The sequence below is a fragment of the Paracidovorax avenae ATCC 19860 genome (genome assembly GCF_000176855.2).
In the GTDB taxonomy this organism is placed as follows: domain Bacteria; phylum Pseudomonadota; class Gammaproteobacteria; order Burkholderiales; family Burkholderiaceae_C; genus Paracidovorax; species Paracidovorax avenae.
Genome location: NC_015138.1, coordinates 1,350,802 through 1,405,667, shown reverse-complemented (window position 1 = coordinate 1,405,667; position 54,866 = coordinate 1,350,802). Strand labels below are relative to the sequence as shown.

General features: G+C 68.5%; 55 protein-coding genes (2 of these 55 only partly in view). 31 read left to right on the top strand and 24 right to left on the bottom strand.

Features of this window, described 5'->3' with window-relative positions:
• Positions 1 to 96, top strand: the end of a protein-coding gene (locus ACAV_RS06170) for a hypothetical protein (protein ID WP_013593716.1). 348 nt of this gene lie to the left of the window's left edge; only the last 96 of its 444 coding nucleotides appear in the window; its start codon lies off the left edge, out of view; it ends in the stop codon at positions 94 to 96.
• Positions 97 to 254: 158 nt separating this feature from the next.
• Complete coding sequence (dapA, locus tag ACAV_RS06165; protein WP_013593715.1) at positions 255 to 1,178, top strand: 4-hydroxy-tetrahydrodipicolinate synthase; 924 nt, start codon at positions 255 to 257, stop codon at positions 1,176 to 1,178.
• A 10-nt stretch (positions 1,179 to 1,188) separates the two neighbouring features.
• Here the strand turns inward: dapA and ACAV_RS06160 are convergent, their stop codons facing one another.
• The 6 genes from ACAV_RS06160 to ACAV_RS06135 all read right to left on the bottom strand — a co-directional run bounded on the left by ACAV_RS06160 (position 1,189) and on the right by ACAV_RS06135 (position 7,487).
• Positions 1,189 to 1,476: a MoaD/ThiS family protein gene (locus ACAV_RS06160; RefSeq protein WP_013593714.1), complete on the bottom strand. Its 288-nt coding sequence runs from the start codon at positions 1,474 to 1,476 to the stop codon at positions 1,189 to 1,191.
• Positions 1,473 to 2,735 (bottom strand): molybdopterin molybdotransferase MoeA, encoded by a 1,263-nt coding sequence (locus ACAV_RS06155; protein ID WP_013593713.1) that lies wholly within the window; start codon positions 2,733 to 2,735, stop codon positions 1,473 to 1,475. The genes ACAV_RS06160 and ACAV_RS06155 overlap by 4 nt, the downstream gene beginning before the upstream one ends.
• Positions 2,732 to 3,286: a molybdopterin-guanine dinucleotide biosynthesis protein B gene (mobB, locus tag ACAV_RS06150; RefSeq protein ID WP_013593712.1), complete on the bottom strand. Its 555-nt coding sequence runs from the start codon at positions 3,284 to 3,286 to the stop codon at positions 2,732 to 2,734. Before mobB ends, ACAV_RS06155 begins: the two co-directional genes overlap by 4 nt.
• 97 nt (positions 3,287 to 3,383) lie before the next feature.
• A complete protein-coding gene (gene thrC, locus ACAV_RS06145) occupies positions 3,384 to 4,829 on the bottom strand; it encodes a threonine synthase (RefSeq protein WP_013593711.1) in 1,446 nt (481 codons plus the stop codon).
• Positions 4,829 to 6,163 carry a homoserine dehydrogenase gene (locus ACAV_RS06140; protein WP_013593710.1) on the bottom strand — a complete coding sequence of 445 codons (1,335 nt, stop codon included), beginning with the start codon at positions 6,161 to 6,163 and terminating at the stop codon, positions 4,829 to 4,831. Before ACAV_RS06140 ends, thrC begins: the two co-directional genes overlap by 1 nt.
• A 94-nt stretch (positions 6,164 to 6,257) precedes the next feature.
• Positions 6,258 to 7,487 carry a pyridoxal phosphate-dependent aminotransferase gene (locus tag ACAV_RS06135; protein ID WP_013593709.1) on the bottom strand — a complete coding sequence of 410 codons (1,230 nt, stop codon included), beginning with the start codon at positions 7,485 to 7,487 and terminating at the stop codon, positions 6,258 to 6,260.
• A 200-nt stretch (positions 7,488 to 7,687) separates the two neighbouring features.
• Here ACAV_RS06135 and ACAV_RS06130 point away from each other — a divergent pair, with 200 nt between their 5' ends.
• The 4 genes from ACAV_RS06130 (at position 7,688) to ACAV_RS06115 (ending at position 11,117) form a co-directional block, all read left to right on the top strand.
• Entirely contained in the window at positions 7,688 to 8,065 is a 378-nt protein-coding gene (locus ACAV_RS06130) for an Mth938-like domain-containing protein (RefSeq protein WP_013593708.1), read from the top strand.
• A 147-nt stretch (positions 8,066 to 8,212) separates the two neighbouring features.
• Positions 8,213 to 8,698, top strand: coding sequence for a peroxiredoxin (locus ACAV_RS06125; protein WP_011794378.1), 486 nt, complete (start codon positions 8,213 to 8,215; stop codon positions 8,696 to 8,698).
• A gap of 172 nt (positions 8,699 to 8,870) precedes the next feature.
• Entirely contained in the window at positions 8,871 to 10,700 is a 1,830-nt protein-coding gene (locus tag ACAV_RS06120) for a PhoH family protein (RefSeq protein WP_013593707.1), read from the top strand.
• A 3-nt stretch (positions 10,701 to 10,703) separates the two neighbouring features.
• Positions 10,704 to 11,117 (top strand): hypothetical protein, encoded by a 414-nt coding sequence (locus ACAV_RS06115; protein ID WP_013593706.1) that lies wholly within the window; start codon positions 10,704 to 10,706, stop codon positions 11,115 to 11,117.
• Between the two features lie 9 nt (positions 11,118 to 11,126).
• Here ACAV_RS06115 and ACAV_RS06110 read toward each other — a convergent pair whose 3' ends face one another.
• From ACAV_RS06110 to rpsF, 6 genes are all read right to left on the bottom strand, one after another.
• Positions 11,127 to 12,122, bottom strand: a complete 996-nt coding sequence (locus ACAV_RS06110) for a DUF6348 family protein (RefSeq protein WP_013593705.1) — start codon at positions 12,120 to 12,122, stop codon at positions 11,127 to 11,129.
• A gap of 26 nt (positions 12,123 to 12,148) precedes the next feature.
• Positions 12,149 to 13,570: a replicative DNA helicase gene (gene dnaB, locus ACAV_RS06105; RefSeq protein ID WP_013593704.1), complete on the bottom strand. Its 1,422-nt coding sequence runs from the start codon at positions 13,568 to 13,570 to the stop codon at positions 12,149 to 12,151.
• A gap of 186 nt (positions 13,571 to 13,756) precedes the next feature.
• Positions 13,757 to 14,209, bottom strand: coding sequence for a 50S ribosomal protein L9 (gene rplI, locus ACAV_RS06100; protein WP_013593703.1), 453 nt, complete (start codon positions 14,207 to 14,209; stop codon positions 13,757 to 13,759).
• 12 nt (positions 14,210 to 14,221) lie between these two features.
• A complete protein-coding gene (gene rpsR / locus ACAV_RS06095) occupies positions 14,222 to 14,503 on the bottom strand; it encodes a 30S ribosomal protein S18 (protein ID WP_011794373.1) in 282 nt (93 codons plus the stop codon).
• A 19-nt stretch (positions 14,504 to 14,522) separates the two neighbouring features.
• On the bottom strand, positions 14,523 to 14,819 hold the full coding sequence (gene priB / locus ACAV_RS06090) for a primosomal replication protein N (protein WP_013593702.1): 297 nt from the start codon (positions 14,817 to 14,819) through the stop codon (positions 14,523 to 14,525).
• 22 nt (positions 14,820 to 14,841) lie between these two features.
• Positions 14,842 to 15,219: a 30S ribosomal protein S6 gene (rpsF, locus tag ACAV_RS06085; protein ID WP_011794371.1), complete on the bottom strand. Its 378-nt coding sequence runs from the start codon at positions 15,217 to 15,219 to the stop codon at positions 14,842 to 14,844.
• Positions 15,220 to 15,456: 237 nt separating this feature from the next.
• Here rpsF and grpE point away from each other — a divergent pair, with 237 nt between their 5' ends.
• The 16 genes from grpE (at position 15,457) to accD (ending at position 34,296) form a co-directional block, all read left to right on the top strand.
• The gene (gene grpE / locus ACAV_RS06080) at positions 15,457 to 16,026 is read left to right on the top strand and encodes a nucleotide exchange factor GrpE (RefSeq protein WP_013593701.1); all 570 of its coding nucleotides are present in this window, start codon (positions 15,457 to 15,459) and stop codon (positions 16,024 to 16,026) included.
• Between the two features lie 128 nt (positions 16,027 to 16,154).
• Positions 16,155 to 18,119, top strand: a complete 1,965-nt coding sequence (gene dnaK / locus ACAV_RS06075; protein ID WP_013593700.1) for a molecular chaperone DnaK — start codon at positions 16,155 to 16,157, stop codon at positions 18,117 to 18,119.
• A 110-nt stretch (positions 18,120 to 18,229) separates the two neighbouring features.
• Positions 18,230 to 19,366 carry a molecular chaperone DnaJ gene (dnaJ, locus tag ACAV_RS06070; protein WP_013593699.1) on the top strand — a complete coding sequence of 379 codons (1,137 nt, stop codon included), beginning with the start codon at positions 18,230 to 18,232 and terminating at the stop codon, positions 19,364 to 19,366.
• A gap of 172 nt (positions 19,367 to 19,538) precedes the next feature.
• Complete coding sequence (locus ACAV_RS06065; protein WP_013593698.1) at positions 19,539 to 20,474, top strand: LysR family transcriptional regulator; 936 nt, start codon at positions 19,539 to 19,541, stop codon at positions 20,472 to 20,474.
• Positions 20,475 to 20,523: 49 nt separating this feature from the next.
• Positions 20,524 to 21,945, top strand: coding sequence for a 3-isopropylmalate dehydratase large subunit (leuC, locus tag ACAV_RS06060; RefSeq protein WP_011794366.1), 1,422 nt, complete (start codon positions 20,524 to 20,526; stop codon positions 21,943 to 21,945).
• Positions 21,946 to 21,973: 28 nt separating this feature from the next.
• A complete protein-coding gene (locus ACAV_RS06055) occupies positions 21,974 to 22,099 on the top strand; it encodes an entericidin A/B family lipoprotein (RefSeq protein WP_013593697.1) in 126 nt (41 codons plus the stop codon).
• Between the two features lie 28 nt (positions 22,100 to 22,127).
• Positions 22,128 to 22,796 carry a 3-isopropylmalate dehydratase small subunit gene (leuD, locus tag ACAV_RS06050; RefSeq protein ID WP_013593696.1) on the top strand — a complete coding sequence of 223 codons (669 nt, stop codon included), beginning with the start codon at positions 22,128 to 22,130 and terminating at the stop codon, positions 22,794 to 22,796.
• 43 nt (positions 22,797 to 22,839) lie between these two features.
• A complete protein-coding gene (gene leuB / locus ACAV_RS06045; protein WP_013593695.1) occupies positions 22,840 to 23,913 on the top strand; it encodes a 3-isopropylmalate dehydrogenase in 1,074 nt (357 codons plus the stop codon).
• 152 nt (positions 23,914 to 24,065) lie between these two features.
• A complete protein-coding gene (locus ACAV_RS06040; protein WP_013593694.1) occupies positions 24,066 to 24,830 on the top strand; it encodes an SDR family oxidoreductase in 765 nt (254 codons plus the stop codon).
• Between the two features lie 307 nt (positions 24,831 to 25,137).
• On the top strand, positions 25,138 to 26,268 hold the full coding sequence (gene asd, locus ACAV_RS06035; RefSeq protein WP_013593692.1) for an aspartate-semialdehyde dehydrogenase: 1,131 nt from the start codon (positions 25,138 to 25,140) through the stop codon (positions 26,266 to 26,268).
• A gap of 271 nt (positions 26,269 to 26,539) precedes the next feature.
• The gene (locus ACAV_RS06030) at positions 26,540 to 29,374 is read left to right on the top strand and encodes a motility hub landmark protein FimV (protein WP_013593691.1); all 2,835 of its coding nucleotides are present in this window, start codon (positions 26,540 to 26,542) and stop codon (positions 29,372 to 29,374) included.
• A 49-nt stretch (positions 29,375 to 29,423) separates the two neighbouring features.
• Positions 29,424 to 30,260 carry a tRNA pseudouridine(38-40) synthase TruA gene (truA, locus tag ACAV_RS06025; RefSeq protein WP_013593690.1) on the top strand — a complete coding sequence of 279 codons (837 nt, stop codon included), beginning with the start codon at positions 29,424 to 29,426 and terminating at the stop codon, positions 30,258 to 30,260.
• A 98-nt stretch (positions 30,261 to 30,358) separates the two neighbouring features.
• Complete coding sequence (locus ACAV_RS06020) at positions 30,359 to 31,117, top strand: phosphoribosylanthranilate isomerase (protein WP_013593689.1); 759 nt, start codon at positions 30,359 to 30,361, stop codon at positions 31,115 to 31,117.
• On the top strand, positions 31,117 to 32,385 hold the full coding sequence (gene trpB / locus ACAV_RS06015; protein WP_013593688.1) for a tryptophan synthase subunit beta: 1,269 nt from the start codon (positions 31,117 to 31,119) through the stop codon (positions 32,383 to 32,385). Before ACAV_RS06020 ends, trpB begins: the two co-directional genes overlap by 1 nt.
• On the top strand, positions 32,382 to 33,242 hold the full coding sequence (gene trpA, locus ACAV_RS06010) for a tryptophan synthase subunit alpha (RefSeq protein WP_013593687.1): 861 nt from the start codon (positions 32,382 to 32,384) through the stop codon (positions 33,240 to 33,242). Before trpB ends, trpA begins: the two co-directional genes overlap by 4 nt.
• A gap of 181 nt (positions 33,243 to 33,423) precedes the next feature.
• The gene (gene accD, locus ACAV_RS06005; protein ID WP_013593686.1) at positions 33,424 to 34,296 is read left to right on the top strand and encodes an acetyl-CoA carboxylase, carboxyltransferase subunit beta; all 873 of its coding nucleotides are present in this window, start codon (positions 33,424 to 33,426) and stop codon (positions 34,294 to 34,296) included.
• A gap of 61 nt (positions 34,297 to 34,357) precedes the next feature.
• Here accD and ACAV_RS06000 read toward each other — a convergent pair whose 3' ends face one another.
• Positions 34,358 to 34,906, bottom strand: a complete 549-nt coding sequence (locus tag ACAV_RS06000; RefSeq protein ID WP_013593685.1) for a YggT family protein — start codon at positions 34,904 to 34,906, stop codon at positions 34,358 to 34,360.
• A gap of 74 nt (positions 34,907 to 34,980) precedes the next feature.
• On the opposite strand from ACAV_RS06000, the gene ACAV_RS05995 reads away from it, so the two are divergent.
• The 3 genes from ACAV_RS05995 to ACAV_RS05985 are packed head-to-tail and all read left to right on the top strand — an operon-like array spanning position 34,981 to position 38,130.
• On the top strand, positions 34,981 to 35,649 hold the full coding sequence (locus ACAV_RS05995; protein WP_013593684.1) for an LON peptidase substrate-binding domain-containing protein: 669 nt from the start codon (positions 34,981 to 34,983) through the stop codon (positions 35,647 to 35,649).
• 43 nt (positions 35,650 to 35,692) lie between these two features.
• Positions 35,693 to 36,823 (top strand): glycosyltransferase, encoded by a 1,131-nt coding sequence (locus tag ACAV_RS05990; RefSeq protein WP_013593683.1) that lies wholly within the window; start codon positions 35,693 to 35,695, stop codon positions 36,821 to 36,823.
• The gene (locus tag ACAV_RS05985) at positions 36,820 to 38,130 is read left to right on the top strand and encodes a sugar transferase (RefSeq protein ID WP_013593682.1); all 1,311 of its coding nucleotides are present in this window, start codon (positions 36,820 to 36,822) and stop codon (positions 38,128 to 38,130) included. Before ACAV_RS05990 ends, ACAV_RS05985 begins: the two co-directional genes overlap by 4 nt.
• 10 nt (positions 38,131 to 38,140) lie before the next feature.
• Here ACAV_RS05985 and ACAV_RS05980 read toward each other — a convergent pair whose 3' ends face one another.
• On the bottom strand, positions 38,141 to 38,851 hold the full coding sequence (locus ACAV_RS05980; RefSeq protein WP_013593681.1) for a class I SAM-dependent methyltransferase: 711 nt from the start codon (positions 38,849 to 38,851) through the stop codon (positions 38,141 to 38,143).
• Between ACAV_RS05980 and ACAV_RS05975 the strand changes: the two genes are divergently transcribed.
• The 6 genes from ACAV_RS05975 (at position 38,850) to ACAV_RS05950 (ending at position 45,529) form a co-directional block, all read left to right on the top strand.
• Entirely contained in the window at positions 38,850 to 39,896 is a 1,047-nt protein-coding gene (locus tag ACAV_RS05975) for a glycosyltransferase (protein WP_244875524.1), read from the top strand. The genes ACAV_RS05980 and ACAV_RS05975 overlap by 2 nt on opposite strands.
• Complete coding sequence (locus ACAV_RS05970) at positions 39,890 to 40,810, top strand: glycosyltransferase (protein ID WP_013593679.1); 921 nt, start codon at positions 39,890 to 39,892, stop codon at positions 40,808 to 40,810. The genes ACAV_RS05975 and ACAV_RS05970 overlap by 7 nt, the downstream gene beginning before the upstream one ends.
• A complete protein-coding gene (locus ACAV_RS05965) occupies positions 40,807 to 42,018 on the top strand; it encodes a hypothetical protein (protein WP_013593678.1) in 1,212 nt (403 codons plus the stop codon). Before ACAV_RS05970 ends, ACAV_RS05965 begins: the two co-directional genes overlap by 4 nt.
• 50 nt (positions 42,019 to 42,068) lie before the next feature.
• Positions 42,069 to 43,625, top strand: coding sequence for a lysine--tRNA ligase (gene lysS / locus ACAV_RS05960; protein ID WP_013593677.1), 1,557 nt, complete (start codon positions 42,069 to 42,071; stop codon positions 43,623 to 43,625).
• 95 nt (positions 43,626 to 43,720) lie between these two features.
• Positions 43,721 to 44,725: a GGDEF domain-containing response regulator gene (locus tag ACAV_RS05955; protein WP_013593676.1), complete on the top strand. Its 1,005-nt coding sequence runs from the start codon at positions 43,721 to 43,723 to the stop codon at positions 44,723 to 44,725.
• A gap of 147 nt (positions 44,726 to 44,872) precedes the next feature.
• Positions 44,873 to 45,529, top strand: a complete 657-nt coding sequence (locus ACAV_RS05950) for a mechanosensitive ion channel family protein (RefSeq protein WP_041828600.1) — start codon at positions 44,873 to 44,875, stop codon at positions 45,527 to 45,529.
• Between the two features lie 45 nt (positions 45,530 to 45,574).
• Here ACAV_RS05950 and ACAV_RS05945 read toward each other — a convergent pair whose 3' ends face one another.
• From ACAV_RS05945 to lepA, 10 genes are all read right to left on the bottom strand, one after another.
• Complete coding sequence (locus ACAV_RS05945) at positions 45,575 to 47,620, bottom strand: DUF3300 domain-containing protein (protein ID WP_013593674.1); 2,046 nt, start codon at positions 47,618 to 47,620, stop codon at positions 45,575 to 45,577.
• A 224-nt stretch (positions 47,621 to 47,844) separates the two neighbouring features.
• A complete protein-coding gene (gene nagZ, locus ACAV_RS05940; RefSeq protein ID WP_013593673.1) occupies positions 47,845 to 48,984 on the bottom strand; it encodes a beta-N-acetylhexosaminidase in 1,140 nt (379 codons plus the stop codon).
• A gap of 53 nt (positions 48,985 to 49,037) precedes the next feature.
• Positions 49,038 to 49,478 (bottom strand): holo-ACP synthase, encoded by a 441-nt coding sequence (gene acpS, locus ACAV_RS05935; RefSeq protein WP_013593672.1) that lies wholly within the window; start codon positions 49,476 to 49,478, stop codon positions 49,038 to 49,040.
• On the bottom strand, positions 49,475 to 50,251 hold the full coding sequence (locus ACAV_RS05930; RefSeq protein WP_013593671.1) for a pyridoxine 5'-phosphate synthase: 777 nt from the start codon (positions 50,249 to 50,251) through the stop codon (positions 49,475 to 49,477). The genes acpS and ACAV_RS05930 overlap by 4 nt, the downstream gene beginning before the upstream one ends.
• A complete protein-coding gene (gene recO, locus ACAV_RS05925) occupies positions 50,248 to 51,030 on the bottom strand; it encodes a DNA repair protein RecO (protein WP_013593670.1) in 783 nt (260 codons plus the stop codon). The genes ACAV_RS05930 and recO overlap by 4 nt, the downstream gene beginning before the upstream one ends.
• A gap of 256 nt (positions 51,031 to 51,286) precedes the next feature.
• Complete coding sequence (gene era, locus ACAV_RS05920) at positions 51,287 to 52,336, bottom strand: GTPase Era (protein ID WP_013593669.1); 1,050 nt, start codon at positions 52,334 to 52,336, stop codon at positions 51,287 to 51,289.
• Complete coding sequence (gene rnc, locus ACAV_RS05915) at positions 52,333 to 53,019, bottom strand: ribonuclease III (RefSeq protein ID WP_013593668.1); 687 nt, start codon at positions 53,017 to 53,019, stop codon at positions 52,333 to 52,335. Before rnc ends, era begins: the two co-directional genes overlap by 4 nt.
• 25 nt (positions 53,020 to 53,044) lie before the next feature.
• The gene (locus ACAV_RS05910) at positions 53,045 to 53,446 is read right to left on the bottom strand and encodes a DUF4845 domain-containing protein (protein ID WP_013593667.1); all 402 of its coding nucleotides are present in this window, start codon (positions 53,444 to 53,446) and stop codon (positions 53,045 to 53,047) included.
• A 64-nt stretch (positions 53,447 to 53,510) separates the two neighbouring features.
• Positions 53,511 to 54,485, bottom strand: a complete 975-nt coding sequence (gene lepB / locus ACAV_RS05905) for a signal peptidase I (protein WP_013593666.1) — start codon at positions 54,483 to 54,485, stop codon at positions 53,511 to 53,513.
• Positions 54,486 to 54,489: 4 nt separating this feature from the next.
• Positions 54,490 to 54,866: the end of a translation elongation factor 4 gene (lepA, locus tag ACAV_RS05900; RefSeq protein WP_013593665.1), read on the bottom strand. The gene runs 1,432 nt beyond the window's last position; 377 of the gene's 1,809 nt are visible here — the last part of the coding sequence; its start codon lies beyond the right edge, outside the window; the stop codon is at positions 54,490 to 54,492.

Sequence of the window (54,866 nt, the reverse complement as noted above, 5' to 3'; positions counted from 1 at the left end):
ATCCAGATACCCGACGATATCCGGAGCGACGATGGAAGCGACAGCGATGCGCCTGGCTACATAAGCCCGACGCACCAATTCCGCAGTTGGCGTTGAAGCGTATATCCGTCACACGGGCGTGTGCCCTCCGCACGGGACCGCACGCCCGGCGGGCGCACTTTGAAACGCGCCAGGGCACTTATTGACAACGCTTTTACGGCGCCATCGATACACTGCGCCGCATGCCCCTCGACCCAGCGCTGTCCCCTCCTTCCATGCCCCGGCCGCAACGCGCCCGCGGCGATTTCTCCGGCCTGTGGATACCCCTCGTGACCCCCTTCAGCCCACCGGGAGACGCGGTGGACCATGCCGGGCTGAGCGCCATGGTCCGCCGGCTCGCGGGCGAAGGCATCGCGGGCTTCGTGGCCTGCGGATCGACCGGTGAAGCCGCAGCGCTGGACGGGCCAGAGCAGGACGCGGTGCTGGCCACCATCCTGGACGCAGCCGGTGGCCTCCCGGTGGTGATGGGCCTGTCGGGCCACCACCTCGACCACGCGGTGCAGCGCGCCCGCCGTCTCGGCGCGTTGCCGCTGGCCGGGCTGCTCGTGCCCGCGCCGCATTACATCCGGCCGTCCCAGCCGGGGCTGCTGCAGTGGTTCCACGCGATCGCCGACGCGAGCGCCGTGCCGCTCATCGTGTACGACATTCCGTACCGCACCGGTGCCACGCTGGAACTGGGCACGCTGCGCACCCTGGCGGCCCATCCCAACATCCGGGCCCTCAAGGACTGCGGCGGCAACGCATCCAAGACGCAGGCCCTCATCGCCGATGGGGCGCTGCAGGTACTGGCAGGCGAGGACATCCACCTCTTCACCACGGCCGCGCTCGGCGGGGCCGGGGCCATCGCTGCCAGTGCCCACTGGCAGCCCGCGCGCCTCGTGCAGTGCCTGGAAGCGATCGAGCGCGGCGACCTCGGCCGTGCACGGGAGCTCTGGCGCGCCCTCCTGCCGCTGATCGAGGCCTTCTTCGCGGAGCCGAATCCGGCACCGGTCAAGGCCCTCCTCGCCGCGGAAGGGTGGATGGACGGCGCCCTGCGCGCGCCCATGGCGCCGGCCTCTGCCGCGCTCTCCCTGCGCCTGCAGGAAGCGGCGCGCGCCCAGGCCCGCCGGTTGCAGGCGCTGGACCAGGCCATGGCCTGATACGGCGGACTCAGCCGCCCGTCACGGGGGGGAAGAACGCGACCTCGGCACCGTCCGGCAGCAGGGCGTCCTCGGCGCACAGCACCTGGTCCAGCGCCGTGCGCACGGCGCGTCCGCGCGCCAGGCTCTCCGCCCACGGCCCGCCGCGCGCGATCAGCGCATCGCGCAGCGCGCCCACCGTGCCAGCCGGCGTGGACAGGGTCTCGCTGCCCTGCCCCACCGCCTCGCGGATGGACGCGAAATACCGCACGGTGACCGTCACGGCGCGAGAGGATGAAGGGGTCGTGCCGGACGTCATGCGAGCAGGTCGGAAAACGGGATGAAGCGCACCGTGTCGCCACGGGCGATGGTATGGCCCGGCGGGTTGTCCACCAGTCCATCGCACCAGGCCGCGGAGGTCAGCACCCCCGAGCCCTGGTTGGGGAACAGATCCAATCCACCGTCGGCATCGCGGCGCACGCGCAGGAACTCGCGCCGCTTGTCGGCCCGGGGCCAGTGGAAATTCGCCTTCGCCTCCACGGCGCGCGGCGAGACATCCTGCACGCCCTGCAGGCGCAGCAGGAACGGCCGCACCAGAATCGCGAAGGTGACGAGGCTGGACACCGGATTGCCCGGCAGTCCCATGAAATGCACGCGCTCGCCGATGCGGCCATACGCGAAAGGCTTGCCCGGCTTGAGCGCCACCTGCCAGAGGTCGATGCGCCCGAGCGCTGCCACGGCAGGCTTCACATGGTCTTCCTCGCCCACCGACACGCCACCGCTGGTAAGCACCAGGTCGTGCGCCGCCGCAGCGTCGGCGAGCGCCTGCTGCGTGGCATCGCGCCGGTCGGGCACGATGCCGAAATCCGACACCTCGCAGCCCAGCCGCAGCAGCATCGCGCGCAGGAAGAAGCGGTTGCTGTTGTAGATGGCCCCCGGCGGCATGCGCTCGGGCGGCACCTCGCCGGGCATCACCAGTTCGTCACCGGTGGAAAACAGCGCGACGCGGGGCCGGCGCGCCACGCGCAGCCGGGCCAGTCCGATGCTGGCTGCCAGCCCCAGGGCGGCCGGCGTCAGCCGCGTGCCGGCCGCCGATACCGTCGCGCCGTTCTCGATGTCCTCGCCCGCACGCCGAACCCATTGGTCCGGCTGCGGCACGGCCTGGATGCGCACGCGCGCGCCACCCTCCAGCGCCTCGCAGTCCTCCTGCATGCACACCGCATCGGCGCCGGGCGGCAGGGGAGCGCCCGTGAAGATGCGCGCAGCCGTGCCCGGCTCCAGCGGCTGCGGCGCGGAGCCGGCCGCGATGCGCTGGGAGACGGGAAGCTCCGTGGCCAGGGAGGCACCCGCCACGGCCACGTCCGCCCGGCGCACGGCATAGCCGTCCATGGCGCTGTTGTCGTGCGGAGGCACCCGCAGCGGAGACACGGCATCGACCGCCAGCACTCGGCCATCGGCCTCGAAGGTGTCCACCTCCTCCGTACCTTCGAGCGGGCCGGCCTGGGCAAGCAGTTCCGCCAGCGCATCGTCCAGGGGCTTGAGCGGGGGGCGGGCCCGTGCCGTGGCCGGGGCGTTCATGCCGACACCTCCGCTCCGCGGTACGCCCAGCGCTCGCCACCGGCACGCAGCCAGTCGGCCAGCACGGCCGGTGCATCCACGTCGAAGACCGGCAATGCACCGGGTGGCACGGGCAGGCGCTCGCCCGGCACGTCGGCCGCCAAGGCCACGATGCGGGGGTCATGGGGGAAACGCAGGGGCTGGGCCGGATAGTCGCCGGAAGGCGACCGCCACACCTCGATCTTGGGCAGGTCGCTCTCCTTGAAGCCTTCGACGAACACCCAGTCCACCGCCGCATCCAGACGGGCAATGAGGTCGTGCACCACGGGCTCGGCCGGCTGCTCGTACTCGCGCATGAGCGCCATGCGCAGGTCGGACGAGGCCACCACCTCGTAGGCACCCGCCGTGCGGTGCCGCCACGTGTCCTTGCCGGGCTGGTCGATGTCGAACCGGTGGTGAGCATGCTTGACCACCGACACGCGCAGCCCGTGCGAGCACATGAGCGGGATCAGGCGCTCGACGAGCGTGGTCTTGCCACTATTGGAGAAACCAGCGAAACCGACGACTTTCATGCATGCCCTCCGAGGATGTGCCGAGGCCGGAAGTGCGCCGCGCGCGGCGCCCGAAGCGGCCCGCGCCTGTGCGGCGTCACCCGGCCATGCCCGGTGGTCAGGCCGCCGCGGCCGCCCCGTCGCAATGGCGCGTGATGTAGGCCTTCACCAGGTCCACGTCGGCCGGCATCACCTGCACGCGCTTGGGCAGGCTCTCGATGCCGTCGAACTTCGCGGGGCGCTCGGGCGCATGGCCCAGGGCCTCCTGGATCGTCTCGGCGAACTTGATGGGCAGGGCGGTTTCCAGGACCAGCATCGGCACGCCCGGATCGGTGTGCTCGCGTGCCACCTTCACGCCGTCAGCCGTGTGGGTGTCGATCGTGATGCCGAAGCGCTGGAAGGTGTCGCGGATGGTCGCGATGCGGTCCGCGTGCGTGCTGCGCCCGCTCACGAACCCGTAGCGCGACGCAGCCTCGGCGAAGCGCGGATCGCTGCTCAGGTCGAAGCGGCCCTCGCGCACCACGGCTTCGCCGAACAGCCGGCGCGTGGCCTCCGCGTCACGGCCCAGCAGGTCGAACACGAAGCGCTCGAAATTGCTGGCCTTGCTGATGTCCATCGAGGGGCTCGACGTCTCGTGCGTGTCGGCGCTGCCGCGCACGCGGTAGATGCCCGTGCGGAAGAACTCGTCGAGCACGTCGTTCTCGTTGGTCGCCACCACGAGCCTGTCGATGGGCAGGCCCATCATGCGCGCCACATGGCCCGCGCAGACGTTGCCGAAATTGCCCGAGGGCACCGTGAAGCTGACCTTCTGGTCGTTCGACTCGGTGGCCTGCACGTAGCCCGCGAAGTAGTACACCACCTGGGCGAGCAGCCGGGCCCAGTTGATCGAGTTCACCGTGCCGATCTTGAAGCGGCGCTTGAACTCCAGGTCGTTGCTCACGGCCTTGACGATGTCCTGGCAGTCGTCGAACACGCCTTCGATGGCGATGTTGAAGATGTTCGCATCCTGCAGGCTGAACATCTGCGCCTGCTGGAAGGCGCTCATGCGGCCGTGCGGGCTCGTCATGAACACGCGGATGCCGCGCTTGCCGCGCATCGCGTACTCGGCCGCGCTGCCCGTGTCGCCGCTGGTCGCGCCCAGGATGTTCAGCTCCTCGCCGCGCCGGCCCAGTTCGTACTCGAACAGGTTGCCCAGCAGTTGCATCGCCATGTCCTTGAACGCCAGCGTGGGGCCGTTGGAGAGCGCCTCCAGCCACAGGCTGTTCTCCAGGTGGCGCAGCGGCACGATCTCGCCCGTGCCGAACACCTCGGCCGTGTACGTCTTCTCGCACAGGCGCTTGAGGTCGGCAGCCGGGATGTCGTCGATGTAGAGCGACAGGATCTGGAATGCCAGCTCCGCGTAGCCCTGCTCATGGTAGGCCGCGCGCAGCCGCGTGAGCGCGGCGTCGTCGATCTGCGGGTAATGCTCCGGCAGGTACAGCCCGCCGTCGGGCGCCAGGCCTTCGAGCAGGATCTCGCAGAAGCTCTTGCGGTCCGCGTGGCCGCGGGTGGAGAGGTATCGCATCAGTTCAGCTCCTCCTTGCGGACACGCACGATCGGCCCCAGCACCGTGGGCAGGGCCTGCATCTGCGCGATCGCTTCGTTCATCGTGCCCTCGCGCGTGTCGTGCGTGAGGATGATCAGGTCGGTGTGCGTGGCGCCCTCTCCGCCCACCTCGTCGGCCTCGCGCTGCAGCACGGCGTCGATGCTGATGCCGGCGCCGGCCAGCAGCCCCGTCACCTTGGCGAGCACGCCGGCCTCGTCGGCCACGCGCAGGCGCAGGTAGTAGCTGGTGACCACCTCGGCCATGGGCAGCACGGGCAGCGCGTCGCGCGCCTCGTCGAGCGTGTTCGGCTGGAAGGCCAGGTGCGGCACGCGGTGTTCCGGGTCGGCCGCCGCCAGGCGGGCGATGTCCACCAGGTCGGCGATCACGGCGCTGGCCGTGGGCTCGCTGCCCGCGCCCTTGCCATAGTAGAGCGTGGTGCCCACCGCATCGGCCTGCACCACCACGGCATTCATCGCGCCCTCCACGTTGGCGATCAGCCGCTTGGACGGCACCAGGCTCGGATGCACGCGCAGTTCCACCCCGCCCTCGCGCCGCTTGGCGATGCCCAGCAGCTTGATGCGGTAGCCGAGCTGCTCGGCATAGCGGATGTCCGCCGCGGCGAGCTTGGTGATGCCTTCCACATACGCCTTGTCGAACTGCACCGGAATGCCGAAGGCGATGGCGCTCATGATCGTGGCCTTGTGGGCCGCATCCACGCCCTCGATGTCGAAGGTCGGGTCGGCCTCGGCGTAGCCCAGGCGCTGCGCCTCCTTGAGCACCACGTCGAAGTCAAGGCCCTTGTCGCGCATCTCCGAGAGGATGAAGTTCGTCGTGCCGTTGATGATGCCCGCGATCCACTGGATGCGGTTGGCCGTCAGGCCCTCGCGCAGCGCCTTGATGATCGGGATGCCGCCGGCCACGGCGGCCTCGAAGGCCACCATCACGCCCTTGGCCGATGCGGCCGCGAAGATCTCCGTGCCATGCACCGCCAGCAGGGCCTTGTTGGCCGTGACCACGTGCTTGCCGGCCGCGATGGCTTCCAGCACCAGCGCCTTGGCCACGCCGTAGCCGCCGATCAGTTCCACGACGATGTCGATGTCGGGGTTGGCGATCACGGCGCGCGCGTCGTTCACCACCTGCACGCTGCTGCCGGCGACGGAGCGGGCGCGTTCCACGTCGAGGTCCGCCACCATGGCGATCTCGATGCCGCGGCCCGCGCGGCGGCGGATCTCCTCCTGGTTGCGTCGCAGCACGTTGAACACGCCGCTGCCGACGGTGCCAATGCCCAGCAGGCCCACTTGGATCGGTTTCATGGTCGGAAATCTCAGTCAGAAAGTGCCGCGGCGCGGGAGGTGGTGCGCTGCCGGCAATGGTTGGAACTCGGAAGGAACAGGGTGCCGCCGCGCATCACGCGGCCGCGTGCTTCTGGCGGTAGAGCGCCAGGAAGTCCGCCAGGCGGCCGATCGCCTCGCGCAGGTCGTCCTCGTGCGGGAGGAACACGATGCGGAAATGCTGCTGGTCGGGATAGTTGAAGCCCGATCCCTGCACCAGCATCACGCGCGTGGCGCGCAGCACTTCCATGAAGAACTGGCGGTCGTCGGCGATAGGGTACATGGCCGGGTCGAGGCGCGGGAACATGTACAGCGCCGCCTTGGGCTTCACGCAGCTCACGCCCGGGATCGCCGAGATGAGTTCGTAGGCCAGGTCGCGCTGCCGGCAGAGGCGCCCGCCTTCCCGGACCAGGTCATTGATGCTCTGGTAGCCGCCCAGCGCGGTCTGGATCGCCCACTGCCCGGGCACGTTGGAGCCCAGCTTGATGTTGGCGAGCATGTTGATGCCCTCGATGTAGTCGCGGGCCACGGCCTTGTTGCCCGACACCACCATCCAGCCGGCGCGGTAGCCGCACGAGCGGTAGGCCTTCGAGAGCGAATTGAAGGTGAGCGTGAGCACGTCGGTCGAGAGGCTGGCCATGGCCGTGTGGCGCTCGCCGTCGTAGAGCACCTTGTCGTACACCTCGTCGGCCAGCAGCACGAGGCCATGGTCGCGCGCGATCTGCACGAGCCCGCGCAGCAGCTCGTCGGAATAGAGCGCGCCCGTGGGGTTGTTCGGGTTGATCACCACGAGGCCCTTGGTGCGGGGCGTGATCTTGGCGCGGATGTCGTCGAGGTTCGGCATCCAGCCGTTCGCCTCGTCGCACAGGTAGTGCACCGGCCGGCCGCCGGACAGACTGGCCGCCGCGGTCCAGAGCGGGTAGTCGGGCGCCGGCACCAGCAGCTCGTCGCCATCGTCGAGCAGCGCATTCGTGGCCATGGTGATCAGGTCGCTCGCGCCATTGCCCAGGTAGATGTCGTCGAGCGTCACGCCCTTCACGCCCTGCTGCTGGCTGTAGTGCATCACGGCCTTGCGCGCCGCGAAGATGCCCTTGCTGTCCGAATAGCCTGCCGAGTTCGGCAGGTTGCGGATCATGTCCTGCTGGATCTCTTCGGGTGCATCGAAGCCGAACGGCGCGAGGTTGCCGATGTTGAGCTTGATGATCTTCTGGCCCTCGTCCTCCATCTGCTTGGCCGCATCCACGATCGGGCCCCGCACATCGTAGAGAACGTTATTCAGCTTCGCGGACTTGTGGATCGTCTTCATCGTGCGACGGGCCCGGGGCGCACGCCGCGGGGCCAGGAAGAGTGAACGGTAAGGCGCCGGAGAAAGCTCCCCGATACCCCGCCAGGCGGCGCAGCCTCTGGCGAAACCTATAATTTGACCACAGTTCCACGGTGGAACCCCGCCCCGCTCCGCCGGGTGCCGTGCCGGCCCACAACGCACTTCCGAAGGCGCCCCTTCCCATGAAATTCCAGCCCGACCGCTCCGAAGCCCAGACCATCAGCGCCTACGGCCCGGACTGGATCGCGGTCGATGGGGAAAAGCTCACCGGCAGCGTGGTGATCGGCTCCCGGGGTGAGCGGCGGGAATGGCAGTGCAACCGCTTCGAGGACCTCACCGCCGAGCATTTCGCGCTGCTCGCAGAGCTCGACGCCGAAGTGGTCATCTTTGGCAGCGGCCAGCGCAACCGGTTTCCGCCCCTGGCCTGGCTGCGCCCCCTCGTGGCGCGGCGCATCGGCCTGGAGACCATGGACACCCAGGCCGCCTGCCGGACCTACAACATCCTGGCGGGGGAAGGCCGCCACGTGGTCGCCGCGCTGCTGCTGGAACCCAAGGCGTGAAACGCGCGTGGATCTTGGTTACAGACCTGCGATTCGCGAAAGAGTCCGTTTCAAGGTAAAATTACGGGTTGCGGTCGGAGGCCTTCCAAGAGCAATAACACACAACTCCTCCGGCTTTTCAACGACTACATCAAAGATTGAAGTGCCATGGCGATCGTTGTCAACAAACCCCTCCCCGAATTCGAAGCCAACGCGACCGGTGGCATCAAGGTCTCCAACACATCGCACCTCGGCCAGATCCTGATCCTGTACTTCTATCCCAAGGACAACACCCCCGGCTGCACGACCGAGGCCATGCAGTTCCGCGACAAGTACGAGGATTTCGCCCAGGCGGGCGCCGCCGTGTTCGGCGTGTCGCGGGACAACATGAAGTCCCACGACGACTTCAAGGAAAAGCTGGAACTGCCCTTCGAACTCATCGCCGACACCGAAGAGAAGATGTGCCACATGTTCGGCGTGGTCAAGAACAAGATCATGTACGGCAAGAAGGTCAAGGGCATCGAGCGCAGCACCTTCCTCATCGGCCCCGATGGCGTGCTGGTCCAGGAATGGCGCGGCCTCAAGGTGCCCGGCCACGTGGACGAGGTCCTCAAGGCCGTGAAGTCCATCAAGGCCCTCAAGAAGGCGGCGTAAGCGCCTACAGCCGCGTTGCGCGCGGCATGCCGGGAGTGCCACGGCAACCGTGCATAATGGTTTCAATGCTGCTGCACGACGCAACGCTCCCCCACCCCCATAAAGCCGCCTCGGTCTCCAGGCGGCTTTTTGCTTTCTGACTCCCTCCCGTCCTCCTCCCAAGGCCCGCACCATGCCCCTGCCACCCGCACCGACGAAACGCGCCGCCCTGCTTTCTCCGGATGCCTTCCGCGCCACCGCCAAATCCCGCATGGAAGATCCGCAGACCGAGGAATCCCTGGATGTGACCAGCCCGGCAGCGCTGCCGGCCGGCAGTGCCCCCGCGCCGCGCAAGGCGGCCAGGAAAGCCGCCCCCGGCACCACGGCCAGCGCAAGCCGCGCACGCACCGCCGCGGCTCCTGCCGCCGCGGAACCAGCCCCGGCACCGGTGGCTGCGGCCCCCGCCACGGCGCCCGTGGCATCCCGGCGCACCGCCAGGCGCACCGCCCCGGCCACGGCGCCGGCGCCCATCCAGGCCGTGGCACCTGAGGCCAGGCGCGAGTCGCCTGCCGTCCGCGCAGCCGCACCTGCGCCCGAGGCCGCCGCACGCCCCCGCAAGGGCCGCGGCACCGGGCCCACGAAGATGTTCGTGCTGGACACCAACGTCCTGCTGCACGATCCCACCAGCCTCTTCCGCTTCGAGGAGCACGACATCTTCCTGCCCATGATCGTGCTGGAAGAGCTCGACGGCCACAAGAAGGGCATGACCGAAGTGGCGCGCAACGGCCGGCAGGCGAGCCGCACGCTCGACCAGCTCGCCGCCACCCAGGGCGCCGACATCGCCCGCGGCCTCAAGCTGGATGCCACGGGCCAGCGCGCGGCCGGCGGCTGCCTGTACTTCCAGACCGAACCACTGGACTACCAGCTGCCCACCAGCCTGCCCGTGGGCAAGGCGGACAACCAGATCCTCGGCGTGGTGGAAGCGCTGCGCCAGAAATACGCGCCGCGCGAGGTAGTGCTGGTGTCCAAGGACATCAACATGCGCGTGAAGGCCCGTGCGCTGGGCCTGACTGCGGAGGACTACCAGAACGACAAGGCCCTGGAAGACGGCGACCTGCTGTACTCCGGCGTGCTGGCCCTGCCGGCCGACTTCTGGACGAAGACCGGCAAGAACGTCGAAAGCTGGCAAAGCGGCGCGCACACGTACTACCGCATCGGCGGGCCGATCGTGCCGCAGCTCATGATCAACCAGTTCGTCTATTTCGAGGCCCCCGGCGAGCCCAGCCTGTTCGCGCGGGTGACCGAGATCCGCGACAAGACCGCCGTGCTGCAGACCCTCAAGGACTACGGCTCGGCAAAGAACACCGTCTGGGGCGTGAACACGCGCAACCGCGAGCAGAACTTCGCGATGAACCTGCTCATGGACCCGGAGGTCGATTTCGTCACGCTCACCGGCACGGCCGGCACGGGCAAGACCCTGATGGCCCTCGCCGCCGGCCTCACGCAGGTGCTGGACGAGCGCCGCTACACCGAGATCATCATGACCCGCGCCACCGTGAGCGTGGGCGAGGACATCGGCTTCCTGCCCGGCACCGAGGAGGAGAAGATGGGCCCGTGGATGGGCGCACTGGACGACAACCTCGAATTCCTCGCCAAGGGCGACGGGGGCAACGCCGGCGAATGGGGCCGGGCGGCCACCAACGAGCTGATCCGCAGCCGCATCAAGATCAAGAGCATGAACTTCATGCGCGGCCGCACCTTCCTGAACAAGTACGTCATCATCGACGAGGCGCAGAACCTGACGCCCAAGCAGATGAAGACGCTGATCACGCGCGCGGGCCCGGGCACCAAGATCATCTGCATGGGCAACCTCGCGCAGATCGACACGCCCTACCTGACCGAAGGCTCCTCCGGCCTCACCTATGCGGTGGACCGCTTCAAGGGCTGGCCGCACAGCGGACACATCACCCTGGCGCGCGGCGAGCGCTCGCGCCTCGCGGACTTCGCCAGCGAAGTGCTCTGACGCATGGCCATCAGCTGGATCACCGCTCTCCAGCTCGTCCCGTGGGACAAGGTGATCGAGGCCTCTCCGCAGCTCATCAAGGCCGCGAAGGGGCTATTGCGCAGCCGGGGAGCGCGGGAGGCCGAACAGGCACAGGCGGACGAGGAAGCCGCACGCCTGGCGGCATCCGGAGCCCCGTCGCCACAGGAGCTGGCCCTGCAGCGCATCGGCGCACTGGAAGACCAGGTGCAGGCGCTGGAACAATCGCAGCGCCAGGCCCTGGAAGTCATCGAACAGCTCGCCCAGCAGAACGCCCAGCTCGTCGCCACCGTGAGCGCGCTGCGCACCGGTGCGCAGCGCCTGGCGGTGGCCTGCGGGGTGCTGGGCGTAGTGTTGCTGGGAACGATTGCGTACGTTGTCGCCAAGGGCTGGCGGTGACCCGTTTCTTCAGCCGCGTTGGCGGACCGCCATGAAGCGGCGCAGGCTGCCGTAGCCTTGCGGAAACTCCCATTTTCTGGATTGGAGGACGCTCAGGCCTTCCGGCCATGGCTGGTTGTCCTTGAGAGCTTCCAGTGTCGTTTGGCCATTGAAATGGGCTACGAAAAAACGGAACCAATGCAGGTCTGACTCCAACGGCTGCACCTCGATCGCGGCGCGAATCGCCGCATCCAGCCCGCAGGCGTGCAACCGACCGCCACGTGCCTGCCAGGGCCCGGCGAAGACCTCGCAGTCCTGTTTCCCGATGCGCCATTGCTGCGGCCACGGATGCGGACCCGCCCTTTCCCAGATTGCGCCGAGCACAGCATGGAGTCCACCTTCAATGAATGCAGCGAATCCATTGCGGATTCCCTCCCCGTCCGTTTCCCCGAGACCGGTGAAAGCCTCCACCAAATCAGGCCCTTCCAGGAAATGCACGTGGATGGACAGGATTCCCATCCTTGAATCGCGGCGGGTCCAGACCGCTGTGACACACGGAAGGCGCTCGCCAGGCAAAAGCCAGCCTCGATGCACAGGCCCCTGCAAACCATGCGCCGCGAACAAATCGACCAGCAATCGCATCGGCAACTCCGCGTCATCGCCCGATGCGTCGCCGTCCAGCAGCTCCAGGTTCGCAAGTGGCACCCAGCCAGGACTGGATGAGTTGGAAGACTCGCACCACAGCCAGCCATTCAGCATGCGAGAACCTGTCAGCACTTCGCCTTCGTCAACGTCCAGTTCACGGGCACTGTAGTCCTCCAGCAACTTGCCGCAGCCCCTCTCCAACTGCTCGATCACCTGGCCGGGCACCCAGCCTCCTGGATGGACTGCCGTTGCACAGAAATACCATTCATCCCAGCCTTCAGGTCCTTCATACCGCTCGCCTATCCGCACTTCCTCATCCTTCAGCAGACAGATAGGCTCCGGGTATTCACTCCGGTGGGGTTTGATGACCCGGTACTTCAAGGCGGCTCTCCTCAGTGGCACGAGCTTCAGAAATCGTCGCCCGACCCCATGGCGAGGTTCTCGAACCGCGTCTGGTTCTTCTGGAAAAACAGCTTCACCGTGCCGGTGGGGCCGTTCCGCTGCTTGCCGATGATGACCTCGGCCACGTTGGGCTCCTTGGAGTCCTTGTTGTAGTAGTCGTCGCGGTAGATGAACATGATGATGTCCGCATCCTGCTCGATGGCGCCGGATTCGCGCAGGTCGGACATCATGGGGCGCTTGTCGGTGCGCTGCTCCACCGAGCGGTTGAGCTGCGAGAGCGCGATCACCGGGCACTGCAGCTCCTTGGCCAGCATCTTGAGGCCCCGGGAGATTTCGCCGAGTTCGGTCGCCCGGTTGTCGGCGCTGCCCGCGCCCGAGCCGCTCATGAGCTGCAGGTAGTCCACCACGATCAGGCCGAGCTTGCCGCACTGGCGGGCCAGGCGGCGGGCATTGGCCCGCAGTTCGCCCGGGGTCAGGCCCGGCGTTTCATCGATGTGCAGGGACACGGTACGCAGGCGCTCGATCGCTTCGGTCAGGCGCGGCCATTCCTCGTCGGTCAGCTTGCCGGTGCGCAGGTTGCCCTGGTTCACGCGGCCGATCGAACCCACGATACGCACGGCCAGTTGGGCAGCCCCCATTTCCATCGAGAAGATGGCCACGGGAAGGCCCTCGTTGAGCGCCACATGCTCGGCAATGTTCACGGCGAACGAGGTCTTGCCCATCGAGGGACGCGCGGCCAGCACGATCATGTCGCCGGCCTGCAGGCCCGAGGTCATGCGGTCCAGGTCGGCGAAGCCCGTCGGCACGCCGGTCACGTCCATCGGGTTGTCCGCCATCTCCTGCACCTGGTCCAGCAGGTCCACCACCAGGGTGTCGAGCGACTGGAAGCCCTGCTTGTTGCGCGAGCCCTCCTCGCCGATGGCGAAGATCTTGGATTCGGCCTCGTCCAGGATCTTCTCGACCGTCTTGCCCTTCGGATTGAAGGCCGTCGTGGAGATCTCGTCGCTCGCCGTGACCAGCTTGCGCAGGATGGAGCGCTCGCGCACGATCTCCGCGTAGCGGCGGATGTTGGTGGCGCTGGGAACGTATTGCGCCAGGTTGTTGAGGTAGGCCAGCCCGCCCACCTCCTCGGCCTTGCCCAGGCTCTGCAGCTCCCCGAAGACCGTGATCACGTCCGCCGGCTTGCTGGCATTCACCAGCTTGCCGATGGCCGAATAGATGAGCTGGTGCTCGTGCCGGTAGAAGTCCCCATCGACCAGCAGGTCGCCCACCCGGTCCCAGGCCATGTTGTCGAGCAGCAGCCCGCCCAGCACGCTGGACTCGGCCTCCAGCGAATGCGGAGGCATGCGCAACCGGGCCACCTCCTGGTCCGCCGGGGCGGAAGACGCGAAATCGGATTCGTGCAGCGGAGGGAAGTCGGAACTCATGGCAATCGATCCTTGCGCTTCCGGCACGGCAACGGGGCCGGAAACTGTCGGTCAGTGGACAAGTCTGTGGAAAAGCCGTTCACAGCCGGTGGGCCGGCGGTGCATGGATGCAGCGCCAGAAAACGCAAAAGCCGCCTCGGGAGGCGGCTTTTGCCGGGATGGAAAGCGCTCCGGCTTTCCGGCCGGTCAGGCGGTTTCGCCGTACACGGACACGGTGACTTCCACCACCACGTCGGTGTGCAGGGCCACGCTCACCGTGGAGTCGCCCACGGTCTTGATGGGGCCGCTGGGCAGGCGGACCTGCGACTTGGCGACCTTGTAGCCTTGCTTGTTCAGCTCTTCGGCGATGTCGTGGTTGGTGACGGAGCCGAACAGGCGGCCGTCCACGCCAGCCTTCTGCGTCAGCTTGACGGTCGTGCCGCCGAGCTTCTCGCCTTGGCCTTGGGCTTCAGCCAGCTTGGCGGCTGCAGCCTTCTCGAGTTCGGCGCGCTTGGCTTCGAATTCGGCCTTGTTGGCTTCGGTGGCGCGGCGTGCGCGGCCCGAGGGGATCAGGAAGTTGCGTGCGTAGCCGTCCTTGACCTTGACGATTTCGCCCAGGTTGCCGAGGTTGACCACTTTGTCGAGCAGGATGATTTGCATGGCTCTTGCTCCTCAGATCTTGTGCTGGTCGCTGTAGGGCACCAGGGCCAGGAAGCGCGCGCGCTTGATGGCGGTGTTCAGCTGACGCTGGTAGATGGCGCGCGTGCCGGTCAGGCGCGCGGGGATGATCTTGCCGTTTTCGGCGATGAAGTCACGCAGCGTGTCGACATCCTTGTAGTCGATCTCTTCGACGCCGGCGACCGTGAAGCGGCAGAAGCGCTTGCGCTTGAACAGCAGCGACTGGGTGTTGCGCTTCGGACGCTTGTCCTTGTTGAATTTCTTGAACGTGGCCATTTGGGAAGCCTCTTGAAAATTAATCTTGTTGAATGTCCTGGACGTGGAACACCAGTGTCTTGGCGTTGCGCGGCGTGGCGAGGAAGCCCTGGAAGGTCCAGAGGCTGCCCAGTGCCTGCCGGGCGAGGCGTTCGGCCAATGCGCCGAAGGCCACCGCCTTCACCACCGCCGCAACGTCGCGCTGCACGCCTGCCTCGGACTGCTTCGAGCCGTGCTCGAGCTTCAGGTCCAGGGCGGGCAGGCCGGACGGGGTGTACCGCAGAGGCTTGGTCTCCGCGATGCAGGCCGTCAGCGTCACGCTGTTGAGGGGTTCCACGGCTCCCGGGGAAGCGGTCGGATCAGCGCTCGTTGGCAGCGGCGAACTCGGCCTGGCTGGCCTTGCGTGCCTCTTCGCGCTCGACGGTCTTCATCATCGAGGAAGCGCCGGTCTCGGCCTTCTTCTTCACGACGGTCAGGTGGCGCAGCACGGCGTCGTTGAACTTGAAGGCATGCTCCAGTTCAGCCATCACGGCCTGGTCGGCCTCGATGTTCACGCACAGGTAATGGGCCTTGGCGAGCTTGTTGATCATGTAGGCCAGCTGGCGGCGGCCCCAGTCTTCCACGCGATGGATCTTGCCGCCGCCGGCAGTGATCATGCCCTTGTAGCGCTCCAGCATGGCTGGAACCTGTTCGCTTTGATCCGGATGGATCAGCAAGATGATTTCGTAGTGACGCATGTAATCTCCTTCTGGGATGAGCCACCCGCCGCGTCATGTGAAGCAGTGTGGCAAGGCAAAGCCGGCGATTATAGCCCTGGCATCGCCGGCTTGTACACTCCTGGCGCCGGCATGTGCACTTCGCGCCCCGCCCGGGCAGCAGATGCCGGAATTTGGCGGGATTTCGCTTGAAATCCCTCCCTTTGCACCCAGGTGCCGTGCGTCCATCGTTCATTCACTTACACCAGAACAACCGACATGTCCGATCAACAGCATCCAGCCCCCCAGAACGCCGCGGCGCCGGCGTCCCCGTCCGAGAGCCCTGAAGCGGTGGAGGCGACCATGGCCGCGCATGCGGCGGATGAGCTGGGCCGCCTGCAGAACGAACTGGCCGAGCTCAAGGCCAAGAGCGCCGACCTCGCCGACCAGTTCCTGCGCGCCAAGGCCGAAGCCGAGAACGCCCGCCGCCGCGCGGACGAGGAAGTCTCCAAGGCCCGCAAGTTCGGCATCGAGAGCTTCGCTGAAAGCCTTCTGCCCGTGGCCGACAGCCTGACGGCGGCACTCGCCATCAAGGACGCCACGATCGAGCAGCTGCGCGAGGGCACCGACGCCACGCTGCGCCAGCTCACCTCCGCCCTCGAGCGCAACAAGGTGCTGGCGATCCAGCCGGGCGCGGGCGAGAAGTTCGACCCCCACCAGCACCAGGCCATCAGCATGGTGCCCGCCGAGCAGGAGCCCAACACCATCGTGTCCGTGCTGCAGAAAGGCTACGTCATCGCCGACCGGGTGCTGCGTCCGGCCCTCGTCACGGTGGCGGCACCGAAGTGACGCCCTCTTCCGGCCCTCGCCGCCCGGCATGCCACGGAAAGAAATTCCCTGGCCCGACGGCTTGAAGCCGGACAAGTTATCCACAAGTTACTGGCTATCCAAATCCTTCAAGAATCGCGGAGAAAAACATGGGAAAAATCATCGGTATCGACCTGGGCACCACGAATAGCTGCGTCGCCATCATGGAGGGCAACACGACCCGCGTGATCGAGAACAGCGAAGGCGCCCGCACCACCCCGTCCATCATCGCCTACCAGGAAGACGGCGAGATCCTCGTCGGCGCCTCGGCCAAGCGCCAGGCCGTGACGAACCCCAAGAACACCATCTACGCCGCCAAGCGCCTGATCGGCCGCAAGTTCGAGGAAAAAGAGGTCCAGAAGGACATCGACCTCATGCCCTACACGATCGCCAAGGCCGACAACGGCGACGCGTGGGTGGAAGTGCGCGGCAACAAGCTGGCCCCGCCGCAGATCAGCGCCGAAGTGCTGCGCAAGATGAAGAAGACCGCCGAGGACTACCTGGGCGAGCCCGTCACCGAGGCCGTGATCACGGTGCCGGCGTACTTCAACGACGCCCAGCGCCAGGCCACCAAGGACGCCGGCCGCATCGCGGGCCTGGACGTCAAGCGCATCATCAACGAGCCCACGGCCGCGGCGCTGGCCTTCGGCCTGGACAAGCAGGAAAAGGGCGACCGCAAGATCGCCGTCTATGACCTGGGCGGCGGCACGTTCGACGTGTCCATCATCGAGATCGCCGATGTCGATGGCGAGAAGCAGTTCGAAGTGCTGTCCACCAACGGCGACACCTTCCTGGGCGGCGAGGACTTCGACCAGCGCATCATCGACTACATCATTGCCGAGTTCAAGAAAGAGCAAGGCGTGGACCTGTCCAAGGACGTGCTGGCCCTGCAGCGCCTGAAGGAAGCCGCCGAGAAGGCCAAGATCGAGCTGTCCTCCTCGGCCGCGACCGACATCAACCTGCCCTACATCACGGCCGACGCGTCGGGCCCGAAGCACCTGAACATCAAGCTGACCCGCGCCAAGCTGGAAAGCCTGGTGGAAGAGCTGATCGAGCGCACCATCGCTCCCTGCCGCACGGCCATCAAGGACGCCGGCATCAGCGTGTCCGACATCCACGACGTGATCCTGGTCGGCGGCATGAGCCGCATGCCCAAGGTGCAGGAGAAGGTCAAGGAGTTCTTCGGCAAGGAGCCGCGCAAGGACGTGAACCCCGACGAGGCCGTGGCCGTCGGTGCCGCCATCCAGGGCCAGGTGCTCTCGGGCGACCGCAAGGACGTGCTGCTGCTGGACGTCACCCCGCTGTCGCTCGGCATCGAGACCCTCGGCGGCGTGATGACCAAGATGATCACGAAGAACACCACGATCCCGACGAAGTTCGCGCAGACCTTCTCGACGGCCGACGACAACCAGCCGGCGGTGACGATCAAGGTGTTCCAGGGCGAGCGCGAGATCGCCAGCGCCAACAAGCTGCTGGGCGAGTTCAACCTGGAAGGCATTCCGCCGGCCGGCCGCGGCGTGCCGCAGATCGAGGTGACCTTCGACATCGACGCCAACGGCATCCTGCACGTGAGCGCCAAGGACAAGGGCACGGGCAAGGAGAACAAGATCACCATCAAGGCGAACTCGGGCCTGTCCGAGGACGAGATCCAGAAGATGGTGAAGGATGCCGAGCTCAACGCCGCCGACGACAAGAAGAAGCTGGAACTGGTGCAGGCCCGCAACCAGGGCGAGGCCGCGGTCCACAGCGTGACCAAGAGCCTGTCCGAGCATGGCGACAAGCTCGATGCCGGCGAGAAGGAGAAGATCGAGGCCGCGGTGAAGGACCTCGAGACCGCGCTCAAGGGCGAGGACAAGGCCGCGATCGAGGAAAAGACCAACGTCCTGATGGCAGCGAGCCAGAAGCTCGGCGAGAAGATGTACGCCGATGCGCAGGCAGCCGCCGCCGCGGCGGGTGCCGGCGCGGAAGCCGGCCCGGCCGCCGGCCAGGCCGCATCCTCCGCGGGTGGCGCGTCCTCCGCACCGCACGACGACAACGTGGTGGACGCCGAAGTGAAGGAAGTCAAGAAGGGCTGACGACGCCGCGCGCACCCACCGGGCGCGCGTGCCTTCCCTAGCCGCCGCGCCGTGCCCTTTTCCCCGAGGGCCTGCGCGGCGTTCGTGTTCCCAAAGGACCCGGAAACACCATGTCCAAACGAGACTTTTACGAAGTCCTGGGCGTTCCCAAGAACGCCTCGGACGAAGAGATCAAGAAGGCCTATCGCAAGCTGGCGATGAAGCACCACCCCGACCGCAACCAGGGTGATGCCGCCAAGCCGGCCGAGGAGAAGTTCAAGGAGGCCAAGGAGGCCTACGAGATGCTCTCCGACCCGCAGAAGCGCGCGGCCTACGACCAGTTCGGGCACGCCGGCGTGGATCCCAACATGCGCGGCCCCGGTGGCGCCGGCGCGGAAGGCTTCGGCGGTTTCGCGGAAGCGTTCGGCGACATCTTCGGCGACATGTTCGGCGGCCGCCGGGGTGCCGGCGGCGGGCGGCAGGTCTATCGCGGCAACGACCTCAGCTATGCGATGGACATCACGCTGGAGGAAGCCGCCAAGGGCAAGGAGGCGCAGATCCGCATCCCCACCTGGGAGAACTGCGAAACCTGCCACGGCAGCGGCGCCAAACCCGGCACCAGCGCCAAGACCTGCACGACATGCTCGGGCACGGGTACGGTGCAGATGCGCCAGGGCTTCTTCAGCGTCCAGCAGACCTGCCCCCACTGCCGCGGCACGGGCAAGATCATTCCCGAGCCGTGCGTCACCTGCCACGGCCAGGGCAAGGTCAAGAAGCAGAAGACGCTGGAAGTGAAGATTCCCGCCGGCATCGACGACGGCATGCGCATCCGCAGCGTCGGCAACGGCGAGCCGGGCACCAACGGCGGGCCTCCGGGCGACCTCTACATCGAGATCCGCCTGAAGAAGCACGAGATCTTCGAGCGCGACGGCGATGACCTGCACTGCCAGGTGCCGGTGAGCTTCATCACCGCGGCCCTGGGCGGCGAGATCGAAGTGCCCACGCTGCAGGGCAAGGCGGCCATCGACATCCCGGAAGGCACCCAGGCCGGCAAGCAGTTCCGGCTGCGCGGCAAGGGGATCAAGGGCGTGCGCTCCAGCTACCCCGGCGACCTGTACTGCCACATCGTGGTCGAGACGCCGGTCAAGCTGACGGAACACCAGCGCAAGCTGCTGCGCGAACTGGACGAATCCCTCAAGAAGGGAGGCGCGAAGCACTCGCCCAGCGGCGAGAGCTGGACGGACCGGCTGAAGAACCTCTTCACCTGATCCCCGGCACATCCAGTGCAAGCCGCCCCGCGCAACGCGCCGGGCGGTTTTTTTATGCCCCGGCGTCCGCCATCGCGATGTGCGACGTCGCGTTTCGCGATGGCTGGACCTCACCATCCAGGGGACAATCCCGGCAAGGCTTCTCTTTCGAAGAAGCCGGATGCCCTGCCCCATGAAAAGCCCCGACCGCCATTTCGCGCGCCGCATCGACCTGACGTCGCTGCAGCTGTTCGTGGCCGTTTGCGAACTGGGCAGCATCGGGCGGGCCGCAGAGCGCGAATTCATCGCGGCGTCCGCGGTCAGCAAGCGCCTCTCGGACCTCGAGGCGGCCGTGGGCTCCGCGCTGCTGTACCGGCACAGCCGGGGCGTGACACTGACGCCCGCCGGCGAAAGCCTGCTGCACCACGCGCGCACCGTGCTTTTCGGGCTGGAGCGCATGCAGGGTGAACTGAGCGAATACGCCGACGGCGTGCGCGGCCATGTGCGGGTGCACGCGAACATTTCCGCCATCGTGCAGTTCCTGCCCGAGGACCTCGGGGCCTTCGCCAGGGAGCATGCCCAGGTCAAGATCGACCTGCAGGAGCACCTGAGCCCCGACGTCCTGCATGCCGTGCGCGAAGGCGCGGCCGACATGGGCCTGTGCCATACCGGCGACGGCGCCGAACCGCAGGAGTTGCAGAGCCGCCCCTACCGCAGCGACCGGCTGGTGCTCGTGGTGCCCGAGGGGCATCCGCTGGCGGGACGGCCCGCGGTCCGGTTCGAGGACGTGCTCGACTGGGACATCGTCGGCCTGCAGGCCAACAGCAGCATCAGCCTCGCCATGCGGCGCGGCGCGGCGCGCGCCGGGCGCCCCCTGCGCCAGCGCATCCAGGTGACGGGCCTGGACGCCATGTGCCGCATGATCGACAACGGCCTCGGCATCGGGCTGCTCCCCGACCGGGCCTTCTCGCTGATGCGCGGCGTGGGGCGGCTGCAGCCGGTCGCCCTGGACGAGCCCTGGGCCGAACGCTCGCTGCGGCTCGTCGCGCGCGACTTCGGCAGCCTGCCGGTGACGGCGCGGCTGCTGGCCGACCACCTGGCGCCGCCGGAACGCAAGACCTCTTCCTAGAATCCACCACCCCATCCCCACCCTGAACCAGCCCACGAGAGAACACACCATGGGACGCACCCTCTACGACAAGATCTGGGACGAGCACGTCGTCCATACCGAAGAGGACGGCACGGCCATCCTCTACATCGACCGCCACCTGGTGCATGAAGTGACCAGCCCGCAAGCGTTCGAGGGCATCCGCCAGGCCGGACGCAAGGTCTGGCGCGTCAGCTCCATCGTCGCCACGGCCGACCACAACACGCCCACCACCGGCTGGGAGCGCGGCTACGACGGCATCGAGGACCCGATCAGCAAGGAACAGATCACCACGCTGGACAAGAACATCGCCGAAGTGGGCGCCGCCGCCTTCTTCCCGTTCATGAGCAAACGCCAGGGCATCGTGCACGTGATCGGCCCCGAGAACGGTGCCACCCTGCCCGGCATGACCGTGGTCTGCGGCGACAGCCACACCAGCACGCACGGCGCGTTCGGCGCCCTGGCACACGGCATCGGCACCAGCGAGGTCGAGCACGTCATGGCCACGCAGACCCTGCTGGCCAAGAAGGCGAAGAACATGCTGATCCGCGTGGAGGGCCAGGTCGCCCCCGGCGTGACGGCCAAGGACATCGTGCTGGCCATCATCGGCAAGATCGGCACGGCCGGCGGCACGGGCTACACCATCGAGTTCGCGGGCCCCGCCATCCGCGCGCTCAGCATGGAAGGCCGCATGACGGTCTGCAACATGGCCATCGAGGCCGGCGCCCGCGCGGGCCTGGTGGCGGTGGACGACAAGACCATCGAGTACGTGAAGAACCGGCCGCTCTCCCCCACCGGCGTGGAATGGGACCAGGCCGTCGCCTACTGGAAGACGCTGCATTCGGATGCCGATGCGCACTTCGACACCGTCGTCACGCTGAACGGCGCCGACATCGTTCCGCAGGTCACCTGGGGCACCTCGCCCGAGATGGTGCTGGGCGTGGACGCCAGCGTGCCCGACCCGGACAAGGAAAAGGACCCGAACAAGCGCAGCGCCATCGAGCGCGCGCTCACCTACATGGCACTGGAGCCCGGCAAGCCGCTGAACGACATCTTCGTGGACAAGGTGTTCATCGGCAGCTGCACCAACAGCCGCATCGAGGACATGCGCGAAGCCGCAGCCGTGGTGAAGAAGCTGGGACGGAAGGTGGCACGGAACATCAAGGTGGCGATGGTGGTGCCCGGCTCGGGCCTGGTGAAGGAACAGGCCGAGCGCGAGGGCCTGGACCAGGTCTTCAAGGCGGCGGGCTTCGAGTGGCGCGAGCCCGGCTGCTCCATGTGCCTGGCCATGAACGCCGACCGCCTGGAGCCCGGCGAGCGCTGCGCGTCCACCAGCAACCGCAACTTCGAAGGCCGCCAGGGCGCGGGCGGGCGCACCCACCTGGTCAGCCCCGCCATGGCGGCCGCCGCGGCCGTGCACGGGCACTTCGTGGACATCCGCAAGTTCGCCTGACCGCCGCCAGCCCTTCCAGGAATCCGCCATGAAAACCTTCACCGCCCTGTTCGCGCTGGCCCTGGGCCTGCTGCTGGCCGGCTGCAACACCGTCAAGGGCATGGGCCAGGACGTGCAGCGCGCCGGCAGCGCGATCGAACGCGCCGCCAAGTAATCCGAACCGAACCGCAACGGACACTGCCATGCAGAAATTCACCCTCCACAAAGGCCTCGTGGCCCCCATGGACCGCGAGAACGTCGATACCGACGCCATCATCCCCAAGCAGTTCCTGAAGTCGATCAAGAAGACGGGCTTCGGTCCCAACCTGTTCGACGAATGGCGCTACCTGGACCAGCCCGGCCAGCCCGGCGTGCCGGAATCGGCCCGCAAGCCCAATCCCGACTTCGTGCTGAATCAGCCGCGCTACGCGGGCGCCTCCATCCTGCTGGCGCGCAAGAACTTCGGCTGCGGGTCGAGCCGCGAGCACGCGCCCTGGGCGCTGGACCAGTACGGCTTCCGCGCCATCATCGCGCCGAGCTTCGCCGACATCTTCTTCAACAACAGTTTCAAGAACGGCCTGCTGCCCATCGTGCTGCCCGAGGCCACGGTCTCCCGCCTGTTCGACGAGGTCCATGCCTTCCCGGGCTACGAGCTGACCGTCGATCTGGAGCGCCAGGTCATCGTGCGCCAGAACCGCGACGAGGTGGTCGGCGAGGAGATCCCCTTCGAGGTGAACGCCTTCCGCAAGTACTGCCTGCTCAACGGCTTCGACGACATCGGCCTCACGCTGCGCCAGGCCGACAAGATCCGCGCCTTCGAGGCGGAGCGGCTGGCCACCAAGCCCTGGCTCGCGCACACCATGCCGGCCTGATTCCCCGAGACCTTCTTCGCAACCGCACCCGAGAGAAAACCCAATGAAAATCGCAGTCCTGCCCGGCGACGGCATCGGCCCCGAAATCGTGGCCGAGGCCGTGAAGGTGCTCGAAACGCTCGACCTTTCCTTCGAGATGGAGTCCGCCCTGGTCGGCGGCGCGGCCTACGAGGCCCACGGCCATCCCCTTCCCGAAGCCACGCTGAAACTCGCCCAGGAAGCCGACGCCGTGCTGTTCGGCGCCGTGGGCGACTGGAAGTACGACAAGCTCGACCGCCCCCTGCGCCCCGAGCAGGCCATCCTGGGCCTGCGCAAGCACCTGGGCCTGTTCGCCAACTTCCGCCCGGCCATCTGCTACGAGCAGCTCACGCACGCCTCCAGCCTCAAGCCCGAACTTGTCGCGGGCCTGGACATCCTCATCATCCGCGAGCTGACGGGCGACATCTACTTCGGACAGCCGCGCGGCCGCCGCACGGCCGCCGACGGGCACTTCCCCGGCGCCGAGGAAGCCTTCGACACCATGCGCTACAGCCGCCCGGAGATCGAGCGCATCGCGCATGTCGCCTTCCAGGCCGCGCGCAAGCGCAGCAAGAAGGTCACGAGCGTGGACAAGGCCAACGTGCTGGAGACCTTCCAGTTCTGGAAGGACGTGGTCACCGAAGTGGGCCAGCAGTACCCGGACGTTCAACTCGAGCACATGTACGTGGACAACGCCGCCATGCAGTTGGTGAAGAAGCCCAAGGCCTTCGACGTGGTGGTGACGGGCAACATGTTCGGCGACATCCTCTCGGACGAGGCCTCCATGCTCACGGGCTCGATCGGCATGCTGCCCTCGGCCAGCTTGAACGCGAAGAACCAGGGCCTGTACGAACCCAGCCACGGCAGCGCGCCCGACATTGCCGGCCAGGGCGTCGCCAACCCGCTGGCCACCATCCTGTCGGCCGCCATGATGCTGCGCTTCAGCCTGAACCAGGAAGCCGCCGCCCAGCGCATCGAAGCCGCCGTGCAGAACGTGCTGGCCCAGGGCCTGCGCACTCCCGACATCTGGAGCGAGGGCACGACCAAGGTCGGCACGGCGCAGATGGGCGATGCGGTGGTGAAGGCCCTGGCGCGCTGATACCCGCCTTTCCACTGTCTGCCAGCGGCCCTCGGGGCCGCTTTTTTTCGCCTGCACCCCGGCCGCATCATGGGTCCGGATGCGGCGAGACGGCCGGAGCGGCCTTGCGCAGACTTCCGCGCATGTTCCACCACCGCACCGGAGTCCGCAGCATGTCTTCCCTCGACCACCGCATCGCCATCGTCACGGGCGCCAGCTCGGGCATCGGCCGGGCCGCCGCCCTGCTCTTCGCACAGCAGGGCGCGCGCGTCGTGGCCGGAGCGCGGCGGCAGGCGGAACTGGACCGGCTCGTGGCGGAGATCCGGGATGCCGGCGGGCAGGCCACCGCACTGGCCGGCGACGTCTGCGATGCCGCCTACGCCGAGGCCCTGGTACAGGAGGCGGTCGGGCGGTTCGGCGGGCTGGACATCGCCTTCAACAACGCCGGCACGCTCGGACCGCTCGGCCCCACGACCGCCATCCATCCGGACGACTGGCGCCGCACGCTGGACACCAATCTCGGCAGCGCATTCCTCGGCGCGCGGCAGCAGATCCCGGCCATGCGGGAGCGCGGCGGCGGCTCCATCATCTTCACCTCGACTTTCGTCGGCTACACCGCCGGGTTCGCGGGCGTGGCGGCGTACGCGGCCAGCAAGTCCGGCCTGATCGGGCTGGCACAGGCCCTGGCGGCCGAATATGGCGCCGAGGGAATACGCGTCAATGCGCTGCTGCCCGGCGGAACCGACACGCCGATGGCACGCGAGATGAACGGCAGCCCCGAAGCCCTGGCCCAGGTGGCCCGGCTGCACGCCCTGCGGCGGCTGGCGCGCCCCGCGGAAATCGCGCAGGCGGCGCTCTACCTGGCTTCGGACGCATCGTCCTTCGTCACAGGCACCGCGATGCTGGTGGACGGGGGCATTTCGGTCCTGCGCGGCTGAGCAGCGCGGCCACCTGTGGCGCGGCCGCGACGCGCACCAGGCTCCAGCCGCCTGCATGCGTATCTCCGCGTACTCCGCGCCCCCGGGCATCCGCTAAAATCGCCTTTCATGTTTGCCGCTTGCCCGTTCGCCCTGAACACCGCCTCTGCCGCCCTGGCAGGCGTGGCCACGCGCGCATTCACCACCAAAACCACGACCACCATTAAGGGCTGATCCAGCCTGGTTCGTCGTGCGCCCTTCCTGGCCCTGACGAGCCAGGCGAGCAGTCCCGGTCGGGCACTGTTTCTTAAACTGAAAGGGCGTTGAAATGAGCAAGTTGGTAGGGTTGGTCGGCTGGCGCGGCATGGTCGGCTCGGTCCTGATGGAACGCATGGAGGCCGAGGGCGATTTCGGCCTCATCGAGCCGCTTTTCTTCTCCACCTCGAACGCGGGCGGCAAGGCCCCGGCACAGGCGAAGAACGAAACCACGCTGCAGGATGCATTCGACATCAACGCCCTCAAGCGCTGCGACATCATCCTCACCGCCCAGGGCGGCGACTACACCACGGAAGTCTTCACCAAGCTGCGCGATGCAGGCTGGAAGGGCCACTGGATCGACGCCGCCTCCACCCTGCGCATGAAGGACGACGCCGTGATCGTGCTCGATCCGGTCAACATGCCCGTCATCAAGGATTCGCTCGCCCGGGGCGGCAGGAACTGGATCGGCGGCAACTGCACGGTCAGCTGCATGCTCATGGGCGTGGGCGCGCTGTACAAGGCCGGCCTCGTCGAATGGATGAGCACCCAGACCTACCAGGCGGCCAGCGGCGGCGGTGCGCAGCACATGCGCGAACTGCTCACGCAGTACGGCACGCTGAATGCCGAAGTGCGCCCGCTGCTGGACGATCCGAAGAGCGCCATCCTGGAAATCGACCGCAAGGTCATCGCCAAGCAGCGCAGCCTCTCCGAAGCAGAGACCGCCAACTTCGGCGTGCCGCTGGGTGGCAGCCTGATCCCCTGGATCGACAAGGACCTGGGCAACGGCATGTCGAAGGAAGAGTGGAAGGGCATGGCCGAGACCAACAAGATCCTCGGCCAGGGCGAAGGCTTCGGCACCCAGGCCGTGCCGGTGGACGGCTTCTGCGTGCGCGTGGGTGCCATGCGCTGCCACAGCCAGGCACTGACCTTCAAGCTGAAGAAGCACGTGCCCGTGGCCGACATCGAGGCCATGATCGCCGCCGACAATGAGTGGGTGAAGGTGGTGCCGAACACGCGCGAAGCCACGCTCCGCGACCTGACGCCCGTCGCCGTGACCGGCACGATGACCATCCCGGTCGGCCGCGTCCGCCAGCTCGCCATGGGCCCGGACTATATCGGCGCCTTCACCATCGGCGACCAGTTGCTGTGGGGCGCTGCCGAGCCGCTGCGCCGCATGCTGCGCATCCTGCTGGACGCCTGATCGCGGCGTCTTCCTGCCCGGACTGGATGTAACCGGGATACGGGATTCACGCACGCTTTGTTACGAGTCGTTGTCCTACGACAACATGCAAAAACGACCTCTCGCGACCCTCCCATGGAGGTGATCGCGCGGGGCCCGGCACCTCGCTTGTCACTGCAAAACATTGATGCTATGGTGCTTTTTACATATTTTCACGCGTGGGCGCGGAACCGGGTTCATCCCGCTTCCGCGCTTTTCGCGAAGGCTCAAACTTGATCGGCTGATGGCACACATGCATCGTTGGAAACTATCTGCTCTGGCCGCGGCGGCCCTCGTCTCGACCGGCTTCTACACCTCCGATGCCAGTGCCCTTTCCCTGGGGCGCCTGTCGGTCCAGTCGGCACTGGGCGAACCGCTGCGGGCCGAAATCGACCTGCCGCAGATCACGGCCGCCGAAGCGGAATCCCTGCGCGCTGCCCCAGCCTCCGCGCAGACCTACCGTGCGCAGGGCCTGGAGTTCTCCCCCACCCTCAACGACCTGCAGGTGCGGCTGCAGCGCAAGGCCGACGGTTCCATGGTCCTGCGCCTGACCACCAGCCGCCCCGTCAACGATCCCTTCGTGGATCTGGTGCTGGACACCAGCTGGAACGCGGGCCAGCTCGTGCGCAGCTATACGCTGCTGCTCGACCCTCCTGCCAGCCGCCGCGAGGCGCCGGCCCCCACCGCCACCGCGCAGGCGGGCGCGGCCCCCTCGCCCGTGCCGCAGGCCACGGCTCCGTCCCGCCCGGCAGTGCCCGCGCCGCAGCCGCGCGCCGAGGCGCCGGCCCCGTCTCCTGCGGCAGCGCCAGCGCCGGCCGCCCCGCCAGCGGCCCGCCCGCAACGCCCAGCCACCGCTTCGGCGCCAGCGCCCGCAACGCCCTCCGGAGCTGCCGAGAGCGTGGTGGTGCGCCCCGGCGACACGGCCGGCCGTCTGGCCGGCGCCTACCGCCCTGCAGGGGTCTCGCTGGACCAGATGCTGGTGGCCATGATGCGCGCCAACCCGGACGCCTTCATCCGCGGCAACGTGAACCGCATGAAGTCGGGCGCGGTACTGGATATCCCGAGCGAGGCGCAGGCCCGCGCCACGCCGCCCGCGGAGGCGCGGCAGATCATTGCCGCGCAAAGCCGCGACTTCAACGAATTCCGCCGCCGTCTCGCCGGTGCGGCCCCTTCCGCCGAGGTGGCTGCGGCCGAACGCTCGGCCAGCGGCCGCGTGCAGACGCAGGTCGAAGACCGCAAGGCCGCGACCGCCGCCCCCGACAAGCTCACGCTCTCCAAGGGTGCCATGCGCGGCCAGCGCGCCGCCGAGGAGCAACTGGCGCGCGACAAGCAGGCCGGGGCGGACTCCGCCCGCATGGCCGAGCTGTCCAAGAACATCTCCGAACTGAACAAGCTGGGGGCCGCGTCCGCACCGGCGGGAGCTCCCGCACCGGCTGGTGCTGCCTCGGCCGCCTCGGCCGCACAACCCGGCCGCATCGCCGTGCCGGCAGGCGCCCTCCCGGCATCGGCACCGGCACCTGCTGCATCCGCGCCGGCACCTGCGCCAGCGCCGGCGGCCAGCGCTCCCTCCGCCGCACCGGCTGCCGCTGCGGCGTCGGCAGTGGCCTCTGCCCCAGCGCCGGCTCCAACGCAGGAAACGGCGGCCCCTGCGGCCGCAGGGGCCAGCGCCCCTGCATCTGGCGCCTCGGCCGCTGCAGCGCCCGCCCCGGCTCCGGCTGCGCGCCCGCAAACGCCGCCCCCGGCCGCGCCGCCGGAAGAGCCCGGATTCCTGGACTCCCTGCTGGAGAACCCGATGCTGCCGCTGGCCGGCGGCGGCCTGCTGGCACTGCTGCTGGGATACGGCGTTTACCGGACGGTGCAGAACCGGCGCAACCGCAATGCGGTGGACAGCTCCTTCCTCGAAAGCAAGCTGCAGCCGGACTCCTTCTTCGGTGCGAGCGGCGGGCAGCGCGTGGATACCGCCAGCAGCCAGCTCACCACGGGCGCATCGTCCATGGCGTACTCGCCCAGCCAGCTCGACGCGGGCGGTGACGTGGACCCCGTGGCCGAAGCCGATGTCTACCTGGCCTACGGCCGTGACCTGCAGGCGGAAGAGATCCTCAAGGAGGCCCTGCGCCACAGCCCCGACCGCACCGCGGTGCATGTGAAGCTGGCAGAGATCTACGCCAAGCGGCAGGACCGCAAGGCGCTCGACGCCGTGGCCCAGGACGTATTCCGACTGACCGACGGACACGGCATGGACTGGAACCGCGTCGCGGACCTCGGCCGCAGCATCGATCCGGAGAATCCCCTGTACCAGCCGGGAGGCCGCCCCCCGATGCTGGACGACGACGCTGCTCACCCGCTGCCTGCCGAAGGATTCCCCAGCACCCTGACCGACGGCCGCACGGCCGCTGGTGCCGCCGCGGTCGGAGCGGCAGCCGGCGCAGCCGCAGCCACCGCAGCAGCGATGCCACCCGATCTCGACCTGGACCTGGATCTCGACCTACCGGACGACGCGCTGACCGAGGCGCCCGCCCTGCCTCCCGCGGCACCCGGAGCCTTCGCCGCAGCGGCGGCCACGGCAGCGACGGCCTCGCCAGCCAGCGCCGCCCCTGCCCCGGCAGAGGCCGCGGAGCCGGTGCTGGAGTTCGATCCGCTGCCCACCACGCCGCTGCCGATGGCCGGCAGTGCCGCCCCGCAGTCCGCGCCAGCGCCGGCGCCGGAACTGGACTTCCCCGATGACCTGTCGCTGGCAGACTCGGCCCATGCCTCGCTGGAGCCGGAGGCCGCTCCCGCCTCCGCTCCCGTACCGCTCGAATTCGACCTGGGCGATCTGTCGCTGGACCTGGACGCGCCCTCCGCTGGTCGCGTGGAGCCGCCCGCGGCTGGCGCAGAGCCTGCCGCTGCCGCCATGGAGTCCGGAGAAGCGGCCGGCGACGCCGCAGGGCTGCCGGACGACCCACTGGCCACCAAGCTGGCGCTGGCCGAAGAGTTCAACGCCATCGGGGACGCCGAAGGCGCTCGCACCCTGGTCGAGGAAGTCATCGCGGAATCCTCGGGCGCGCTCAAGGCCCGGGCACAGCGCCTGCTGGCCGAACTGGGTTGATGGCCGGACAGTCCGCGACCGGGCGGGCCCGGCGCACGGGCGGGCGGCCATGAGGGTGGCGCTGGGCGTCAGCTACAACGGCTCCGCCTACCGCGGCTGGCAGAGCCAGCCCGGCGGCGCGACCGTGCAGGACCGCCTGGAGGCGGCCCTCGCGCGCTTCGCCACGCACGAGGTCTCCACGATTTGTGCCGGGCGCACGGATGCCGGGGTGCACGGCCTCATGCAGGTGGTGCATTTCGATACGCCGCTGGACCGGATGCCGTTCTCCTGGGTGCGTGGCACCAACACATTCCTGCCGCCGGATATCGCCGTGCAGTGGGCCCGCCCCGTGCCGGAGGCGTTCCATTCGCGCGCCAGCGCCACGGCCCGCCGGTACGCCTACGTGCTGCTGCAGTCCCCCGTGCGCCCGAGCGTTGAATCGGGACGGGTGGGCTGGGTGTTCCACGCCCTGGATGGGGACGCCATGCGTGCCGCCGCGCGGCACCTCCTTGGCGAACACGATTTCACCTCCTTCCGCGCCTCCGCATGCCAGGCCAAATCCCCCGTCAAGACGCTGCGCCGCATCGAGATCACGCAGCGCGGCACGGGCGGGGTGCCGGCAGGCCAGGCCTCGGGCGACCGTGGCGACGTGCCCACCTGCTACTGGCGGTTCGAGTTCGAGGGCAATGCCTTCCTGCACCACATGGTGCGCAACATCATGGGATGCCTCGTGGCGGTCGGCCAGGGGCAGCATCCGGCAGACTGGATGCACGCCGTGCTGCAGGCGCGCTCGCGGGACGCGGCGGCGCCCACGTTCTCTCCGGATGGCCTGTACTTTCTCGGCCCGCTCTACGATCCGGCCTGGGGACTGCCCGATCGCACCGCTGCGTATGATTGGCTGCCCTGACGGCAGGCCCCGCGGCTGAACCGTTGCATTGCCCGGCGCCCGGCGGGCCCGGTACGCGCCTGCGGCAGACCCATCCGCATACCTCCATGTCTTCGCCCATGCCTTCATCCGCCCCCGACACGCCCCAGCCGGAAAGCCGGCGCGGCGACGCCCCAGCCCCCCGCACGCGCATCAAGATCTGCGGCATCACCCGCGAGCAGGACCTGGACGCCGCCGTCCAGGCCGGAGCCGATGCGGTGGGATTCGTGCTGTATCCGAAAAGCCCGCGCGCAGTGACCGTGCAGCGTGCTGCCGCGCTCGCGCGCCGCCTGCCTCCCTTCGTCACGCCCGTGCTCCTGTTCGTGAATGCCGGAGCCGCGGAGGTGGCGGCCGCCTGCGACGAGATCCCCGGCGCCACCCTGCAATTCCACGGCGACGAAAGCCCCGAGGCCTGCCAGGCCGCAGCTGGCGGGGGACGGCGGCCCTTCGTTCGGGCGGCCCGCATTCCCCTGGACGCGCACGCCCCAGCGTTCGACCTCGTACAATTCGCCGAGCAGTACTCTCACGCCCAGGCCATCCTGCTCGACGCCCATGTCGAGGGCTATGGCGGCGGCGGCAAGGCATTCAATTGGTCACTCCTTCCACCAAGCGTCGGCTCTCACCTCGTTTTGTCTGGTGGACTCACGCCTGCAAACGTGACCGATGGCATCTTGCAGGTGCGGCCGCGCGGCCTTTCGCTCGCGGTTGACGTCAGTTCCGGCGTGGAAGCCGAAGGCCCCGACGGCCGTCCGCTGCGGGGCATCAAGGACGCCGGCAAGATCCAACGCTTCATCGCCGCCGTGCGCGCGGCCGATGGGCATTTTGCGAAGAACGATTGATGCTTTCCTACCAACAGCCCGACGCTTCGGGCCACTTCGGCCGCTATGGCGGCAGTTTCGCGAGCGAGACGCTCACGCATGCCCTCACCGAGCTGCGCGAGGCGTATGCGCGCTACCAGAACGACCCGGAGTTCCTGAAGGAATTCCACAGCGAACTCGCGCACTTCGTGGGCCGGCCCTCGCCCATCTACCATGCCGCCCGCATGAGCCGCGAAATGGGTGGCGCGCAGATCTTCCTCAAGCGGGAAGACCTCAACCACACGGGCGCGCACAAGATCAACAACGTGATCGGCCAGGCCATGCTCGCCCGCCGCATGGGCAAGCCGCGCGTGATCGCCGAGACCGGCGCGGGCCAGCACGGCGTGGCCACCGCCACCATCTGCGCGCGCTACGGCCTCGAATGCGTGGTGTACATGGGCGCGGAAGACGTGAAGCGCCAGAGCCCGAACGTCTATCGCATGAAGCTGCTGGGCGCCACCGTGGTGCCCGTGGAGTCGGGCAGCCGCACGCTCAAGGACGCGCTCAACGAGGCCATGCGCGACTGGGTCGCGAACGTGGACAACACCTTCTACATCATCGGCACGGTGGCGGGCCCGCACCCCTATCCCATGATGGTGCGCGACTTCCAGAGCGTGATCGGCACCGAATGCCTCGCGCAGATGCCCGGCATGCTGGAGGAGCAGCGCATCGCCGCCGAGCACCCGGACGCGGTGATCGCCTGTGTGGGCGGCGGCAGCAATGCCATGGGCATCTTCCATCCCTACATCCCGCACGAGAAGACGCGCCTCATCGGCGTGGAAGCCGCCGGCGAGGGGCTGGACAGCGGCAAGCATTCGGCATCGCTGCAGCGCGGCAGCGCGGGCGTGCTGCACGGCAACCGCACCTTCATCCTGCAGGACGAGAACGGCCAGATCACGGAGACCCACAGCATCAGCGCCGGCCTGGACTACCCCGGCGTCGGGCCCGAGCATGCCTGGCTGCAGGAGATCGGCCGCGCCGAGTACGTGGGCATCACCGACAAGGAAGCGCTCGACGCCTTCCACTACCTCTGCCGCACCGAGGGCATCATCCCGGCGCTGGAGTCCAGCCATGCCGTGGCCTATGCGATGCAGCTCGCCAAGACCCTGCGCGCCGACCAGTCCATCCTCGTGAACCTGTCAGGCCGCGGGGACAAGGACATCGGCACGGTGGCGGATCTCTCGGGCGTGGACTTCTACGACCGCCCGTCCATGCGGGGCCATGCCGTCAAGGGAGGACCCGCAGCATGAGCACCGACATGACGACTTCCGCGCCCCCGGCAGCGACGGCGCCCGCCCAGGGCCGCATCGGGGCGACGTTCGCCGACCTGCAGGCCCGCGGCCGCAAGGCCCTCATTCCCTACGTGACCGCCGGCTTCCCGTTCGCGGACATCACGCCTGCGCTGATGCACGGCATGGTCGAGGCCGGCGCCGACGTGATCGAACTCGGCGTTCCATTCTCCGACCCCATGGCCGACGGCCCGGTGATCCAGAAGGCCGGGGAAAAGGCCCTCTCCCTGGGCGTGGGCATGGCCCAGGTGCTCGGCTATGTGCGCGAGTTCCGCCAGCGCAACACGAAGACCCCGGTGGTGCTCATGGGCTATGCCAACCCGGTGGAGCGCTACGACCAGCGCCACGGCGAGGACGCCTTTGTGCGCGACGCGGCCCAGGCCGGCGTGGACGGGGTGCTGATCGTGGACTACCCCCCCGAGGAATGCGAGGACTTCGCCGCCCGGCTGCGCGCACAGGGCATGGACCTGATCTTCCTGCTGGCGCCCACCAGCACGGAGCAGCGCATGCAGCAGGTGGCGCGCGTCGCGAGCGGCTACGTGTACTACGTCTCGCTCAAGGGCGTGACCGGATCGGGCGCCCTCGACACCTCGGCCGTGGAAGCGATGCTGCCGGTGATCCGCCGCCATGTGCACATCCCCGTCGGCGTGGGTTTCGGCATCCGCGATGCGGCCACCGCGCAAGCCATCGGCCGCGTCGCGGATGCCGTGGTGATCGGCAGCCGCATCATCCAACTGCTGGACGACCAGCCCCACGAACGGGTCGTGCCCCTGGCCGTGGACTTCCTGCGGGGGGTGCGCAAGGCGCTCGACACGTAGAATCCAGGGATCATCCCCCTGAGCGGCTTTGCCGCTTCCCCCTTCTCTCGCGCTTCGCGCGGGAAGGGGGACGACGCCTACGGCCCGGCGGAGCCGGTTCCGTGGCGTCCACTGGCCTGGGCCGCGCCGGTTTTGAAGGTTGTGGCGCTGCGGTCTGCCATTCATTTTGAGGAATACACCAATGTCCTGGCTCGAAAAACTTCTGCCGTCCAAGATCCAGCAGTCCGACCCGACGGAGCGCCGCCAGGTGCCCGAGGGGCTGTGGATCAAGTGCCCGAGCTGCGAGACCGTGCTCTACAAGACCGACCTGGAGCACAACCAGAACGTCTGCCCGCATTGCAGCCACCACCACCGCATCAATGCCCGCCCGCGCCTCGACGCCTTCCTGGACCCGGAAGGCCGCTACGAGATCGGCCAGGAAGTGCTGCCGGTGGACGCGCTCAAGTTCAAGGACAGCCGCAAGTACACCGAACGCCTGAAGGAAGCGCTGGAAAACACCGGCGAGACCGACGCGCTGATCGTGATGGGCGGCTCGGTCAAGAGCATCAACGTCGTCGCGGCCTGCTTCGAGTTCGACTTCATGGGCGGCTCCATGGGCAGCGTGGTCGGCGAGCGCTTCGTGCGCGGCGTGGAAACCGCCATCGAGCAGAAAGTGCCTTTCATCTGCTTCACCGCCACGGGCGGTGCCCGCATGCAGGAAGGCCTGCTGTCGCTCATGCAGATGGCCAAGACCAATGCAGCGCTCACGCGGCTGGCCAAGAAGGGCCTGCCCTACATCAGCGTGCTGACCGACCCCACCATGGGCGGCGTTTCGGCCGGTTTCGCCTTCGTGGGCGATATCGTGATCGCCGAGCCCAAGGCGCTCATCGGCTTCGCGGGCCCGCGCGTGATCGAATCCACCGTGCGCGTGACACTGCCGGAAGGCTTCCAGCGGGCCGAGTTCCTGCAGACCAAGGGCGCCGTGGACTTCATCTGCGACCGCCGCGAACTGCGCGATACCGTGGCCAGGAGCCTGGCCATGCTGCAGCGCCTGCCGGCCGACTCCGTCGCCTGAGCCACCGCCAGACAATAAAAGCCGCCGGTCCCGGCAAGGGGACGCGGCGGCTTTTTTGCGCCTATCGCATCACGGCGCCCTGCAGGTGGCCCAGCACGATCATCACCACCTGCAGCAGCACGATGGCCACGAGGGGTGAGAGATCCACTCCGCCCAGCAGGGGGATCACACGGCGCAGGGGCCGCAGGATGGGGTCGCAGAGGCGCCCGATGACATCCGCGATCGGAGTGCGCGTCTGCACCCAGGAAAGGATCGCGCCGACGATGAGCAGCCCCATCATCCCGGAGACCGCCACCCGTGCCAGCCCGAACAGGGCCATCCAGGGCAGCCATGCCAGGCCCAGCAGGCCGCCGAGCAGCAGCCAGAGCAGCAGGTACTGCGCCAGCTGGATCAGCAGCCCCGCGACGAAGCTGGACCAGTCCCAGCGGCCGGTGGGGGGAATGATGCGGCGCAGCGGCATCACCAGCCAGTCGCTGAGGGCGAAGACCAGCCGGCCGACCGGGTTGGAAAACGGAACGCGCTGCGCCTGCATGTACAGGCGCAGCAGGCAGGCGCCGGTGAGCAGGCCACCGATCACGTCCAGCAGGAAAGAAGCAATCTGGAAGAGCATGGGACCTCGTCGTAGGCGGGCCCGTCGCGGGCCCGTTCGCCGTGGGATGATAGCGGGCCGTACAGGCCCCGCCCATGACCTTCGCCCCACCTCCCCACGAGCCCGCGCCCCAGGCGCCGCTCACGCTCAGCTCGCTGCCGCTGTTCCCGCTGGGCACGGTGCTCTTCCCGGGTGGCCTGCTGGCCCTGCGGGTATTCGAAGTGCGCTACCTGGACATGGTGCGCAAATGCCGCCAGGCCGGGGCACCATTCGGCGTGGTGGCCCTCACGGACGGGCACGAGGTGCGCCAGGCCGGTGCGGCGCCCGAGAAATTCCATGACGTGGGTACGCTGGCAGCCATCTCGGAACTCGACGATTCCCACCCCGGGCTCATCGCCATGAAGGCTCAGGGGTCGGAGCGGTTCCGCATCGTGCGCCGCCAGTTGCTGCCGCACGGCCTCTGGATCGCCGACATCGAGCAACTGCCGCCGGACGTGGCCGTGCCCGTGCCGCCGGACCTGCGCAAGGCCGCGGCGGCCCTGGAACAGGTGCTGGCACGCCTGCGCGACCGCAACCCCGACGACAGCAGCCTGCCCCTGCCGAGCGCCGCCCAGCTGGACGACTGCGGCTGGGTGGCCAACCGCTGGTGCGAGTTGCTGCCGGTGCCCATCGACCTCAAGCAGCAACTCATGCAGCTCGACAGTCCGCTGCTGCGGCTCGAGCTCGTGGGCGACGTACTGGACCGCACGGGCATCGCGCCATGAGCAGGCTCCACGCCATCCGGCCAGCGCCCGGCATGCGTGCGCCGTGAAAGTCCTGCAGGTCATCACCAAAGGCGAAACAGGTGGAGCGCAGAGCCATGTGCGCACCCTGTGCGCCGCGCTCTCCGCGCAGGGTGTGGCCGTGCAGGCCGCCATCGGCGGAACCGGCCCGCTTTCCCCATTGGGCAGGGATCTGGAAGCCCTGGGCCTGCAAGTGCATGGCATTCCCTGGCTGGACAATGGCTTGCGGCCGGTTCGCCTCCTGCGGGCCACGCGCGATCTGCTCCGCATCGTGCGAACACAGGCCCCGGACCTGCTGCACGCCCATAGCGCCATGGCGGGCGTGGCAGCGCGTATCGCTGGAGCGTTGTCGGGTGTTCCCGTGATCTACACCGTGCACGGCTTCGCATTCAAGGCCGGCAATACCTGGCCGCGCCGGGCGATGGCCTGGACCACCGAGGCGCTGCTGGCCCCGCTGACCAGCCGCATGGTGTGCGTCTCGGAGCACGAGCGCGCACTCGCACGCAGCCTGCCGCTGCCGGGCGGGCGCCTGGTCACTGTCGTGAATGGCGTTGACGACGTCGCCGTTCCCGACGATGCCGCCGCATGGAAGCGCGAAGGCACCTCGATCGCCATGGTCGCCCGCATGGCCCCGCCGAAGCGGCATGACCTGCTGCTGTATGCCCTGGCCCGGCTGAGGGACATGACCGGACAGGCCGGCTCCGCCAGCCTCCTGGGAGACGGCCCCGACAGGCCGGCCCACGAAGCGCTGGCAGCCCGCCTGGGCCTGCAGCCGTCGGTCGATTTCCAGGGAGACGTGGATGACGTACCCGCCCAGCTCGCACGCCACGGCATATTCGTGCTCATGTCGGACCACGAAGGATTGCCCATTTCGCTCATCGAGGCGATGCGCGCGCGCATGGCGATCGTGGCCAGTGATCTGCCCGGCGTGCGCGAGCTGCTGCCCGACCCCGGGCACGCCCTGCTCGTACCCGCGGACCCGGAAGCCCTCGCCGCTGCGCTGCGACAATTGATGGAGTCCCCCGCGCTGCGCGCCCGGCTCGGCGCCGCCGCCCGGCAGCGCTACGAACGGCACTACACCGCCGAGCGCATGGGTTCGGCAGTGCGCGGCGTCTATGCCGCCGCACTGCGGCATTCCCGCTCCCGAATGGCATGAACAGCATTCCCCAACGCGAACTTGGCTCTTCCACGGCGCACCGGCAGGGCTCGGTGCTGCGCTGGTCGCTGGCGGGAGCGGTGACGCTGCTCGCGGCCTACCTGATCGGGCTGGAACTTCAGCGCCGCGGCTGGGCGACCTACCAGTTCCCCGCCACCGTCCTGTGGTGCACCATCCCCTATGCCATCGCGTCCTACTGGCTGTACAGCGGCGCCCACCTGCCGCGTTTCGAGGGCAGGAGTTTCCTCTTCGTGGCGACGGCCGTGCCGTATCTGACGGCTCCGCTCGGCTTCGCGCTGCTGCAGCGCCCCTATTCCCGGGGAGCCGTGTTGCTGTCGTACCTGCTGTCGCTGGCGTGGTTCCTGGCCGGCCATTGGCGCGACCTGCGCCGCCACGGACTGTGCCTCATCTATCTGGACGATACCGTTCCGAAGCGCCTGCAGGCGCTGCTGGGGCCCGGCGCAGACGAAGCGCGCAGGAAGGACATCACGCTCGTGCCCTGGCCGGAGCGGGGCCTGGACGACGCAACGGCCCGGGGCTGGGCCGGCGTGGTGCTGGACCGGCACGCCCCCTCCCACGCGGTGCGCGACCGGAAAATCAGCGAACTGCGGCTGCAGCACATCCGCCTCTACAGTGTCGAAGCGGTGGCCGAACTGCTGAGCGGCCGGATGGTGCTGCCTGACGACCATGCGCAGGATTTGTGGGCGCTGGACGGCAACCCGGCCTACGACACGGTCAAGCGCATCGTGGACCTGGCCGCCACGCTGGCCACGCTGCCGCTCTGGCTGCCCCTGTGCCTGGTCGCCGGCCTGGCAGTGAAACTGGATTCCCCCGGCCCCATGCTGTTCTCGCAGTTGCGCGTGGGCCGCAACGGGCGCGAATTCTGCATCTGGAAGCTGCGCAGCATGCGCCATGCGCCATCGGAGCAAGGCGCGCGTTTCGCGCAGCCCAACGACGACCGCATCACGCCGGTGGGCCGCTTCATACGCCGCACACGCCTCGACGAGCTTCCCCAGTTGTGGAACGTCCTGCAGGGCGACATGAGCCTGATCGGCCCGCGGCCCGAACAGGCGGAATTCGTACGCAGCTTCGCGGAGCGTATCCCCGCCTACCCCTACCGCCACCTGGTGCGCCCCGGCCTCACCGGCTGGGCGCAGGTGCAGCAGGGCTACGCGGACAGCGAGGAGCAGACCGCCGTCAAGCTCAGCTACGACCTCTACTATGTTGCGCACTATTCCGTGGCACTGGACCTGCTGATCGCCTGGAAGACGCTGCGCATCTTGGCCAGCGGATTCGGTGCGAGGTAGCAGCGTGGCGTCAGGGCACCGTCACCCGCGCGCGCGCGACCAGCACGTCCGCCCCCAGCGGCCGCCGGCGCACGAGCCCCCGCAGCAGGCGCCCCTTGAGGCTGCCTGCCGGGCTGACCATGCAGCCGCGCAACTCCTCGACCCGCAGGCCGGCATCGGCCAGCACCTTGCTCAGGGTGTAGGGCGAGAACCATGCCCGGTGATCGGTATTGACGCGCTCGACGCCGTTCAGCATGTTCACCGCGTTGCGCAGCGCAAGTCCGTTCGGCACGGACACCACGAAATCCGCGGCGGGAAAAATCTGCGCAAGCCGCGCCATGAAAGCCGCCGGATCGCCCAAATGTTCGAGCACGTCGGGAACCATGACGAGATCCACGCCGAGCCCGCGCAGGAAGCCTTCGGAATCCGCGGCGTGGATGTCCAGCGCGTGCACGTGCTGGAATCCGAGCACCCGGGCGGCCTCCACCGCCTGCCGGTTGATATCGATGCCATGGCATTGGCGCGCGCTGCGGCTCAGGCGCGCATGCAGCCAGCCGCCATCGGCCACCCGCGCGGCGATCAGCGGCTGGTGGTCAGCAAACCCCACGTGCAGCACCGATCGCCCGGCGCACCATTGTTCGAGCAGGTCGCCGCGCGCCAGCGGAGCGAAGGCCATCCGGGGCTGGTACCGGTAGTCGTCATCGAAGTCCTCGCCCGATAAGTATCTGGAGATTGCGTCCATGTCCCGATTATCCCCAGGCACCTGCACACCTCCACGGATCTGCCTGCTGCACGATGCACCGGCGGCCGGCGGCGTGGCGACGGTCACCCGGGCACTGGTGGAAGGGCTGCGCGCAGCGGGCTGGGCGGTGGACATCCAGCATGCCGCGGCGCAGAGGGGGCTGGCCCTGCTCGCAGCGGCCCGGCGCAGCGATGTGCTGCTCGCCGCGCACAACTTCCGCCCGGCCTACGTGGCCTGGGCCCTGGGCCTCGCGACGCGCAGGCGCGCTGTGGTGTGGGTGCACGGGCCGGTCGATACGGTGCTGGAACAGGCCCGTGCCGGGGCCGGAAAGCAGGCATGGCTGCGCTGGCTCTACGGGCACGTCTCGCATTGCGTGTTCGTCTCCGGGTCATCGCAGGCAGCGTTCCTGCGGTTCATTCGGGGAGGCAGCCGGAAATCCCCGGCCCTGCGCGTCGTGCACAATCCCGCCCCCCCTTCCTGCGCCGCTGCACAACCGGCACAGGCCACGGAAAGACACGGCCCCGTACGCATGGGCTACATGGGACGCCTGTCCGCCGAAAAAAACCCGCAATTGCTCCTGGAGACCCTGCGCAGGCTGCCACCCGAATTCCACCTGTCGCTGGCAGGCGACGGGCCCTTGCGAGGCGACCTGGAAGCCGCCTCGCAGGACCTGCAGCAGGCGGGACGGCTTCGATGGCTGGGGCATGTCGAGGACAGCGCCGGGTTCTGCCGTGAACAGGATCTGACCCTGCTCACTTCGCGCTATGAGGGCTGCCCCATGGCCGCGCTGGAATCGCTGTCGATGGGGGTGCCCTGCGTCGGTGTACCCATCCCGGCCCTGCAAGAAATGCTGCAGGGCCACGCGCCCTACCTGCTCGCGCGAGAGAGCTCGGCGCAGGCCATGGCCGATGCCGTACTCGCCACGCTGCGCACGCCGGCCGAGATCGTGCAGGCGGATCTGCAACGCATTCTGGAGCAGTACCGGCATGCGGACTTCCTGGCGGGGTGGCAGTCGGTGCTGCGGGAGGCGTCGGGGCGATGCTGATCCATTTCATCCATTCCGGGCAAGCCTACCTGCCGGAACTGGGAGCCTACTCCGCGTTCCTGCAGCAATACGGACACCAGGCCGTGCTGCACAACCATCCCGGCACGGTACCCGGCAATGCCGAGGTCCTGTGGTGGATCTGCGGGCTCGTGCCCCCGGCCAGCGCCCGGAGCCATCCCGGGGCGTTCCAGGTGCACGAATACGCGTCGGCCTCGGTGCCGCCCTGCGCCTGGCTCAAGGACAGGATCAAGTCCTGGCACCAGCCCACCCCGGATTACCGGATCTTCCAGAACGCCTGGGTGCGCCAACGGCTCGGGTTCAGCGACGCGATTCCGTTCGAGTACCGCGACATGGGCGTTCCAGAAGCCTTCCTGTCGCGCCCGGGCACGCAGCGCAGCAAACGTTTCGATTTCGCCTACCTCGGAGACATGCACCGGCTGCGCGGCTTCACGCCGCTGCTGCAAGCCCTGGCGCCGGCCGGACGCACGCTGCTGCTCATAGGGGAGCCGCCCGATGACCTGCGGGCCGCTCTGGGCCGGCTGCCCAGCGTGACGATGGTGGGACGCGTGCCGCAGGGCGACGTCCCGGCCCTGCTGGCGCAGGCGCGCTACGGCCTGAACCTGGTGCCGGTGCGCCCCCCCTACGACCGGCAGACCTCCACCAAACTGCTCGAATACTGCGCAGTCGGGCTGCCTACCGTCTCCACCGACTACCGCTGGGTGCGGGAATTCGAGCGCACGTCGGGCGCACGGTTCATCTACCTTCCCGCCCACGCGACGACAGCGCGTTATGCGGATCTGCTGGGACCCGGCCTGGACGAGCAGCCCCGCACCGTCCCGCCGATGGAAGCGCATGCGTGGAATGCGCTGCTGGCCCGCATGCACATATGGCGCAGATGGCAGGAGCGCGCATGAAACTGCTCGGCACCACGACGCATATCGCAGCCGCGAGCGCCGTCTCGCTGGCAGCCCAGGGTCTCTTCGGCCTGCTCATGCTGCGGCTTTTCCAGCCCCGGGAGGTGGGACTTTTCACGGTGGTGAGCCAGATCGGCTTCTTCTGGATGACGCTGGCGCTCGCCCAGAGCCAGTTGCGGTTCCTGGCCAACATCCACCACTCTCCCGGTCCGGCACTGCGGGAAGCGATGCGCGCCAGCCTGCTGCGCTGGAGCCTCCTGCTTCCGGTCGCGGCGGCGGCCGTCTGGCTGGCAGGCCTGGGCCGCCCCGGCACATGCCTGGCCTGGGCCGCCCTCCTGGCGCTGCTGCAGCTGGGCTGGTACATGGCACAACCGTGGGCCCTGCGCACGGCATCCGCTCAGTCGGCCGCGCTGGCCCGGTCGGTCCCGCCGCTCGCCGCGCTCGCGGTGGCCGGCAGTGCAGGGCTGCTCCTGCCTGGCGCAGGTGCCACGGCGCTCTTCGCGGCAGCCGCTGGCAGCTACGCGATCGGCGCGCTCTGGCTGTTGCGCCCCGCGCGCGATGCACGCACCTTGCCGGCCCCGCCGGAGGACGACCATCACACACCAGGAGCAACGCGCCCGTCGCAGCAGGATGACCGGGGCCCGCTCCTGCGCATCGCGCACACCGCCGCCGACGCCGCGGCAGGCATGGCGGTCCTCGTCATGTGGCAGCGCTTCCACGGGGCCGCGGAGGCGAGCTATCTGGCCGTTCTGCTCCGGCTGCTCGGACTGCTGCCTGCCGTGGTGTACGCCGCCTGGCCCCAGGTGCTGCTCTCCCAGGGGCGCGAGCATGCCACGCTGTCGCTGCGCATCGGCCTGGCGGGCGCGGCCTGCACCCTGCTGGCAGGCCTGGCCGCCGCCTGGGCGCTCCATGCAGCGTGGATTCCATCCGCATGGCAGGGCCTGGAGGGCTATCTGGCACCGCTGGTCATCTGGCAGGGATGCGCCTGCCTTTTCGCCGCCTACGGCCATTTGCCGTTCCAGCGCGGACTGGCGCGCCCCTTCTCATGGGCAGCCATCGGGTTCGACGGGCTGCAAATGGCCGTCCTGTGCATTCCGCTGGCCTGGCCCGGCATCGATCCGGTGGCCCACATATGGACCCTGGCAGGAACATCTGCCGCCGTTCTGCTGGCCATGGTGCGCTGGATGACGGGCAAAAAACTAAAATAGCGGGTTCAGCCAGTCCACCAGCCGCTACCACGGCGCATACGTTCGCTTCTATGCTCCCCCCCCAGAATCCTTCCGCGCCCACCGCCGCCCCCTCCGACGACAACCAGCTCATCGCCGAGCGCCGCGACAAGCTCAAGTCCCTCCGGGAGGCCCAGGCACAAGGCAAGGGCGTGGCCTTCCCCAATGACTTCAAGCCCGCGCACCATGCGGCCGACCTGCAGGCGCAGTACGCGGAGACCGAGGCAGAGACGCTCGAAGCCAACCCCGTGCCGGTGAGCGTGGCCGGCCGCATGATGCTCAAGCGCGTCATGGGCAAGGCCAGCTTCGCCACGGTGCAGGACGGCTCGCTCGGCGCCACCGGCGGCCGCATCCAGCTCTACGTGACGCGCGACGCGATCGGCGAAGAGGCCTACGCAGCCTTCAAGCACTGGGACCTGGGCGACATCGTGGGCGCCGAAGGCACCCTCATGAAGACCAAGACCGGCGAGCTGTCGGTCAAGGTCACCACGCTGCGGCTGCTCACCAAGAGCCTGCGGCCGATGCCCGACAAGTTCCACGGCGTGGCCGACCAGGAAGTGAAGTACCGCCAGCGCTACGTGGACCTGATGACCGACGAGGCGGCTCGCAAGCGCTTCATCGCGCGCAGCAAGGCCGTGAGCGGCATCCGCGAGTTCATGGTGCAGCACGGCTTCCTGGAGGTGGAGACGCCCATGCTCCACCCCATTCCCGGCGGTGCCAACGCCAAGCCGTTCGTCACGCACCACAACGCGCTGGAGCAGGAGATGTACCTGCGCATCGCGCCCGAGCTCTACCTCAAGCGCCTGGTGGTCGGCGGCTTCGAGCGCGTGTTCGAGATCAACCGCAACTTCCGCAACGAAGGCATCTCGGTGCGCCACAACCCCGAGTTCACGATGATGGAGTTCTACGCGGCCTACTGGAACTACCGCGACCTGATGGACTTCACCGAGCAGCTCGTGCGCGATGCGGCCACGAAGGCGGCGGGCAGCCTGCAGCTGACCTACCAGGGCCGTGCAGTGGACCTATCGCAGCCCTTCGAGCGCCTGACCATCCGCGAGGCCATCCTGCGCCACACCGAGGCCGGCGAAGGCGTGGACGATGCCGCCTGGCTGGTCGCCGCGCTGCGCAAGCTGGGTCTCTCGGAGGAGAAGGACCGCCTGTCCACGCGCACGCTGGCAGGCCTGCAGGTGCTCTACTTCGAGGAAACGGTGGAGGACAAGCTCTGGCAGCCCACCTTCATCATGGAACACCCGACCGAGATCAGCCCGCTGGCACGCGCCAACGACACGCGCCCCGAGGTGACGGAGCGCTTCGAGCTCTACATCACGGGCCGCGAGTTCGGCAACGGCTTCTCCGAGCTCAACGACGCGGAAGACCAGGCCGCACGCTTCCAGTCCCAGGTGGAGGCCAAGGACAGCGGAGACGACGAGGCCATGTATTTCGACCACGATTTCGTCCGCGCCCTCGAATACGGCATGCCTCCCACCGGTGGCTGCGGCATCGGCATCGACCGGCTTATGATGCTGTTGACCGACAGCCCCAGCATCCGCGACGTGATTCTGTTCCCCGCCCTGCGCCGGGAACATTGAAGCCGCCGCGGCCATGCCCCTACCGCCGCCCGGTCCCTAGAGAGGAAGGCCGATGACCGCCATGCCCCCCACTTCTCCCGCCGCCCCAGGGCAGCATGGCGAGCCCCCCCCCTTCGGCGGGGCCCTTCTCCGTCATGGTCGTCGAAGACCAGGCCTCCGTGCGGGCCGCCCTCGTCGCCGAGCTCAGGCATGCGGGAGTGGCCGACGTGATGGAGGCGGCCTCCAGCGACGTGGCCCTGCAGCTTTTCAAGCTGCGCCGCCCCGACCTGGTACTGCTGGACATCCGGCTCTCGGACGAAAAAGACGGCTACTGGGTCGCCCAGCAGATGCGCGAGGCCGAGGCCGGCGGGTGGACACCGATCATCTTCCTGTCCGGCCTGGACAGCGACCTGGATGTCTGGCGCGGCATCGAGGCCGGCGGGGACGACTACCTCGTCAAGCCCGTGAAGCCCATCGTGCTGGTGGCCAAGCTGCGCGCCATGCGGCGCCTGCTGGACATGCGCCGCAGGCTCGTGACCATGTCCGAGGAGCTGCACCTGGCCAACCAGCGCCTCAACGAGATGGTGGAGGTGGACACCCTCACCGGCCTCGTCAACCGGCGCGGCTTCGACCGCATCCTGCACAGCGAGATCCTCGCCGCGCGCCGCGACGGCATGCCGCTCACGCTGATGCTGTGCGACCTCGACCACTTCAAGCGCTTCAACGACGCGGTGGGCCATGTCCAGGGCGACGCCTGCCTGCGCGAAGTAGGCCGGCTGCTCAAGGAAGTGTGCGTGCGCCCGAGGGATGTGGCGGCACGGTACGGCGGCGAGGAATTCGCCCTCATCCTGCCCAACACGCCCCGCTCCGGGGCGATGACCTTCGCGCGCGCGCTCGGCAAGCTCGTGAGCCAGCGCGCCATCGCGCACCCCGACTCGCCGCTGGGCGCGAGCCTCACGGTCTCGGGGGGCATCACCACCTGCGTGCCGGACGACAGCACCAGCGCCGAAGCCATGCTGATGCGCGCAGACGAAGCGCTCTACGCCGCCAAGGCCCAGGGCCGCGCGCGCTTCTTCAGCTTCGAGATGCAGATGGATACCATCGAGCAATTGCGCGGCTGACCCCGGCGCCGCGCGCAGCACCCGCCCGAGCGGCAGGGACGGCACGCGGAACCCTTGCCGGCAGCGATGCTCCCTCTGTGGGTGAGCAATCCTTCCGTTATTTCCCGTTCCTTCTCCCAGACGCTGACCGCCTTGCATCCCCTGTCCATGACCCGGCTTCGCACCTACCTTCCCGACTGGATGCAGGAGTGGCTCGACATCATCGTGCCAGGCGTCCAGATCGTGCTCATCCTGGTGCTGGCCATGCTGCTGCAGCGGACGCTGCGCCGCCTGCTCGAACGTGCGGGCCGCCACTACCATTGGCCCATCGAGCTCATGGTGCCCATCAACGGCCTGGTGCGCTGGGTCATCATGGGCAGCGCCGTGCTGCTGGTGCTGGAACGCCTGGGGGTTTCGGCCACCGTGCTGTGGACCGCATTCACCGGCTTCGCGGCCGTCGGCGCAGTCGCCTTCTTCGCGGCGTGGAGCGTGCTCTCCAACCTGTTCTGCGCCCTGCTGATCTTCACCGCCGGCCCGTTCCGGCTGGGCGACTACATCGAGGTGCTGGACACCGCGGAAAAGCCGGGCGCCAAGGGCCGCGTCGTGGACATCAACCTGCTCTACACGACGCTCGAGGATTTCCACGGCACGCCGGATGCGCCCGTGCTGCTGCAGATTCCCAACGCACTCATCTTCCAGCGCGTGGTGCGGCGCTGGACCAGCGCGCCGCCCCGGCCGGCGGATGCGGCGGAGACACAGCCCCCTGCGCCCGCGCACGCCACGGCCCCGGTGGCGCCTGACACCCCATCGGCGCCAGCAGCCTGACGGAGAGCACGAGCCGCCACTCCGGCCCGCCCTCCATTCAGCACCTCAGCCGCCTTCGTGCGGCTTGTGCCCGCCTCCGTGGTGCGGAGGCTGCTGCTGCGGCGCGGGCCGGGATTCGCGCAGGGCCTCGTGCATGGCCGGCCGTAGCGCAGGCTGCTGCGGCGCATGCATGGCCGCGACCGGCATGCTGCGCGGCTCGGCATGCATGGTCTGCGGCTGCACAGGTTGCGGCATGTGGACGGGTTGCTGCTGCATGTGCGGAGCAGGCGCCGCCATCTGGCGAGGCTGCTGCAGGGCATGGGCCATCGACATCTCCGCCGGCATCTGCGGGCGCTGCGACGGAGCCGGCATGGGAGCTGGAGGCGCCACGAAGGCGGCATGCGGGTTCCGGTTCTCGGGCATCGCCGGGTTGGCACGCCCGCTCTCCGGTCGCGGCTGCAGCCCTGCCGGAGGCAGCCCCATGGCGGACGCCATGGCCGGTGCCGCCGGGTTGCCCCGGTGTTCGGCGGCATGCTGGGGTTCGACGGAGCGCTGCAGCTCCGGCGGATGCTGAGCTTCCGCGGGGTGCATGCCATGGCCGGCGCGGCTGTTCTGGAACGCCGCGGACAATGGGCGCGGCGCGCCGGGCACACCCGCAGCGCCCGGCTGGGCGAAAGCGTGCGCGGGGGCAGGCTGGCCCGGCGCCACCGGCATCGGTGGCCGGCCCGGGGCCTGCATGAGCGCCTGGGGCTGGTGCAAGCCATTCCGGTCGCCGGCCAGTGGCGGGGCCTGCACATGGCGTTGCTCGAACGGCATGGGACGCTGCCCTGCCGCATGGCTATCCTGCAGCGCCGCGGCCAGCGACTGGCCGTGCGGCCCGTTCGGGCCCATCGGCGGCACCATGGCAGCGCGCACGGGTGCAGCCGGTCCGCCTGCGAATCCCAGGGCGGGCGCACCCGGCGCAGGCAGGCCTGGCGGCTGGCCAGGGGCATTCACATAGACATTGCGGTTGTTCACCGTGATGCGGTTATGAATGTTCTCGATCACCGTGGGTGAGTTCGACACGTAGGTGGCTCCACGGTACACGACCGCAGGGCCCCAGGCAGGTGGCGGCGGCGCGGGACCCCAGGCGATCGGCGGCGGAGGGGGCGGCCCCCAGTGCAGGTTCCAGTCGTTCCATCCCCAGCCATGGTGGTGGCTGGTGGCCAGCGCGCCTACCAGGACGCCGGCACCGAAGGCCAGCGCGCCCACGGCCACGGGGTCCGGCCCCGCGGCGACCGCCACCGGTGCAGGCTGCACCGGCACGGCCCAACGGTAGCTGGGATACACGGCCACCGGCGTGCCGTACACCACGGCCGGGTCATAGCGCGGCACATAGACCGTCTGCACCTCGGCAGGCTCGATGGTGATGACGGTGGGTGGCGGTGCGACCACCGCCGGCCCCTGGTACAGCGCCACGGGCGCCTGCGACGGCGGCAGCGGCGGCGGCAGGGAACGGGCTTCCACCGTCGCCACGCGCAGGCGGGGTGAGCTCTTGAGCGTACCGGCATGGGCGGCACGGGCGCGCATGGCCTGGATGGCATTCATCACGTCCGCGGGATCATGGTAGTAGGCCTTGCCCAGAGCGGTCGTCCAGGGCAGGTTGGAGGCCATCTGCTCCAGCACATTGGGAAACGCCGTCAGCGACTTCACGCTGGGATCCCAGGGCTGGGGATCCACCGCATTCACCAGGGCGCTGCCCTTCAGCCCCGGATTCTGGGCGAGCCAGGTTTCAGCGGCAGAGACCTGGTCCGGGTAGGTTGCGCCGGCGAGCACCTGGGCCACGAGCTTGTCGGGATAGAGTGCGATCGGGGCCACCATCTGGTAGAGGACGTCTGCGGACGGCGGCGTGTAGGCCACCGGCACCGCGGCAGGCGCGGCTGCCGCGGCGGGCGCAGAGGCCGCGGGCTCCGGTGCGGGCACGCTGGCAGCCGCCTGGGGCGCGGGCGTCGTGACACGTTCGCAACCGGCCAGGGCGCATGCGGCCGCGATGCAGGTGACGGCCGTGCCCCATATGGCTCGGTGGGGCCGGGCGGAGACGGCGACTTCAGGGAGAGCAGGATCACGCACCATGGAAAGACCTCCGGCAAGGGCCGCGCCGCCCTCATGGCCGCGGGCACTGCTTGCTGTTCGTAACGCCATGCTTGGGCACGCGTTGACGCAGTGTGTAGCCCGATGTGTCCGGCCAGCGGCCGCGCAATGCCATCCACGGCGCGGTTTTCCCATGCGCCCCGGCTTGTTGCGAAAAACAAGCCATGCGCGGTACGAGAATCATTCAGTTACAAACAATCTGGCCCTCAGGGCAGGCAATCCAGCGCCCTCAGGTAGTCCGGTTCCAGCATGAGCTCGTCCCACGGATGGGGCAGCGTCTGTGGAAGCAGGGCGAGCCGGCGGGCCTCGCTGTCCGGGCTGGGGCGCCAGCGCCCTTCGCCGCGTGCGAGCTCCAGGGCATCGAGCACATCGTCGAGCGCCCTGCCCTGCTCACGCCCCTCGCCTACCAGGCTCTGATTGCACAGCAGCACGAGGTCGCAGCCGGCATCGAGGGCTGCGAGCGTGGCGGTCGCGAAGTCCACCGCATCGCCATCGATGCGGCGGGCGCCTTCCATGCTGAGATCGTCGCTGAACACCGCTCCGCTGAACCGCAGGCGCTGGCGCAGGACGTCCTGCAGCCAGCGGCGCGAGAAACCTGCCGGAAGCCGGTCCACACGCGGATAGATGACATGCGCCGGCATCACGCTGGTCAGCGTGTTCGACAGCCAGGCATACGGCGCGGCGTCATCCGCCAGGATCGCGCCCAGAGGGCGCCGGTCCACGGGGATGTCGGTATGCGAATCGGCCGCGACGAAGCCGTGTCCGGGGAAATGCTTGCCGCAGTGCGCCATGCCCGCCTTGAGCATGCCGTGCGCCACGCTTCTGGCCAGCATCGCCACCACGCGCGGGTCTCGGTGGAAGGACCGGTCACCGATCACGCTGCTTGCCGAGGCACTGCCCGAAGGCCCTTTCCCACCCGACGGCCAGTCCAGGTCCAGCACCGGTGCGAACGAGAAATCCACGCCGCAGGCGCGCAGCTCGCTGGCCAGCACGTAGCCGGTCGCGCTGGCGGCATCCATCGCGCGCATCGCGCCGGTGCCCGGCCCCTGGCGACCGTCGTCCATCCACAGGGCGCCCAGGGCCCGCATGGGGGGCAGGTGGGTGAACCCGTCGGTGCGAAAGCGCTGCACCCGGCCCCCCTCGTGGTCCACGCAGATGAGCAGGTCGTCCCGCACGGCCTTGATCGAGGCCGTGAGCTCCAGCAGCTGCGCCCGGCTTTCCCAGTTCCGGGCGAAGAGGATGATCCCCCCGGTGAGCGGATGGGCCAGGCGCCTGCGGTCGGCCGGAGTGAGCGCCGTGCCGGCGATGTCGAGGATGACGGGTGCGTGTTCGATGTCGGCGGTCATGCAGTGAACGGGGTACGTGCGTAAGAAGGAAACGATGGATGCAGCAGTGCGGCTCAGGCCGGAGGGTGGAGCACGGCCTCCGGGCGGGCGCCCTCGCCCGGATCCCCGCGCTCCACCACGCAGAAGCTCGCCGCGTAGTCGCTCTCGTCCGTGACGCTCAGGTGGCAGTGCAGCCCGCGCTCCTCGAACCAGGCCTTGAGTGCGCCGTGCAGCACGATGACGGGCTGGCCGCTGGGCAGCTTGGCCACTTCGCAGTCCCGCCAGGTCATGGGCATGCGCATGCCCATGCCGATCGCCTTGCTGAAGGCCTCCTTGGCGGAAAAGCGCGTGGCCAGATAGCGCACACCGCGCTCGGGCCAGCGCGCACTGCGTTCGCGCCACGTGTCCAGTTCGCCGGCCGCGAGCACCTTTTCGGCGAAACGGTCCCCATGGCGCTCCAGGCTCGCCCGGATGCGGCGGACATCGCAGATGTCGGTGCCGATGCCGTAGATCATGCGCCGGCCTGCCGCTGCGCCATGCCGGCATCGATGCAGCGCTGGTAGGCCTGCACGGTGGCGGCGTAGCCCAGTTCCAGCGCATCCGCGACGAAGGCATGCCCGATCGACACTTCCATCAGGCCCGGCACGCGTGCCACGAAGGCCGCGAGATTGTCCCGGTTGAGATCGTGCCCCGCATTCACGCCCAGCCCGGCCTCCAGCGCCGCCCGGGCCGCCTCCGCATAGCGAACGAGCTGCGCCTCCTGCGCAGGCGTGCCCCAGGCCGCGGCATAGGGTTCGGTATAGAGCTCCACGCGATCGGCGCCCACGGCACGCGCGGCAGCCATCTGCGCCGGCTCCGCGTCCATGAACAGGCTCACGCGCACGCCCAGCCCGCGGCATTCGGCCACCAGGGGCGCGAGGCGCTCGGCGTCCTGGGGAAAGCTCCAGCCGTGGTCGCTCGTGAACTGGTCCTCGCCGTCCGGCACGAAGGTGGCCTGGTGCGGACGCACGGCGCGGATGAACTCCATGAGGTTCTGCGACGGATTGCCCTCGATGTTGAACTCGCGGTCCGGCCATTGGCGCAGGAGCGCAGCCAACGCTGGCACGTCCTCCGCGCGAATGTGGCGCCCGTCCGGGCGCGGATGGATGGTGATGCCCTGCGCGCCCGCCTCCAGGCACAGCAGAGCGGCGCGCTCCACGCCGGGAATGCCCAGGTGGCGCGTGTTGCGCACCAGGGCCACCTTGTTGACGTTCACCGACAGGGCGGTACGCACGGAATGCTGGGTCATAGGGATTGGAGATCGATCATGAGCTGCCGCGTCCGCAGCAGGGGACTGCCGCAATGGTATTGCAGCAGGGCGCGGAGCTGTGGCTTGAGGTCCGCGGCCGGAGAAGCGCTGGCGGCGAGCCCCGCCACGATCGCACGCAGCGTGGCCGTGTAGGGCTGGGCGTCGCCCAGCGAACGCTCCAGCTGGCGCCACTGCGCACCGCCCAGCGTGCTGCGGTCCGAGGGAAGGGCCGGACGCAGGCCGGCCTCCGGCACCAGCGCGTAGCGGGCCGCCGGAGCCAGCGGCGCCAGCGTGGACGTTTCCACATCCAGCGCGGGCAGCAGCCCGATCTCGCGCAGCAGCAGCAACTCGAAACTGCGCAGCACGGGCTCCAGCGCGTCGCCGTGCTCGCTGGCCAGCACCCGCACCACGCCGGCATAGGCGTCGAACAGCGCGGCATGCGTGTCCTCGCGCGCCAGCAGCCGCATCAGCAATTCATTGAGGTACAGGCCCGAGAGCAGCGCGTCGCCCGTCGGCATGACGTGCCCCCCCACCCACTCGGCCCCCTTGAGCCCATGCACCTCCTCCCGACCTTCGCCGTTCAACGTATAGGTGACGCGCAGCGGCTGCAGCGGCAACAGCACGGGCCGGAAATTGGACGTCGGCTTCTTCGCCCCCTTGGCCACCAGCGCCACCCGCCCATGGTGGCGCGTGAACACATCCAGGATCAGGCTGGACTCGCTCCAGTCGTAGCGGTGCAGCACATAGGCGGGTTCGTCGGAAATGCGGCGTACGGCCATGGAGGGCTATGCAATCGATGGCGAGTTGGCGCTGGAAATGAGGAAAGAGGAGAAGCGATTTCACTCGAAATCAAGGCGCCGGCACCCTTACCCCGGGACAGCCATCGCCAGCGGGCTTGGTGCCGCCTCGGGGCCGATGGCCGCGGAGCAGGCCACACCAGTGGACGCCGCGGAACCGGCTTCGCCGGGCCGCTGGCGTCGTCCCCCCTCCCGCAGGAGAGGGGGGAAGGCGCGCAGCGCCTCAGGGGGGTGTTCCTCACTCATATCCGAAGGAGCGCACCCGGGCCTCGTCGTCGGCCCAGCCCGAGCGCACCTTCACCCATACTTCCAGGAACACCTTGGCGTCCATCAGCCGCTCCATTTCCTGCCGTGCCTCGGTGCTGATGCGCTTCAGGCGTTCGCCCTTGTCGCCGATCACCATGGCCTTGTGGCTGTCGCGCTCCACCACGATGGTGGCGGCCACGCGGATGAAACGCTTGTGCGTCTTGCTCGGCTCTTCCTCCATCTTGTCGATGACGACGGTGGAGGTGTAGGGCAGTTCGTCGCCCGTGAAGCGGAAGAGCTTCTCGCGCACCGTCTCGCTCGCAAGGAACTTCTCGCTGCGGTCCGTCAGCTCGTCTTCGCCGTAGAACCAGGGCTGCTCGGGCAGGTACTTGGCGCAGATGCCGAACAGCCGCTCGATGTCGCCCTTGTTCTTGGCCGACATGGGCACGAACTCGGCGAACGGATGGCGTTCCTGCATGCCCTTGAGCCAGGGTGCGATCTCGGCGCGGCGGTGCACCTCGTCGAGCTTGTTGGCGATCAGCAGCGTGGGGATGCCTGGCTTGAAGAGCGACAGCACCTTGGCGTCGGCCAGCGTGAAGCTGCCCGCCTCGACCACGAAGAGGATGAGATCCACGTCGCCGATCGCGCCCATCACCGTCTTGTTGAGCGACTTGTTGAGTGCCGTGCTGTGCCGCGTCTGGAAGCCGGGCGTGTCGACGAAGACGAACTGCGTGCCTTCGCGCGTGCGGATGCCGGTGATGCGGTGGCGCGTGGTCTGCGCTTTGCGCGAGGTGATGCTGATCTTCTGCCCGACCAGCGCGTTCATGAGCGTGGACTTGCCGACGTTCGGCTTGCCCACGATGGCGATGAGGCCGCAGCGCTGCGGGCCCTGCGCGGCGGTGGCCTCCGCGGCGGCACCGGTGCCGCCCGGCTTTGCGGGCGCGGCGCCCGGGCGCGCCGCGGCCAGCATGGCCTCCAGGTCGTCCTGGGGTGCCGCAGGGTTAGCGGGGTTGCCGGAAGCGGGGGGAGCGGAGGAATTCATGGGTGTTTCGCTTTCAGGGTGGCCAGCATGGCGGCGGCGGCGGCCTGCTCGCCCGCCCTCCGCGATCCGCCGATGCCGCGCTCGGTCAGGCCCAGTTCCGGGATATCGCATTCCACGTCGAAGGTCTGGCGGTGGGCCGCCCCCACCGTGGCGACCACGCGGTACTGCGGCAGCTTCATTTTGCGGCCCTGCAGCCACTCCTGCAATGCGGTCTTGGCATCCTTCTCGGCCGCCTGCATGCGCGGATTGATCTCCACGTCCTTGTAGAGCCGGTGCACCAGTGCCTCGGCGCACTGGTAGCCGGCATCCAGATAGACGGCGCCGATCAGGGCCTCCAGGGCATCGGCCAGAATGGACGGGCGCTGCTTGCCGCCGGACTTCGTCTCGCCCTCGCCCAGGCGCAGCACCTGTGGCAGCTGCAGGCCCAGCGCCAGGTCGTGCAGCGCCTCCTGGCGCACCAGGTTGGCCCGCACGCGGGAAAGATCGCCTTCCGGCAGGTCGCGCAGGCGCTGGTAGAGCAGGCTCGATACGGCCAGACTCAGCACCGAATCGCCGAGAAACTCCAGGCGTTCGTTGTGGTCGGCCGAGAAGCTGCGGTGCGTGATGGCCCGCTGCAGCAGGGATGGATCGGAGAAGGCATGCTGCAGGCGGTCCTGCAGGGCGGAAAGGCTGGGTGAAACCAAAACGGAGAAGGAAGGAAGAAAAGGATCAGTTGGTCTGCTCGTGGAAGCGGTACACGAGGTAGGCGGGGCCGACGAGCGCGATCTCTCGCGAGTAGCTGAAGGACACCACGATCTTGTCGTTGCGCTTCGTCACTTCGAGGTCCTTGCCGGAGATGGAGCTGATGTTGTCGATGGCGGCGGCACGGTCGAAGGAGGCCCGGACCTCCGGCACCGTGGACGCCTCGCGCGCTGCCTTGGCTGCCGCCTTGCGGATGGCCTGGTACTCCAGGAAGATGGGCACGGACTGGCCGCCGATGGCGAAGGCGGCCACCGCGAACACGGCGAGGAACACCAGGCCGATGAAGGACAGCCCGCGCTGGCGGGATCGCCGGACCGCCCGCGGGCCGTTCGATGCGGAGCGAGGCAGGTGGTGCTGATGCAGACCCATGGTACCAGACCCTCTTCTGAGCTTTAGGTGTGTCTTGGGGCGCGCCGCGGTCCGCGGCAGGCCGCTATTGGAAACCGCCGATGCGCTTCAGGTTGCTGAAATTCATCCACACGAAAAAGGCCTTGCCGACGATGTTCGCGTCGGGCACGAAGCCCCAATAGCGTGAATCGAGCGAATTATCGCGGTTGTCGCCCATCATGAAATAGTGGCCTTCGGGCACCTTGCACACCACCCCCTCCACGCTGTAGCGGCAATTCTCGCGGAAGGCGTAGTCGCTGGCCCCCTGGATGAATGCCGGCACGTCGGGGTTGTTGATCATGCGGTGCGGCTTGGCACCCAGGTGCTCGTCGTACTGCTTGAAATAGCGCATCGTGTCCTCGTCGAGGAAATCGGGCAGCGCCGTGGTCTCGACCGGCTTGCCGTTCACCGTGAGCCGCTTGTTCAGGTAGGCGATCTCGTCGCCCGGCACGCCGACCACGCGCTTGATGTAGTCCATGCTGGGCTGCGGCGGGTAGCGGAACACCATCACGTCGCCGCGCTGCGGTGGCGTGCCCTGCGTGATCTTCTTGTTGATCACCGGCAGCCGGATGCCGTAGGTGAACTTGTTTACGAGGATCAGGTCGCCCACCAGCAGGGTCGGGATCATCGATCCGGAAGGGATCTTGAACGGCTCGAAAAGGAACGAGCGCAGCACGAAGACGATGGCGATCACAGGGAAGAGCCCCGCCGTCCAGTCCAGCCACCAGGGCTGCATCAGGATGCGGTCCTTGGTCTCCTGCACGTCGCCGTCCACCTTGGCGATGCCCATGCGGTCCAGCTCGGCGCGCCGCTGCACGGCAGCCTCCTCGATGGCCTGTGCCGCCCGGCGGCGCCGCGGCAGGAAGACGAAGCGCTCGGCCAGCCAGTAGGCGCCGGTCACCACCGTCGCCAGCAGCAGCAGCAGCGCGAAATTGCCCTCGATGGCGCCCACATACCAGGCGCCCACGTAGCCGACGAAAGCCGCCAGGATCGCGGCGGTCACATATTGCATGGCTTGCATCGGATCACTCCTCCACTTGCAGGATGGCCAGGAAGGCTTCCTGCGGCACTTCGACGGAACCGATCTGCTTCATGCGCTTCTTGCCCGCCTTCTGCTTTTCGAGAAGCTTGCGCTTGCGGGTGATGTCACCCCCATAGCATTTCGCCAGCACGTTCTTGCGCAGGGCCTTGATGGTCTCGCGCGCGATGATGTTCGCGCCGATGGCCGCCTGGATCGCCACGTCGAACATCTGGCGGCTGATGATCTCGCGCATCTTTGCGGCCACCGCGCGGCCACGGTAGGCGGACTGGCTGCGGTGGACGATGATGGACAGCGCATCCACCTTCTCGCCGTTGAGCAGGATGTCCACCTTCACCACGTCGGAGGCGCGGTACTCCTTGA

Excerpts from the sequence above, each read along its gene's own strand:
- trpA (WP_013593687.1), top strand. The coding sequence starts at position 32,382 with ATGAGCACCGACATGACGACTTCCGCGCCCCCGGCAGCGACGGCGCCC.
- dnaK (WP_013593700.1), top strand. The coding sequence starts at position 16,155 with ATGGGAAAAATCATCGGTATCGACCTGGGCACCACGAATAGCTGCGTC.
- truA (WP_013593690.1), top strand. The coding sequence starts at position 29,424 with ATGAGGGTGGCGCTGGGCGTCAGCTACAACGGCTCCGCCTACCGCGGC.
- rpsR (WP_011794373.1), bottom strand. The coding sequence starts at position 14,503 with ATGGCCACGTTCAAGAAATTCAACAAGGACAAGCGTCCGAAGCGCAAC.
- ACAV_RS06155 (WP_013593713.1), bottom strand. The coding sequence starts at position 2,735 with ATGAACGCCCCGGCCACGGCACGGGCCCGCCCCCCGCTCAAGCCCCTG.
- lepB (WP_013593666.1), bottom strand. The coding sequence starts at position 54,485 with ATGCAAGCCATGCAATATGTGACCGCCGCGATCCTGGCGGCTTTCGTC.
- ACAV_RS06065 (WP_013593698.1), top strand. The coding sequence starts at position 19,539 with ATGAAAAGCCCCGACCGCCATTTCGCGCGCCGCATCGACCTGACGTCG.
- ACAV_RS06055 (WP_013593697.1), top strand. The coding sequence starts at position 21,974 with ATGAAAACCTTCACCGCCCTGTTCGCGCTGGCCCTGGGCCTGCTGCTG.
- ACAV_RS06040 (WP_013593694.1), top strand. The coding sequence starts at position 24,066 with ATGTCTTCCCTCGACCACCGCATCGCCATCGTCACGGGCGCCAGCTCG.
- ACAV_RS05995 (WP_013593684.1), top strand. The coding sequence starts at position 34,981 with ATGACCTTCGCCCCACCTCCCCACGAGCCCGCGCCCCAGGCGCCGCTC.
- asd (WP_013593692.1), top strand. The coding sequence starts at position 25,138 with ATGAGCAAGTTGGTAGGGTTGGTCGGCTGGCGCGGCATGGTCGGCTCG.
- ACAV_RS05985 (WP_013593682.1), top strand. The coding sequence starts at position 36,820 with ATGAACAGCATTCCCCAACGCGAACTTGGCTCTTCCACGGCGCACCGG.
- ACAV_RS05945 (WP_013593674.1), bottom strand. The coding sequence starts at position 47,620 with ATGGTGCGTGATCCTGCTCTCCCTGAAGTCGCCGTCTCCGCCCGGCCC.
- rplI (WP_013593703.1), bottom strand. The coding sequence starts at position 14,209 with ATGCAAATCATCCTGCTCGACAAAGTGGTCAACCTCGGCAACCTGGGC.
- ACAV_RS05970 (WP_013593679.1), top strand. The coding sequence starts at position 39,890 with ATGCTGATCCATTTCATCCATTCCGGGCAAGCCTACCTGCCGGAACTG.
- grpE (WP_013593701.1), top strand. The coding sequence starts at position 15,457 with ATGTCCGATCAACAGCATCCAGCCCCCCAGAACGCCGCGGCGCCGGCG.
- ACAV_RS06135 (WP_013593709.1), bottom strand. The coding sequence starts at position 7,487 with ATGAAGACGATCCACAAGTCCGCGAAGCTGAATAACGTTCTCTACGAT.
- accD (WP_013593686.1), top strand. The coding sequence starts at position 33,424 with ATGTCCTGGCTCGAAAAACTTCTGCCGTCCAAGATCCAGCAGTCCGAC.
- ACAV_RS06160 (WP_013593714.1), bottom strand. The coding sequence starts at position 1,476 with ATGACGTCCGGCACGACCCCTTCATCCTCTCGCGCCGTGACGGTCACC.
- dnaB (WP_013593704.1), bottom strand. The coding sequence starts at position 13,570 with ATGAGTTCCGACTTCCCTCCGCTGCACGAATCCGATTTCGCGTCTTCC.
- recO (WP_013593670.1), bottom strand. The coding sequence starts at position 51,030 with ATGGCCGTACGCCGCATTTCCGACGAACCCGCCTATGTGCTGCACCGC.
- acpS (WP_013593672.1), bottom strand. The coding sequence starts at position 49,478 with ATGATCTACGGCATCGGCACCGACATCTGCGATGTCCGCCGCATCCGG.
- dnaJ (WP_013593699.1), top strand. The coding sequence starts at position 18,230 with ATGTCCAAACGAGACTTTTACGAAGTCCTGGGCGTTCCCAAGAACGCC.
- ACAV_RS05965 (WP_013593678.1), top strand. The coding sequence starts at position 40,807 with ATGAAACTGCTCGGCACCACGACGCATATCGCAGCCGCGAGCGCCGTC.
- mobB (WP_013593712.1), bottom strand. The coding sequence starts at position 3,286 with ATGAAAGTCGTCGGTTTCGCTGGTTTCTCCAATAGTGGCAAGACCACG.
- rpsF (WP_011794371.1), bottom strand. The coding sequence starts at position 15,219 with ATGCGTCACTACGAAATCATCTTGCTGATCCATCCGGATCAAAGCGAA.
- leuC (WP_011794366.1), top strand. The coding sequence starts at position 20,524 with ATGGGACGCACCCTCTACGACAAGATCTGGGACGAGCACGTCGTCCAT.
- lysS (WP_013593677.1), top strand. The coding sequence starts at position 42,069 with ATGCTCCCCCCCCAGAATCCTTCCGCGCCCACCGCCGCCCCCTCCGAC.
- dapA (WP_013593715.1), top strand. The coding sequence starts at position 255 with ATGCCCCGGCCGCAACGCGCCCGCGGCGATTTCTCCGGCCTGTGGATA.
- ACAV_RS06125 (WP_011794378.1), top strand. The coding sequence starts at position 8,213 with ATGGCGATCGTTGTCAACAAACCCCTCCCCGAATTCGAAGCCAACGCG.
- thrC (WP_013593711.1), bottom strand. The coding sequence starts at position 4,829 with ATGCGATACCTCTCCACCCGCGGCCACGCGGACCGCAAGAGCTTCTGC.
- ACAV_RS05910 (WP_013593667.1), bottom strand. The coding sequence starts at position 53,446 with ATGGGTCTGCATCAGCACCACCTGCCTCGCTCCGCATCGAACGGCCCG.
- leuD (WP_013593696.1), top strand. The coding sequence starts at position 22,128 with ATGCAGAAATTCACCCTCCACAAAGGCCTCGTGGCCCCCATGGACCGC.
- ACAV_RS06030 (WP_013593691.1), top strand. The coding sequence starts at position 26,540 with ATGCATCGTTGGAAACTATCTGCTCTGGCCGCGGCGGCCCTCGTCTCG.
- ACAV_RS06140 (WP_013593710.1), bottom strand. The coding sequence starts at position 6,163 with ATGAAACCGATCCAAGTGGGCCTGCTGGGCATTGGCACCGTCGGCAGC.
- ACAV_RS05930 (WP_013593671.1), bottom strand. The coding sequence starts at position 50,251 with ATGACCCAGCATTCCGTGCGTACCGCCCTGTCGGTGAACGTCAACAAG.
- ACAV_RS06020 (WP_013593689.1), top strand. The coding sequence starts at position 30,359 with ATGCCTTCATCCGCCCCCGACACGCCCCAGCCGGAAAGCCGGCGCGGC.
- ACAV_RS05950 (WP_041828600.1), top strand. The coding sequence starts at position 44,873 with ATGACCCGGCTTCGCACCTACCTTCCCGACTGGATGCAGGAGTGGCTC.
- leuB (WP_013593695.1), top strand. The coding sequence starts at position 22,840 with ATGAAAATCGCAGTCCTGCCCGGCGACGGCATCGGCCCCGAAATCGTG.
- ACAV_RS05980 (WP_013593681.1), bottom strand. The coding sequence starts at position 38,851 with ATGGACGCAATCTCCAGATACTTATCGGGCGAGGACTTCGATGACGAC.
- trpB (WP_013593688.1), top strand. The coding sequence starts at position 31,117 with ATGCTTTCCTACCAACAGCCCGACGCTTCGGGCCACTTCGGCCGCTAT.
- nagZ (WP_013593673.1), bottom strand. The coding sequence starts at position 48,984 with ATGACCGCCGACATCGAACACGCACCCGTCATCCTCGACATCGCCGGC.
- ACAV_RS06000 (WP_013593685.1), bottom strand. The coding sequence starts at position 34,906 with ATGCTCTTCCAGATTGCTTCTTTCCTGCTGGACGTGATCGGTGGCCTG.
- ACAV_RS06120 (WP_013593707.1), top strand. The coding sequence starts at position 8,871 with ATGCCCCTGCCACCCGCACCGACGAAACGCGCCGCCCTGCTTTCTCCG.
- era (WP_013593669.1), bottom strand. The coding sequence starts at position 52,336 with ATGAATTCCTCCGCTCCCCCCGCTTCCGGCAACCCCGCTAACCCTGCG.
- ACAV_RS06115 (WP_013593706.1), top strand. The coding sequence starts at position 10,704 with ATGGCCATCAGCTGGATCACCGCTCTCCAGCTCGTCCCGTGGGACAAG.
- ACAV_RS06130 (WP_013593708.1), top strand. The coding sequence starts at position 7,688 with ATGAAATTCCAGCCCGACCGCTCCGAAGCCCAGACCATCAGCGCCTAC.
- ACAV_RS05975 (WP_244875524.1), top strand. The coding sequence starts at position 38,850 with ATGTCCCGATTATCCCCAGGCACCTGCACACCTCCACGGATCTGCCTG.
- ACAV_RS05955 (WP_013593676.1), top strand. The coding sequence starts at position 43,721 with ATGGCGAGCCCCCCCCCTTCGGCGGGGCCCTTCTCCGTCATGGTCGTC.